The sequence below is a fragment of the Flavobacterium sp. HSC-32F16 genome, assembly GCF_024171645.1.
GTDB lineage: Bacteria > Bacteroidota > Bacteroidia > Flavobacteriales > Flavobacteriaceae > Flavobacterium.
Map to the genome: position 1 here is coordinate 1 of NZ_JALKAC010000005.1, position 57671 is coordinate 57671.

General features: G+C 33.2%; 50 protein-coding genes (1 of these 50 running past the window's edge). 13 read left to right on the forward strand and 37 right to left on the reverse strand.

The annotated features are described in order from the left end of the window. Positions 1 to 267: 267 nt before the first annotated feature. Both L1276_RS15070 and L1276_RS15075 read right to left on the reverse strand, forming a co-directional pair. A complete protein-coding gene (locus L1276_RS15070; RefSeq protein ID WP_253789163.1) occupies positions 268 to 1503 on the reverse strand; it encodes an ABC transporter permease in 1236 nt (411 codons plus the stop codon). Between the two features lie 108 nt (positions 1504 to 1611). Next, the gene (locus L1276_RS15075; protein WP_253789165.1) at positions 1612 to 2106 is read right to left on the reverse strand and encodes a YkgJ family cysteine cluster protein; all 495 of its coding nucleotides are present in this window, start codon (positions 2104 to 2106) and stop codon (positions 1612 to 1614) included. 74 nt (positions 2107 to 2180) lie between these two features. Between L1276_RS15075 and L1276_RS15080 the strand changes: the two genes are divergently transcribed. Continuing rightward, positions 2181 to 2888 (forward strand): bifunctional 2-polyprenyl-6-hydroxyphenol methylase/3-demethylubiquinol 3-O-methyltransferase UbiG, encoded by a 708-nt coding sequence (locus L1276_RS15080; protein ID WP_253789167.1) that lies wholly within the window; start codon positions 2181 to 2183, stop codon positions 2886 to 2888. Positions 2889 to 2903: 15 nt separating this feature from the next. Next, a complete protein-coding gene (locus L1276_RS15085; RefSeq protein WP_253789169.1) occupies positions 2904 to 3449 on the forward strand; it encodes a YfiT family bacillithiol transferase in 546 nt (181 codons plus the stop codon). An 81-nt stretch (positions 3450 to 3530) separates the two neighbouring features. On the opposite strand, the gene L1276_RS15090 is transcribed toward L1276_RS15085, so the two are convergent. The 8 genes from L1276_RS15090 to L1276_RS15125 all read right to left on the reverse strand — a co-directional run bounded on the left by L1276_RS15090 (position 3531) and on the right by L1276_RS15125 (position 10027). After that, positions 3531 to 4163 carry a 7-carboxy-7-deazaguanine synthase QueE gene (locus L1276_RS15090; RefSeq protein ID WP_253789171.1) on the reverse strand — a complete coding sequence of 211 codons (633 nt, stop codon included), beginning with the start codon at positions 4161 to 4163 and terminating at the stop codon, positions 3531 to 3533. 103 nt (positions 4164 to 4266) lie between these two features. Then, positions 4267 to 5937: a tetratricopeptide repeat protein gene (locus L1276_RS15095; RefSeq protein WP_253789173.1), complete on the reverse strand. Its 1671-nt coding sequence runs from the start codon at positions 5935 to 5937 to the stop codon at positions 4267 to 4269. Between the two features lie 16 nt (positions 5938 to 5953). Further along, the gene (locus L1276_RS15100; protein WP_253789175.1) at positions 5954 to 6877 is read right to left on the reverse strand and encodes a PstS family phosphate ABC transporter substrate-binding protein; all 924 of its coding nucleotides are present in this window, start codon (positions 6875 to 6877) and stop codon (positions 5954 to 5956) included. A 2-nt stretch (positions 6878 to 6879) separates the two neighbouring features. After that, complete coding sequence (locus tag L1276_RS15105; RefSeq protein WP_184159658.1) at positions 6880 to 7107, reverse strand: hypothetical protein; 228 nt, start codon at positions 7105 to 7107, stop codon at positions 6880 to 6882. Further along, positions 7107 to 7910 carry an energy transducer TonB gene (locus L1276_RS15110; protein WP_253789177.1) on the reverse strand — a complete coding sequence of 268 codons (804 nt, stop codon included), beginning with the start codon at positions 7908 to 7910 and terminating at the stop codon, positions 7107 to 7109. Before L1276_RS15110 ends, L1276_RS15105 begins: the two co-directional genes overlap by 1 nt. A 37-nt stretch (positions 7911 to 7947) precedes the next feature. Then, positions 7948 to 8502 carry a biopolymer transporter ExbD gene (locus tag L1276_RS15115; protein ID WP_253789179.1) on the reverse strand — a complete coding sequence of 185 codons (555 nt, stop codon included), beginning with the start codon at positions 8500 to 8502 and terminating at the stop codon, positions 7948 to 7950. Between the two features lie 19 nt (positions 8503 to 8521). Beyond that, positions 8522 to 9148, reverse strand: coding sequence for a biopolymer transporter ExbD (locus L1276_RS15120; protein ID WP_253789181.1), 627 nt, complete (start codon positions 9146 to 9148; stop codon positions 8522 to 8524). Between the two features lie 54 nt (positions 9149 to 9202). After that, positions 9203 to 10027 (reverse strand): MotA/TolQ/ExbB proton channel family protein, encoded by an 825-nt coding sequence (locus L1276_RS15125; protein WP_253789183.1) that lies wholly within the window; start codon positions 10025 to 10027, stop codon positions 9203 to 9205. Positions 10028 to 10406: 379 nt separating this feature from the next. Here L1276_RS15125 and L1276_RS15130 point away from each other — a divergent pair, with 379 nt between their 5' ends. Further along, positions 10407 to 11924: a helicase HerA-like domain-containing protein gene (locus L1276_RS15130; protein ID WP_253789185.1), complete on the forward strand. Its 1518-nt coding sequence runs from the start codon at positions 10407 to 10409 to the stop codon at positions 11922 to 11924. A 163-nt stretch (positions 11925 to 12087) separates the two neighbouring features. Here the strand turns inward: L1276_RS15130 and L1276_RS15135 are convergent, their stop codons facing one another. Beyond that, entirely contained in the window at positions 12088 to 13431 is a 1344-nt protein-coding gene (locus L1276_RS15135) for an NAD(P)/FAD-dependent oxidoreductase (RefSeq protein ID WP_253789187.1), read from the reverse strand. 424 nt (positions 13432 to 13855) lie between these two features. On the opposite strand from L1276_RS15135, the gene L1276_RS15140 reads away from it, so the two are divergent. From L1276_RS15140 to L1276_RS15170, 7 genes are all read left to right on the forward strand, one after another. Further along, a complete protein-coding gene (locus L1276_RS15140; protein ID WP_253789189.1) occupies positions 13856 to 14455 on the forward strand; it encodes a GNAT family N-acetyltransferase in 600 nt (199 codons plus the stop codon). Between the two features lie 83 nt (positions 14456 to 14538). Beyond that, positions 14539 to 15372, forward strand: coding sequence for an alpha/beta fold hydrolase (locus tag L1276_RS15145; protein WP_253789191.1), 834 nt, complete (start codon positions 14539 to 14541; stop codon positions 15370 to 15372). Between the two features lie 23 nt (positions 15373 to 15395). After that, complete coding sequence (locus L1276_RS15150) at positions 15396 to 16190, forward strand: AraC family transcriptional regulator (RefSeq protein ID WP_253789193.1); 795 nt, start codon at positions 15396 to 15398, stop codon at positions 16188 to 16190. A 76-nt stretch (positions 16191 to 16266) separates the two neighbouring features. Then, on the forward strand, positions 16267 to 17775 hold the full coding sequence (locus L1276_RS15155) for a class A beta-lactamase-related serine hydrolase (protein WP_253789195.1): 1509 nt from the start codon (positions 16267 to 16269) through the stop codon (positions 17773 to 17775). Positions 17776 to 17889: 114 nt separating this feature from the next. After that, positions 17890 to 18279, forward strand: a complete 390-nt coding sequence (locus tag L1276_RS15160) for a nuclear transport factor 2 family protein (protein WP_253789196.1) — start codon at positions 17890 to 17892, stop codon at positions 18277 to 18279. Between the two features lie 221 nt (positions 18280 to 18500). Further along, the gene (locus tag L1276_RS15165) at positions 18501 to 19964 is read left to right on the forward strand and encodes a serine hydrolase (protein WP_253789198.1); all 1464 of its coding nucleotides are present in this window, start codon (positions 18501 to 18503) and stop codon (positions 19962 to 19964) included. Between the two features lie 151 nt (positions 19965 to 20115). Further along, positions 20116 to 20565: a hypothetical protein gene (locus tag L1276_RS15170; RefSeq protein WP_253789200.1), complete on the forward strand. Its 450-nt coding sequence runs from the start codon at positions 20116 to 20118 to the stop codon at positions 20563 to 20565. A gap of 105 nt (positions 20566 to 20670) precedes the next feature. Here L1276_RS15170 and L1276_RS15175 read toward each other — a convergent pair whose 3' ends face one another. Continuing rightward, a complete protein-coding gene (locus L1276_RS15175; protein ID WP_253789202.1) occupies positions 20671 to 23058 on the reverse strand; it encodes a penicillin acylase family protein in 2388 nt (795 codons plus the stop codon). A gap of 116 nt (positions 23059 to 23174) precedes the next feature. On the opposite strand from L1276_RS15175, the gene L1276_RS15180 reads away from it, so the two are divergent. Together L1276_RS15180 and L1276_RS15185 are read left to right on the forward strand one after the other, a co-directional pair. Next, the gene (locus L1276_RS15180) at positions 23175 to 24731 is read left to right on the forward strand and encodes a hypothetical protein (RefSeq protein ID WP_253789204.1); all 1557 of its coding nucleotides are present in this window, start codon (positions 23175 to 23177) and stop codon (positions 24729 to 24731) included. Positions 24732 to 25032: 301 nt separating this feature from the next. After that, positions 25033 to 26841, forward strand: coding sequence for a hypothetical protein (locus L1276_RS15185; RefSeq protein WP_253789206.1), 1809 nt, complete (start codon positions 25033 to 25035; stop codon positions 26839 to 26841). Between the two features lie 56 nt (positions 26842 to 26897). Here the strand turns inward: L1276_RS15185 and L1276_RS15190 are convergent, their stop codons facing one another. The 25 genes from L1276_RS15190 to L1276_RS15305 form a co-directional block, all read right to left on the reverse strand. Then, positions 26898 to 27344, reverse strand: coding sequence for a YMGG-like glycine zipper-containing protein (locus L1276_RS15190; RefSeq protein WP_253789209.1), 447 nt, complete (start codon positions 27342 to 27344; stop codon positions 26898 to 26900). 563 nt (positions 27345 to 27907) lie between these two features. Beyond that, the gene (kynU, locus tag L1276_RS15195) at positions 27908 to 29185 is read right to left on the reverse strand and encodes a kynureninase (protein ID WP_253789211.1); all 1278 of its coding nucleotides are present in this window, start codon (positions 29183 to 29185) and stop codon (positions 27908 to 27910) included. A gap of 324 nt (positions 29186 to 29509) precedes the next feature. After that, positions 29510 to 30559 (reverse strand): tRNA preQ1(34) S-adenosylmethionine ribosyltransferase-isomerase QueA, encoded by a 1050-nt coding sequence (gene queA, locus L1276_RS15200; protein ID WP_253789213.1) that lies wholly within the window; start codon positions 30557 to 30559, stop codon positions 29510 to 29512. A gap of 376 nt (positions 30560 to 30935) precedes the next feature. Beyond that, positions 30936 to 32165, reverse strand: a complete 1230-nt coding sequence (gene aroA, locus L1276_RS15205) for a 3-phosphoshikimate 1-carboxyvinyltransferase (protein ID WP_253789215.1) — start codon at positions 32163 to 32165, stop codon at positions 30936 to 30938. A 134-nt stretch (positions 32166 to 32299) separates the two neighbouring features. Beyond that, positions 32300 to 32626 carry a nucleotide pyrophosphohydrolase gene (locus tag L1276_RS15210; RefSeq protein WP_012022600.1) on the reverse strand — a complete coding sequence of 109 codons (327 nt, stop codon included), beginning with the start codon at positions 32624 to 32626 and terminating at the stop codon, positions 32300 to 32302. Positions 32627 to 32668: 42 nt separating this feature from the next. Next, positions 32669 to 34636, reverse strand: coding sequence for a DUF3857 domain-containing protein (locus L1276_RS15215; RefSeq protein ID WP_253789217.1), 1968 nt, complete (start codon positions 34634 to 34636; stop codon positions 32669 to 32671). A gap of 4 nt (positions 34637 to 34640) precedes the next feature. Next, complete coding sequence (locus tag L1276_RS15220; protein WP_253789219.1) at positions 34641 to 36650, reverse strand: DUF3857 domain-containing protein; 2010 nt, start codon at positions 36648 to 36650, stop codon at positions 34641 to 34643. A gap of 15 nt (positions 36651 to 36665) precedes the next feature. Continuing rightward, positions 36666 to 38573, reverse strand: a complete 1908-nt coding sequence (locus L1276_RS15225; protein WP_253789221.1) for a DUF3857 domain-containing protein — start codon at positions 38571 to 38573, stop codon at positions 36666 to 36668. 64 nt (positions 38574 to 38637) lie between these two features. Beyond that, positions 38638 to 39090 (reverse strand): D-aminoacyl-tRNA deacylase, encoded by a 453-nt coding sequence (gene dtd, locus L1276_RS15230; RefSeq protein WP_253789223.1) that lies wholly within the window; start codon positions 39088 to 39090, stop codon positions 38638 to 38640. 170 nt (positions 39091 to 39260) lie between these two features. Further along, on the reverse strand, positions 39261 to 40238 hold the full coding sequence (gene rsgA, locus L1276_RS15235) for a ribosome small subunit-dependent GTPase A (protein WP_253789225.1): 978 nt from the start codon (positions 40236 to 40238) through the stop codon (positions 39261 to 39263). Between the two features lie 138 nt (positions 40239 to 40376). Further along, on the reverse strand, positions 40377 to 43610 hold the full coding sequence (locus L1276_RS15240) for a VIT domain-containing protein (RefSeq protein WP_253789227.1): 3234 nt from the start codon (positions 43608 to 43610) through the stop codon (positions 40377 to 40379). Between the two features lie 299 nt (positions 43611 to 43909). Beyond that, on the reverse strand, positions 43910 to 44992 hold the full coding sequence (locus L1276_RS15245; RefSeq protein WP_253789229.1) for a bifunctional 3-deoxy-7-phosphoheptulonate synthase/chorismate mutase type II: 1083 nt from the start codon (positions 44990 to 44992) through the stop codon (positions 43910 to 43912). 12 nt (positions 44993 to 45004) lie between these two features. Beyond that, complete coding sequence (locus L1276_RS15250) at positions 45005 to 45865, reverse strand: prephenate dehydrogenase (RefSeq protein ID WP_253789231.1); 861 nt, start codon at positions 45863 to 45865, stop codon at positions 45005 to 45007. Positions 45866 to 45978: 113 nt separating this feature from the next. Further along, positions 45979 to 47124: a pyridoxal phosphate-dependent aminotransferase gene (locus L1276_RS15255; protein ID WP_253789232.1), complete on the reverse strand. Its 1146-nt coding sequence runs from the start codon at positions 47122 to 47124 to the stop codon at positions 45979 to 45981. A gap of 90 nt (positions 47125 to 47214) precedes the next feature. Next, on the reverse strand, positions 47215 to 48042 hold the full coding sequence (locus tag L1276_RS15260) for a prephenate dehydratase (protein ID WP_253789233.1): 828 nt from the start codon (positions 48040 to 48042) through the stop codon (positions 47215 to 47217). A 481-nt stretch (positions 48043 to 48523) separates the two neighbouring features. Beyond that, complete coding sequence (locus tag L1276_RS15265; RefSeq protein WP_253789234.1) at positions 48524 to 49687, reverse strand: DUF1501 domain-containing protein; 1164 nt, start codon at positions 49685 to 49687, stop codon at positions 48524 to 48526. A gap of 12 nt (positions 49688 to 49699) precedes the next feature. Beyond that, positions 49700 to 51097 (reverse strand): DUF1800 domain-containing protein, encoded by a 1398-nt coding sequence (locus L1276_RS15270; RefSeq protein ID WP_253789235.1) that lies wholly within the window; start codon positions 51095 to 51097, stop codon positions 49700 to 49702. A gap of 243 nt (positions 51098 to 51340) precedes the next feature. After that, a complete protein-coding gene (locus L1276_RS15275; RefSeq protein ID WP_253789236.1) occupies positions 51341 to 51613 on the reverse strand; it encodes a hypothetical protein in 273 nt (90 codons plus the stop codon). A 10-nt stretch (positions 51614 to 51623) separates the two neighbouring features. Beyond that, positions 51624 to 51929, reverse strand: a complete 306-nt coding sequence (locus tag L1276_RS15280) for a helix-turn-helix domain-containing protein (RefSeq protein ID WP_253789237.1) — start codon at positions 51927 to 51929, stop codon at positions 51624 to 51626. Further along, positions 51913 to 52059 (reverse strand): type II toxin-antitoxin system RelE/ParE family toxin, encoded by a 147-nt coding sequence (locus L1276_RS25365; protein WP_371924196.1) that lies wholly within the window; start codon positions 52057 to 52059, stop codon positions 51913 to 51915. The genes L1276_RS15280 and L1276_RS25365 overlap by 17 nt, the downstream gene beginning before the upstream one ends. Continuing rightward, the gene (locus L1276_RS25370) at positions 52028 to 52114 is read right to left on the reverse strand and encodes a hypothetical protein (RefSeq protein ID WP_371924197.1); all 87 of its coding nucleotides are present in this window, start codon (positions 52112 to 52114) and stop codon (positions 52028 to 52030) included. Before L1276_RS25370 ends, L1276_RS25365 begins: the two co-directional genes overlap by 32 nt. Positions 52115 to 52330: 216 nt before the next feature. Beyond that, positions 52331 to 52573, reverse strand: a complete 243-nt coding sequence (locus tag L1276_RS15290; RefSeq protein WP_253789238.1) for a histidine kinase — start codon at positions 52571 to 52573, stop codon at positions 52331 to 52333. A gap of 130 nt (positions 52574 to 52703) precedes the next feature. After that, on the reverse strand, positions 52704 to 55097 hold the full coding sequence (locus L1276_RS15295; protein ID WP_253789240.1) for a ribonucleoside-diphosphate reductase subunit alpha: 2394 nt from the start codon (positions 55095 to 55097) through the stop codon (positions 52704 to 52706). Between the two features lie 263 nt (positions 55098 to 55360). Then, a complete protein-coding gene (locus L1276_RS15300) occupies positions 55361 to 56338 on the reverse strand; it encodes a ribonucleotide-diphosphate reductase subunit beta (protein ID WP_053472511.1) in 978 nt (325 codons plus the stop codon). Positions 56339 to 56676: 338 nt separating this feature from the next. Next, positions 56677 to 57246, reverse strand: a complete 570-nt coding sequence (locus tag L1276_RS15305; protein ID WP_253789242.1) for a DUF3109 family protein — start codon at positions 57244 to 57246, stop codon at positions 56677 to 56679. A gap of 307 nt (positions 57247 to 57553) precedes the next feature. Between L1276_RS15305 and L1276_RS15310 the strand changes: the two genes are divergently transcribed. Beyond that, on the forward strand, positions 57554 to 57671 hold the 5' end (the start) of the coding sequence (locus L1276_RS15310) for a MarC family protein (RefSeq protein ID WP_253789243.1). It continues 461 nt past the right edge of the window; the window shows 118 of its 579 coding nt (coding positions 1–118); the start codon lies at positions 57554 to 57556; its stop codon lies beyond the right edge, outside the window.

A 57671-nucleotide genomic window follows, 5' to 3' on the forward strand; every position in this document is an offset into this window, starting at 1 on the left:
ACGGATAGCGGGAAACAGCTCCTTATTAAACTTACCAAATTCTAAATCTTAAAAAAATTCAACTTCGTTCATCTGGACATATCTATATATTATAGCAGTGGTGAATTAGATTATTCCATTTATCTAGATGTCCATAAAACGCACCGCTATGAATCTGCACGAAAAACGCGATCATTAATTTATTACATAACCTAATTATATGTATAAAAAATAAATCCGACAGGTTTTAGAAACCTGTCGGATTGTGAAATATTCATTTATCTAAAATCAATCAAAGCGAATTGCTTTTACGGGAGAGATTTTTGTTATTATATAAGAAGGAATTAATAACACCAGGAAACACACTGTTACAGTTAACAAATTTAGCAATGCAATGTATCCCCAATTTAAATATACCGGCGCCTGGTTTACATAGTAGTTTTCGGGGTTTAGATGAATGATTCCAAATTGCTGTTGAACCAGAAGTAATGAAATCCCAATTAAATTACCCCAGAACAATCCTCTAATAATAAGATAAAATGCATTGTATAAAAAAACTTTTCTAACTGTCCAGTTGTTCGCTCCTAATGCTTTTAAAATACCTATCATTTGTGTACGTTCCAAAATAAGAACTAGTAATGCCACTACCATATTGATGGTAGCCACTAAAATCATTATTCCCAAAATAACGACTATATTAAAATCAAAGAGCTGAAGCCAGTCAAAAATATAACTGTATTTTTCAGTTATCGTTTCTGTATCGAGGTTTGAAGATATCTTTTCGTAGATATGGTTTCCAGTTTCTTTAATAGTAGTGAAATCTTTTACAAAAACTTCAAATGCCCCAATTTGATCCGGGTTCCATTTATTGATTCGCTGGATGTGGCGAATATCTCCCATTATATAGGTCGCATCAAAATCCTGAAATCCTGAACTAAAAATCCCTGCAATTTTAAATCGACGGATATTAGGCAATTTTCCTTGTTCTTCTTTTACAAAAAAAGTATTAAAACTATCTCCTAGTTTCAAATTAAGTCTATCCGCAAGGAATCTTGATATAATAACTTCTTCGTTCAGTGTTTTAGAAAAATCAGGCAGATTACCTTCTACTACATACTCTTTTATATTGTTCCAATTATAATCTGCCCCTACACCTTTGAAAACAATTCCTTCAAATGCATTTTCGGTTCTAATTATTCCGGCCTTGCTTGCGATTGCCTGAATATGACTTACCTCTGGAACGGATTTAAAGCTGGGGTAAAAATCCTGTTTCTTTGAAATTGGATTTAAAGTGATTTCTGAATTATTATTGTCGTAATTGGAAATAATAATCTGACCGTTGAACGCTGAAACTTTTTCGCGTATTTTTTGCTGCAAGCCAATACCGGTTGCAACAGAAACTATCATCATAATTATACCAATTGCAATTGCAGAAATAGCAATTTTAATAATTGGCGCCGAAATACTGCTTTTATAATCTTTAGCAGTAATGAGTCTTTTTGCTATAAAGTATTCTAGATTCAATTTAAGGTTCTGTTATGATTTATATTTCTTGCTTAGTTTCAGATTATTCAAAAATACATTTAAAAAAGCGAAATGTATAATCTTAAAGTAACAATGCGTTTTTAATGCTTAAAGCGGTAATTTCTTTTTCATTTCTTCTACTATATTATAAGCAGCGGGACAAATTGCGACATTTTTTAAAGTCAGATCTGCAATTTGATGAAATTTTTTGCGATCTGTATGAGGAAATTCTCGACAGGCTTTTGGTCTTACATCATAAATCAAGCAATAATTTTCGCTGTCTAAAAAAGTACATGGAACACTTTTTAAAACATAATCTTTATCTTCATCTATACGCAGATATTGATCAATAAACTGCTGTGGTTTTTGTCTGAAAGATTTTGAAATTCTTTCAATATCTGCCAAAGTAAATAACGGCCCGGTTGTTTTGCAGCAATTGGCACATTCTAAACAATCCGTTTTTTTAAATTCAGCATCATGCAAGTCCTGCATAACGTAATCTAAATTCTTTGGTTGTTTCTTTTTCAGCTTATCAAAATACTTTTTGTTTTCGATATGCTTATCTTTGGCTAACTTATTTAAGTTATTTAAAATTTGTTTCAAGTTTACTATTTAAAGTTGAGCTGCAAAATTAAACAACTTTAAACTTTAAACCTTAAACTTTGAACTAAATTACGATGAAAGATCTTTTTGGGAAAGCGATGTATGATTTCCAGACTAATAATTCACCCGAGAACATTATTACCGAAACTTCAATTTCTGAAGAAGATGAAATGAGTGTTGAATATTTGTTCCGCTCCTATAATGAAATGCCAAAAATTGAACAAAAGGCTTTACAACTTGCAACAGGAAAAACTTTGGACGTAGGATGTGGTGCGGGAAGCCATAGTTTATCGCTACAAAATGATCGTAATTTAGATATTGTTTCTATCGACATTTCTGAAAAAGCAATTGAAACTTGTAAACTGCGCGGCTTAAAAAATATTCAGGTTCAAAATATATTGGCTTTTGAAGGTGAAAAATTTGACACCATTATTTTATTGATGAATGGGACTGGTATTTTTGGAAAATTAGCAAACTGCAATACGTATTTATCAAAACTAAAATCACTTTTAAATCCAGGCGGGCAGATTTTAATTGACAGCTCTGATATTATTTATATGTTCGATGAAGATGAAGACGGCGGAAAATGGATTCCATCAGAAACAGAATATTATGGAGAACTTACTTTTACCATATCATATAAAGGTGAAAAAGAAGAAACTTTTGACTGGTTATACCTCGATTATAACACGCTTCAAAATGCTGCCATAGCAAATGGATTAAAATGTGAGTTGATTATGGAAGGTGAGCATTTTGATTATTTAGCAAAACTTTCAATTTAACTTAAAATAAAAATCATGGGAAATTTAGATTTAGAGAAATTAAAATATCCTATAGGGAAGTTTAATGCTCCTGACGAATATTCCTCTGAATATATTTCGGATAAAATAAAAGAAATTGCAGCTCTTCCTGAAAAGATAAAAAATGAAGCAATTAATTTAAGTGACGAACAATTAGATACTCCGTACAGACCTGATGGATGGACAATGCGTCAAGTTATTCACCATTGTGCAGAAAGCCATATGAATTGTTATGTCAGATTAAAATGGGCTTTAACCGAAAACAATCCAATTATAAAACCTTATGATGAAAAATTGTGGTCTGATCTGCCCGACAGTTTAACTATGCCAATTACTCCAACATTAAGTTTATTAGAAGGGTTACATTTTAGGTTAGCCTATATAATGAAAAACTTATCTAAAAATGATCTGGAAAAATCTTTTATTCATCCGGAGAATAATTCTGAGTACAAAATCAAGCAAATTATTGGTATGTATGCGTGGCACGGAAATCATCACTTAGCACACATCAGAAATTTAAAAAAACAAAGAAACTGGAAATAAACCAAAATGTTTCTTTTTTACACAATGTATATTTATCACACAAAAAAACTCTCCAGATCTTGGAGAGTTTTTTTATGTGATTTAAGGAATGTTTAGATATTTATGAGTCTGAAGCGAAACCCTCCACTTAGGGTTATTCATAACATAATCTACAATCAGCGGTGTCATTTCTTCTTTTTTACTCCATTCTGGCTGAAGAAATAAAATAGCATTATCATTTACCAGTTCTGCTTGCTCCTCTGCAAAGATAAAATCGTGCTTATTATAGATAATCACTTTTAATTCATGTGCATTAGCATAAACATCCGGCGTTGGAAGTTTGTTTTTCTTTGGCGAAAGACAAATCCAATCCCAAGTTCCAGATAATGGATAAGCTCCAGAAGTTTCAATATGAACTTTTAAGTTTTTAATTTTTAACTGCTGAGTCAACAAAGTCATATCCCACATAAGCGGCTCCCCACCTGTAATTACAACTGTATTGGCATAACTTGAAGCATTATTTACAATTACGTCGATATTAGTTGGCGGATGCAGTTCTGCATTCCAGCTTTCTTTTACATCACACCAATGGCATCCAACATCACACCCTCCAATTCTAATGAAGTAAGCAGCAGTTCCGGTATGAAAACCTTCTCCCTGAATGGTGTAAAATTCTTCCATCAAAGGCAGCATTGCTCCTTTATTTACTTCTAATTGTATTTCTTTTGGTAACATTATTTTAATTTAATGTGCAAAGATAGTCAATTAAATACATAACAAAAAAACCGATAGTTCGCTTTGAACTATCGGTTTTTTTTAAATTAGTTTAAAAACTATATTATTTTAAAGCTTTCACAGATTGAGAAGCGTAAGCATTTGTTGGATCTAAAACTAAAGTTTTATTGAAATATTCAACTGCTTTTGCTTTGTCAGTATTTGCGTAACTTGCACCAATACTATTATATGCTTCAACAATTTTCTTAACTGTAGCTGGTTTTGCTAATTCTTCAGCACCTTTAGCAGTAATGTTGGCAACATACGTTTCGTAGTTTTTAACAATTTGATCTTCTTTCTCTAATAAATTACCTATTCTACCTTTATAAAGGTAAGCTTCATCATAAGAAGGAGAAGCTACTAAAACTCTGTCAAAAGCAGCATCTGCTTTAGCTAAATCAGCAGCAACTTCTGGTGAAGCAGCCTTTTTATCTAAGTTTGCATAATAAAGAGAGATACCGTAATAAACATTATCAGTCAAATAATTTTTTGATTCTGAATTAGCTGAGCTCAATTCATAAATAGCAGCAGCCTGTGCCCATTGCTTTTTACCGAATAATTCTTTACCATAATCACCAAGTTCTTCAACTACTAATGGCTCTAATTCAACAGCTTTTTTAATATTTGCAATACCAGCATCAAAAGCAGCCTGATCTACAAGACCTTCAGCGTTTGTTCCTTTTTTAATTTTAGAAAGACCTAAATACATATAATCGCTTCCAATCACTTTGTTAGAAGGATTTTTGATATAATCTTCAAGAGATTTAATAGCTACGTCTACATTTCCATTTTCGTAAGCTGCATAACCTAAATATCTAAAAATTCTAGGATTTACTTTATCCTCCGCAATCATTTTGTTTGCAACAGTCTCTAAGCTTTTGTAATCTTTTACTAAGATTAAGAAATCTGCGTGACGCATTTTAGAATCTAAAGAGTAATCTGTTAAGCTTAAGTATTTTTCGTAGTTTGTAATTGCATTTTGCAAATTAACTTTAGCTGTAGAAGGCTTGTTTCTTCCCCATTTGTAGTAAGTTTCAGCTAACTCTCTGTAAACTGGACCATAACTAGCATTCAAAGCAATTACTTCGTTGAAAGCTTTAATAGCTTCATCATAAGATTTTGCTCCTTTTAATAAAACTCCTAATTGCATTTTTGCTCTTAAAAGTGTTGGATCTGCTGAAAATGCATCACGATACGATTTGTAAGCTTCATTTTGATTGTTTGCTCCATAATAAGCATCTCCAATTGCTAAAAGTGCACTTGCATTTTGAGGATCAATTGCTAATGCTTTTTTTAAACTTGCGATCGCATTGTTATAATCAGGATTTACGGAGTTCATGTAAGCTTTTCCAATGTAAATAAATTCATCTACATCTTTACGTTTTATATCTTTTGTAGCCAAAGCAAAGTTAGCCTGAGCTCCAGCAGCATTTTTATTATCAAGATCTAACTGACCTAAACCAATATAGTTTAAGTTTTTCTTGTCAGATGCTTCTATTCCATTTAAATAATAAATCTTAGCAGAATCTACAACGCTTTGATTTAAATATACGTTTCCTAAAACAAAATTAGCTTCTCCATCAGATGGTTTCGCTTTGATGATTGATTTAAGCAACGACTTTGCTTTTTGAAATTGCTCAGCATCAATTGCCTTTTTAGCTTCTTTGATATCTTGCGCTTTTGCAACAGAAGCTGTAGCAACTAAGGCAAGACTAAAAATTTTAAATTTATTCATCTTTATTGTAATTAATTTATTCGTTATCTTTTAAAAGTTTATTTCTAATTTGAAGTTTTCTTCCAGGTGTTCTTACTGGCAGCAACCCCGATTTCAAAACTATTCTCTGTCCAATGTCTCCGGCAATGAATGAACCAAAGCCCATTCCTAATCCATTATACCCTTGGCAATTTATAATAAACAAATCACGTGCCAAAGGATATTTGACTTCGGCAAGGTCATTTTGTGTAGGACTGTAATATTTATCATCATTAAGTCCTTTTACACTTAAAACATTTATTTTTTTCACAACATCAATCATATTTGGAGATGGCTGTGATAACCAATTAACTCCAACTACTCCAATCATTCCGTCATTTTCTGAAACAAATTTGATTACTTCATCATTTGTTTTGAAAGAGAAAACATTTTCTGTTGGAACATTTTTAACTTTCACCAGTTCTTTCATATATCGAACTGTGCTAGAGTTTGGATTATCGAATACCAGGCCTTTAATTCCAGTATCCTTTTTACCCTGCATGAAATCAATTACCGTTTTCAACGCAATTAATGTATCATTATTGCTTTTATTTGAAATAAAAGCAATCGCGTCTTTTGCAAAAGGCGTAACACGAGGTTTTATCTTACTTTTTTCAAACCTTGCGATTTCTTCTTGAGTCAAATCTCTGGTTGTTATAGCCACTTTAGCTTTCTGATTTAATAAATCGTTTATTAACTCAGCTTCAGATTTTGGTATAACTGTAATTTTTGCACTATAATAAGTTCCTTCAAAAACAGCGACCTGATCATCAACGATTGGTTTTACAGTTTCATCAACTGTAACATTTAATGCCCCTTTTAAAATGGTTTCTTTATTAGATTCACTCTTGCTTTTTTGGTTGCACATGGCAAACAAAAAAACAAAAATAACCAAACCTAAAAACTTACTATATTTCAGCATAATTATTCTTTTGCATTAATTAATCTTAAAAACCGTATTGCCGAATAAACAATTAGCAATCCGCCAAAAGCATATCTGTATTTAGGCTCCATATTTAAGGGAAGTTTTTCCCAGAACATAATCATTAAACCCAGCACAAGATATATTAAAAAAAACAGTATTCCTAAAACAAGAAGAAATCGCTCTTTGAGCGATTTCTTCTGAATATTATTAAGCATATCTTTTAACATTATTCTGCAGATTGAATAGTAATAGGTAAAGAGTAAAGTACTCTAACTTTTTTACCATTTTGCTCGCCGGGAGTCCATTTTGGACATTTTTTAAGAACACGAATTGCTTCAGCTCCTGTACCGTAACCGATATCCCTTAAAACTTTAATGTCGGTTAATGAACCGTCTTTTTCAACTACAAAAGTAACGTAAACTTTACCTTTAAGACCTTCTTCTTCTGGAGTTTTATAATTATTTCCTACGAATTTGTAGAATTTATCCATCCCTCCAGGGAAATCAGGTTTTACTTCGATACCAGCTGTGTTATATACACTGTTATCTTCTTCTACTACCTGAGAAACTGGTCCTTTACCTACCGGTTCAGCAACAGTAAATTCTGCATCTGGATCTCCTTTGATAGTTTCAGAACCTACTTTCTTATCTTTAAGTTCCTCAATTTTTGGAGGATCTTCGGTAACTTCATTTGCCTTAGCAACAACCGGTTTCACAAACTTCACCTGATCCACTTTTGGCGGCGGCGGCGGTGGCGGCGGTTGATTAGGCTTTACTTCCTCTTTTGGTTTGGGAGGTAATTTAACTGTAGCAATCTTAATATCTTTATTTTCTTCTACTTCACCAGAATCTGGTAAATAGCTTGCAATAAGAGGAGCCGCTACAGCAAAACTAAAAATAATCGAACCTATGATAAGTGCTTTTACCGTAGTTTTTCCGTTCGATTTTCTCAGTTCGTATGCGCCATATATCTTATTACGTCCTTCGAATACGATATCAAGCCACTGATTTTTTATAATATCTAATTTCATTTTTCTTGATTATTAGGATGTTAAAACAAGATAACTCTTATTTTTTATCTATCAATTTAGTCTCCTCTGGTGTAAATTCAGGAACAATTGCATAAGTATCTACTCCAGTAATTGCCATTTCATCCAACATATCAACTAAATTACGATAAGTTGATTTTTTAGTTGGTTTAATAATCACAATAATTCCATTTTTAGGTTTCCCTAAGCCTGCAGAATATTCTAAAACTGTTTTCTTTCTTTTAAGCAATTCTCTGCGAATACCATCTTTACCATAAGCGATATCTTTAGGTCCTGCAATAGGAGTCTCAAGTAATCCCATATAATAAGTCAGCTTATTGTTTTCTCCTAACATCACTGTCATTGTACGATTCTCATCCACCTTTACAGGAGGAGTATCATCTTTTGGATCTTTATCTGGCAGAGACAAATCCATCGATTGAGGTTTTGACAACGATGTGGTTAACATAAAGAACGTGATCAATAAGAATGCCAAATCCACCATCGCTGTTAAATCGACTTTTGAACTTTGCTTTTTACTTCTTACTTTGCCACCTTTTCCGCCACCACCGTCGCCGGTATTTAATTCAGCCATTTAGTGTATCTTTTTTTAATTAAAAGTCTTTTCCTCTCATTCCAGTAACTAAGTTAAAGGAATTGATTTTTTGATCTTGTAAAATATCCATAATCTTTTTGATTTGTGGATATTGTTCTTTAGCATCTCCTTTTATTGCAATTTGCAATTCTTTGTCATCAAGGTCAATTGTAGCTCTTCTTGAAACCAAAAGCCACTCTTTCAATTGATTGTCTACAGAATCAAATGGAATTCCAGGTTGTTCAGCTTTAACTCTATCAGCCGATTTCATATCGATGATTTGCTTTAAACTTGTAATTGGCACACCGAAGTCATCCATTAAAGCAAATTTTTCTTTATCCTCTTCTGAAAAAGTTACACCGAATTTTGCTCCCATTCCTTCAAGAGTTTTTTTACGAATCTCTCTTCCTTTGATATCAAAAAACACTTTACTTTTCCCGTCTTTTCCCTGACCTATTGTAATAATTGCCAAATCTGAATCTGGTAATTTACTTTGAACAGTAGAAGAAGGCATATCTACAGGAAGTGCCTCTGGCACTTTGGCAGTAGCGGTCAAGATAAAGAACGTAAGCAAAAGGAACGCAACATCACACATGGCAGTCATATCTGTCGATGTTGACTTCTTTTTCATTTTTATTTTAGCCATTATCTTTTATTTTTATTTTGATATAATTATTACTAATTATTTATCAAAAATTAATTATTGTCTTAAACTTCCTCTGAATCTTCTGTAAGTATTCACGATTGTAGTACCAGCCTCATCGATAGAGTAAGTTAAATCGTCAATTTTAGCAGTAAAGAAGTTGTAAGAGATGATCGCTAATACTGAAGTAGAGATACCAGTTGCAGTGTTGATAAGTGCCTCAGAGATACCTGTTGCAAGAGCAGCCTGGTCTGGAGTTCCAGCAGAAGCTAACGCACCAAACGCTTTAATCATACCTGATACAGTTCCTAATAATCCTCCTAAAGTTCCTAAAGATACTAAAGTAGAGATAATAGTCATATTTTTTTCTAACATTGGCATTTCTAATGAAGTTGCCTCTTCGATTTCTTTGTGGATTACTTCAGAAGCTTCTTCACTATTGAATCCTTCTTTTTTAACGTCTTGGTATTTAATCAAAGCAGATTTAATTGCGTTTGCAACTGAACCTTGTTGTTTGTCACATGCAGCGATAGCAGCTTCGATGTTTCCTTCTTTAATACTTCCTTGAACGCTTGTCATGAATTTGTCTAAGTTAGCTTTTCCAGCAGCTTTGCTGATAACAGTGAATCTTTCAATAGAAAAAACAACAACCATTAAAAACATACCTAATAATGCCGGTACAATGAAACCTCCTTTGTATACCATACCTAAGGTATTGATTGGGTGACCTGTCTCAGGATTTCCTCCTTCGAAGTTAGCAGGAGAACCCATAACGAATTTCCAAATTAACACCCCAACTACGATACACGCTACAATAATGATTCCTGTAATCATTCCCCCTCCGTTTGAAGTGCTTTCTTTTTTAACTTTAACGTTTGCCATTTTTTTTAATTTTAATAGTTTTAAATAATTTTTATTTTTTAGTTATATTTAACTTGTAGGGTAGCAAATTTATACGTTTAGTTTAAATAAAAAAACTTTTTTTAATTTTATTGAAGGAAATTTAACGTCAATTTAAAAAATATCTCATTAATTTGCCGGGGTCATTTTTATGATAAGACAAAAATAAAGGCGAATAATAAAAAATTTACAACGTTTTAGTAAATATTCAAACAATCCTTTGAAATGTTCTTAAAAAGCTGCGAAATTATTTTTTATGTATTTTTCAATCAAAAAGGGCTTTTTCCTACTAAAAAAATAGTATCAAATTTGTTAAAAAAACAAGCAAAACTCTTATAATCATCTAAATTACAAATAAAACATGAATAAAAAGGACAATTTCATTCAAGACATTAATAATGGTTATTCTGCAAAAGGCGACTCTATAACGCTTGGAGGCGCAATTTTAGATGGAGAAGCTGTTGCTGAGGCACATGTAAAAATTCCTCTAAAAACATTAAATCGTCATGGTCTTATAGCTGGTGCAACAGGAACCGGAAAAACGAAAACAATCCAGGTTTTTTCTGAACAGTTGTCAAATGCAGGGATTCCTGTTTTAATGATGGATATTAAAGGTGATTTCAGCGGTATTGCAAAAGAAGGAAAAGAAGAAGGTTTTATTACAGAGCGTCATGCTAAAATAAACCTACCTTATAATGTAAGTTCATTTCCGGTTGAATTAATGTCGCTATCCAAACAAAACGGAGTACGTCTGCGTGCTACTGTTTCAGAATTTGGTCCGGTTTTATTTTCAAGGATTTTAGATTTAAATGATACTCAGGCAGGAGTTGTAGCGGTTATCTTTAAATATTGTGATGATAAACAAATGCCTTTGCTGGATTTGAAAGACATTAAAAAGGTCATTAATTATATTACCGAAGAAGGAAAAGAAGAAATCGCAGCCAGTTATGGTAAAATATCAACTGCAACGACGGGAACTATTCTTCGAAAAATTATCGAATTAGAACAACAAGGCGGTGATTTGTTTTTTGGTGAATTGTCGTTTGAAACTGATGATTTAATGCGAATTGATGAAAACGGAAAAGGCTACGTAAATATCATCCGCTTGACGGACATTCAGGATAAACCAAAATTGTTCTCTACCTTTATGTTAAGTCTTTTGGCAGAAATCTATCAAAAGATGCCTGAAAAAGGTGATGCTGAGCAGCCTGAATTAGTAATCTTTATTGATGAGGCACATTTAATATTTAATGAAGCCAGTAAAGCCTTATTAGAACAAATTGAAACGATTGTAAAATTAATTCGTTCAAAAGGTGTGGGTATTTATTTCGTAACCCAAAACCCAATGGATGTTCCAAGTGGTGTTTTGGCACAGTTAGGATTAAAAATTCAGCATGCGCTTAGAGCTTTTACAGCAAATGATCGTCAGGCAATTAAAAAAACTGCTGATAATTACCCAACTTCACAATATTACAAAACAGACGAATTGCTAACTAATTTAGGAATTGGAGAAGCATTGGTTACGGCATTAAACGAAAAAGGTATTCCTACGCCTCTTGTTGCTACGATGATGCGTGCACCGCAGAGCCGAATGGATATCTTATCTGCATCTGAAATCGATGAAATAAACGAAAAATCGAAACTGGTTAAAAAATACAGTGAGGAAATTGACCGCGAAAGTGCTTTCGAAATTCTAAATAAAAAAATAGCCGATGCTAATGAAGCTGCAGCGCAGCGAGAAGAACAAGCACCCGCTAGATCTTCAAAAGCAGGACCAACTACCACTGAGGTCGTTACAAAATCTGTCATAAAAGTGGTAACAAGCGCTACCTTTATAAGAGGCGTATTTGGCGTTTTAACCAAAATCTTTAAGAAGTAAAAAAATATTAAACCATATAAGTTATATAAGTTCATTTAATTTATATGTCGAATTACATAGAGTCTCTAAATATCAAAACCCGACAGGTTTTTAAAACCTGTCGGGTTTACTATATACAAAGTATTATATTAACTTATATAACTTATATGGTTTTAAAAAAAAATTATGCTTTTTGCAATAAATCCAAAATTTTATTTTCAACTTCTGGTGAATTCCAGATATTTTCTATGTTTTCCAATTTTAAAACTTCTTCCATAATTCCGTTTTGGAAATCGCCAATTGCCAATGCCTCGGCATACGGACGGTCGCTAAAAGTAACGCGGCTGTAAAGCGGAATCCATTTATCGGGATGTTTATCTGAAAACACTTTTTCTATTTTCTTTTGTAATAAGAACTTTTCATCTGCCGTTTTAGTACTCATTTCCATGAAATTTCGGTATGATAGTTCGGCAATTGCATCGGCATTTGGTTTACGTGAAATTTGATATTCTGCAAAAATCTTTTTCCAGTCGTTTCCAAACTTCTCAATCATTTCGTTCAAAACCGTAATATCTTCAAAACCGGCATTCATTCCTTGTCCGTAAAATGGAACAATGGCGTGACAGGCATCTCCAATCAAAGCAATTTTATCTTCATATGTCCACGGAAAACATTTCATGGTTACCAAAGTACTTGTTGGATTTTTAAAGAAATCATTCGCCAGTTCCGGAATTACGTCAATTGAATCCGGGAAGTTTTTCTCGAAGAAATCTTCTACCATTTTACGATCTGTAAGGGACTCAAAAGAATTAGCTCCTTCAAAAGGCATAAATAAAGTACAGGTAAAACTTCCGTCAAGATTAGGAAGTGCAATTAACATATATTCACCTCTCGGCCAAATATGAAAAGAATTTTTATCTAATTTATGAGTTCCGTCGGCATTTGCCGGAATATTTAATTCCTTATAGCCCATATTTAAAAATTCCTGCGAATAATTAAACATGCTCTGACGCTGCATTCTGTGGCGGATTCTCGAAAAAGCGCCATCGGCACCAAAAACCATATCGTATTTTCGTTCTTCCCACTCGCCTCTTTCGCTTTCGCCAATGTGCAAAGTTGCATCACTGAGCGTTACATCCCATATTTTTTGTTCAAAATAAAACTCTGCTCCGGCGTTTTCGGCTAAATCAATCATTTTGCGATTTAATTTTCCTCTGGAAATCGAGTAAATAGATTCACCTTCCTGACCATAATTCTGAAAATTCAGCTTATCAACTAAATGAATCGCGCGCTTATCCATAGGAATCGCGATTTCCCGAACCGCATCTCCAACACCAACACCGTCCAGCGCTTTCCAGCCTCTGTTAGACATTGCCAGATTAATAGAACGACCAGAGAAATTTATTTTTCGAATATCAGGGCTGCGATCATAAACATGAACCGTGTGACCTGCTTTTTTAAGATAAATTGCCAACAGCGATCCTACAAGTCCAGAACCTACAACAGCAATTTTTAGTGAAGTTTGCATCGGGGAAAATCTAATATATAAGATCGTAAAAATAAGTAATAATTGTACATAAGCTTTAAATTACAACAAATATTTAACCTTAAATACCAATATTTATTGGGGCGTCTACACCATTTTAATAACAAATTCCTGTTTTATTAGATTTATTTAGATTTTCTAAAGAAGTAATTTCGTTTAAAGAAAAATCTTAAACTGGAGAAAAAATATCGTAAAGACGCAAAGACGCAAAGTTTTTTATTTTGCCACAGATTATACGAATTATAATGATTTTTTCCGCAGATTGAGAAGATAATTACACTTAAAAAAATCTGTCAAATCTGCTAAATCTGCGTGAAACACAAAACTTTGCGCCTTCGCAACTTTGCGAGAAACTATCTCCAGTATTAAGAAACTTAATTCAAAAAACATTCATATACAAGAACAAATGAACAGCGAAATTTTACAATCAGAAATCATTTTAGAAAATGAAAAAGTAATATTAATTCCATTTGAGAGCGAAAGAAACATTGAACTCCAAGAAATTATTTTTGACGATGAAATCTGGAAATATATGGGAATGTACGTTCGCAACGATGCCGATTTCGAAAATTACATTCAAAACACATTACAACAAAAAGACGACGGAATTTGTTATCCATTCCTTATAATTGATAAAACTTCAAACAAAGTTGCCGGCAGCACCCGCTACGGATATTTAAATCATACGAGCCAAAAATGTGAAATTGGCTGGACTTGGTATGGAAAAGAATTTCAGGGAACAGGCTTAAATAAAGCCTGCAAATATGAATTATTGAATTTTGGCTTTGAAAATATTCAATTCAAAAGAATACAATTCAGCGCTGATCTTGAAAACTTAAGATCACAGCGCGCCATTGAAAATTTAGGAGCTTTAAAAGAAGGGGTATTTAGAAACAATTATGTTGATTCTGACGGGAACAGTAAAGATGATGTTTATTACAGTATTATTTTGGAAGAATGGCAGAATACGAAACGAAATTATTTTGGGGAATTTATCCTTTACTGAAACAAAACACAAATTATATCGTCTAATAAAATAACATTAGAAACAATACTTTATCATCTTTGTAATATTCAATACCAAAAGCCATGAAAAAATCAATTGCACTTTTATTTTTTATTTTGCTGAACCTTGCAAATGCTTCTGCTCAAACAGAACTTTCTATTCCGTACGGAAACAATAAAGAAGCTGGAAACTACAAGCAGATAAACGGTATCAAAATGTATTATGAAGTGTATGGAACCGGAAAACCTTTGGTTTTACTTCACGGAAATGGTGGTTCAATTAAAGGGCAAAGTCGTAGAATTGACTATTTTAAAAAGCAATTTCAAGTTATTGCGATTGACAGCAGAGGCCATGGAAAATCAATTGATCCCTCTAATAAACAATTGACCTATACTCAAATGGCTGATGATGTCAGCACTTTGCTTGATTCATTAAAAATTAAAGATGCTTATATATGGGGACAAAGTGATGGTGGAATTTTAGGCCTTTTATTAGCAATTCATCACCCTGATAAAACTGCAAAAGTAGCCGCTTTTGGCGCAAATCTTTTTCCTGGCAAAAAAGCAATTTATAATGAAATAGATAAAATGGTTCTGGATACTTTAAAAGCAACAAAAGATCCTCATACTAAAAACTTATATACTTTGTTGGCGCATCAGCCTAATATTACCGACAAAGAACTACAAAAAATAAAATGTCCTGTTCTAATTATGTCTGGCGATAGAGATGCGATTAGATTGGAACATTCAATTGAAATATTTGACAATATTCCAAATTCAAACTTTTTTGTAATGCCTGGAGCTACACATTTTGGGGCTTATGAAAAACCCGAACTTTTCAATTTAGTTTTAATGAGTTTCTTTAATGATCCTTTTAATAAGACATCGAGTGTAGAACTGTTTACTGGAAAAAAATAACACCAATTATTCCTAAATTAAAAATGAACCTTTACTCAGAACATTACGTAACTCCAAAAGCTGAAAGGTTTGTCAATAAAATTTGGTGTTTGGATAACAGCATCGGCGAAAGCCTGATTGAAAATAAACTCGTTTTACCAAACGGCTGTTTTAATCTTGCCATTGTAACTGGGAATGCTATAGAAGTTCATACGAGTAAAAATAAACACGAAATGAACAAAGGCATTTATTTTTGTTCGCAAATGACCAATAAAGTTTTGGTGAATATTCAGTCAAAAACTAAAGTTACAATCATTCAGCTTCATGCCTGGACGCTTTCGATGTTTCCAAAATACGATTTAAGCAATTTTACCGATTCAATTATCAAAATTAATCCTGAAGAATTACCTTTTAAAATAGGGATTGATTCTGATATTGAAAATTTATTACAAACAATAAATATTTATTTTGAAGAATTGTCTAATTCGCATTCAGAAAAAAATGTGATCGAAAAAATATGCGAAATCATTAAAAATCAGGAAGAAGAAATTTCGGTTTCGGCAATCAGCAAGGATATAAAATCTTCGCAGCGATTATTGCAGATTAAATTTAAAACGGCAACCGGGCTTACAATTAAAAAATACATTCAGATTTTGAAGTTTAGAAAATCAGTCGATCAAATGGTTAATTCTGATTTAGAAAAACTAAAATTAACAGATGTTGCGCTTTATAATAAATACTTTGATCAGTCGCATTTTATAAAAAAGTTCAAAGATGTAACGAAAACAACTCCCAAAATGTTCGATCCTGACTCGTATTTTCTTTCTCATAAAAGATAAGATTTCGCATTTGTACAATTTTGCGAATTTTGATTGAGTTACTTTTACAGAATCATCAATCATCAATCCATCAGAAATGAAAATCAATCCTTCTTTTCTTCAATTAAAAGTACTTTTAATTGGAATGTTACTATTTCAAATACAATCTGGATTTTCTCAGGAAGCTAAGAATTCCCCTTTGTATAAAACCATTATATTAAAAGACAGTCTTCTTTTTAATATTGGTTTTAATACCTGCGATATAAAACAATTTGAGAATCTTTATACCGAAGATTTTGAGTTTTACCACGATAAAGACAGTATTTCGGATAAAGCCCGATTTCTAAAAACGCTGAAAAACGGAATCTGTTCTCCAACAAGAAAATACAACTATCGCAGAGAACTAATTAACGGAAGCACCGAAATTTATCCGTTGTACAAAAATGGCATTTTATACGGCGCGATTCAAATGGGAACTCATCGTTTTTACGAAATTACAGCTGGTAATACTGAACAGGCCGGAAGTTTTGCTAAATTCACACATCTTTGGCTTTTAAAAAATAAAGAGTGGAAATTAGCCCGATCATTAAGCTACAATCATCAAATGACAAGTTCTACTGCAGGCAAATCAAATCTTTTTGATAACGATCAGGAAACCGAAAAATGGCTCAAAGAAAATAATGTTCCTGCTTTGGGAATTGGAATTATTACAGATGGGAAACTAAAACAGATAAAAGTTTTTGGCGAACTTAAAAAAGACGTTTCGGCACCGTATAATACGATTTGGAATGTTGCTTCGCTGACAAAACCTGTAACTGCCATAACTGTTTTAAAACTAGTAAGTCTAGGAAAATGGGATTTAGATGAACCGCTTTATAAATACTGGACTGATCCTGATATTGCAAAAGATCCGTATTTAAAATTACTGACCACGAGAATTATTTTGAGCCATCAAACGGGTTTTCCGAATTGGAGATATTTTAATGATTCTAAAAAATTAGATTTCAAGTTCAAACCCGGAACACAATACCAATATTCCGGTGAAGGTTTTGAATATCTGCGAAAAGCGCTCGAGAAAAAATTCCACAAAACGTTAGATCAATTGGTATCAGAATTAGTTTTTGAACCTTTAAAAATGAACGATTCTCGATTAATATGGAATGACAAAATCGATCTTTCGAGATATGCCGTTAATTATGATACCAAAGGAAATGCTTATGAGCCAACAAAAAACAAAACAACAAATGCTGCCGATGATTTATTAACGACTATTGAAGATTACAGTATTTTTTTATGCAGTCTTTTAAACAGCGAAGGCTTAAGTAAAAAAGTTTTTGATGACATGAATTCGCATCAGGTCGCGACTAAAAAAAACAAATATTTTGGCTTAGGGTTCGAAATTTACGATTTAGGAAATGAGAATTATGCTTTGTCTCACGGCGGTGCAGACAAAGGTGTTCAGACTATTTTTGTTTTGCTTCCAAAAACGAAACAAGGTCTGGTGCTATTTACCAATGTGGATGACGGCTATAAAGTTTATGAAAATATCGTAGTGCATTATCTGGGAGAAAATGGACAAAAAATAGTAGATATTGAATCGAAGTGATCAACGGCAAACCTTAAAAACACAACTATGCCAAATATGCTTAATATACTTGTTCTATTTATGTTGTTCTTAAAAAGAGAAACAATAGCACAAACTAATAGTGAAATTTTAAAAATGGATCTTTTAAAAACTGAAATTATTAAAATGGACAGTTTACTCTTTGATGTTGCATTCAATCAATGTGATGCTGCTCTTTTCAAAAAAATAATTTCAGAAGATATTGAATTTTATGATGACCGCTCCGGATTGAACAGATCTCAGGCAAATGAAATCAAATCGCTGATTTCAAAATGTGAGCAGCCAGAAAAATTAACTCGAAAATTAAATTCTTGTACAATTGATAAATTAGGCGACTTTGGAGCTGTACAATTAGGAGAACATACCTTTTATGTTAATGATGTCCCTAAAGGAACTGGGAAATTTGTTCATATTTGGGAAAGAATTGGTAAAGATTGGAAATTAAAACGAATTGTTAGTTACGAGCATAGACCTTATAAAAACTAGTCTTTGGTGTGTACTCGATTTTTTTTAGTTAAGTGAATAAAAAAAATGGATGAATGTTGAAACCAAATCGCAATTCAATCGTCTAACATTTTAGACATCTGGAATTATTGAAGTAAAAAAATCGTACTTTCGATTTCATTTATTGAAAATCTAATTGTCATACGGTTTCAATCATCAATCAAAAACGAATCATTTCACTAATCCCAAAACCATCAATCAAAATGAAAAAATCAATCAAACTAATCGCACTCTGTGTTCTGATGTTGCTTTTTGCAATAAGTATTTTTGCACAAGATAAAGCCAAACAAATAGACGATCTTTTAAGCAAATACAATGAATACGGCCAATTTAACGGTTCGGCATTGGTTGCAGAAAATGGAAAAATAATCTTAAAAAAAGGTTTTGGCCAAGCAAACATGGAATGGAATATTCCTAATCAGCCCGATACTAAATTTAGGCTGGGTTCGATCAGCAAACAGTTTACAGCGTTTTTAATTGTAAAGCTAGCAGAAGAAGGAAAACTAAAACTGGATGTTCCTATCACAACTTATCTGCCGGATTACCCAAAAGAAAATGGCGATAAAATAACGATTCATAATTTGTTAACGCATACATCTGGAATAACAAACTACACCAGTGCGCCAAACTTTTTAAAAGATAAGGCCAAAAATCCATACACTCCTGCAGAGTTTGTAAAAACTTTTGACAAACTGCCTCTTGATTTCAAGCCAGGCGAAAAATTTAGTTACAGCAATTCTGGTTACTTTTTATTGGGTTATATTATTGAAAAAATCACTGGTAAAACATACGAGCAATATTTGCAGGAAACTATTTTTACGCCTTTAAAAATGGTAAATTCGGGTTACGATCACAGTGATGTTATCTTGAAAAACAGAGCAGCGGGATATGAAAAACAAGGAAAAAACTTTGTTAACTCTTCTTTTATTGACATGAGTATTCCGTACGCAGCCGGTTCATTATATTCTACTGTCGAGGATTTATATCTTTGGGATCAGTCGCTTTACACTACAAAACTGCTTTCAGAAAAATCAATGGAATCATTATTCAAACCTTACATAAAATCATGGGGAGAAGAATCTTATGGATATGGATGGTCTGTTGAAGATGTTACTATTGAAGGTAAAGGCAAATTAAAAATCATCAAGCACGGCGGAGGAATTAACGGATTTAACACAATCATTTCTCGTATTCCTGCTGATAAAAATTTAGTTGTTTTACTGAACAATACCGGCGGAACAGTTTTAGGCGAAATGAACGAGGCTGTTCGTAATATTTTATACAATCAGCCCTATAATCAGGCTAAAAAATCAATGGCGCTTGAACTTTTAGATGTTTTTAAAGAAAAAGGTACTACAGCAGGTGTAACTGCCTATAAGAAATTAAAAACCGACCCAAGTTATGCCATTAAGGAAGGCGATATAAATAATGCAGGTTACCAATTATTGCAAACCGGAAAAAAGAAAGAAGCTATCGAAATTTTTAAAATTAATGTTGAAACTTTTCCTAAATCTGGAAATGTTTACGATAGTTTAGGCGAAGCTTACTTATCCGACGGCGATAAAAAACTGGCCATTGTTAATTACTCAAAATCAATTGAACTCGATCCTTCAAATGAAGCCGGAAAAAAAGTATTGGAAGAACTTACAAAAAATAAAACTAAATAACTCTAAATAAAGTTCTTAAAAAAGTTAACTCCGAAAAATGGCTTCAAAACCCATTTTTCGGAGTTTTTTTGTTACAATTTCTAACATTCAAATTCGATGATTTAGCGTTAAAAATATTATTTTAGCCCAGCCCAAAATAAGAATTTAACCTATGAAAAATCTAAAAAAGTTTGCCTTTTTGGCTTTCGCGCTATGTCTTTTTGTTCCAGCTATTTGTATTTCTCAAACAAATCCTCAGACTCCGGCAATGCCTTCCCAACAAAATAGAATTATTATAGACAAAATCGTCGAAGCGACACATTACAAAAATTATGTAATTGATTTTTGCCTGTCTAAAATAAACGAAACTTCAGCAAAAGAAGGCTGGAACGAACAAAAAGCAATGGAAATCAGCCAAAGCATTAATTATAAAAATTTCAGGGACGCCATTTACAACAGCTTTGTTGTTTTTGACGAAGTAGAACTGGAAACTTTATTGCAAGCCTACGAAAAGGACACCGCTTATCAAACTATAAATGTGATGACTAATAATAAAGTGCTTATTAATAATTTGAACATTTTTGCAAGTGACATTGTGAAGGGGAAATATGTTGCTAAATAAGGTTCAAAGATTTTCCTTAAGTCTCAATATCTTTGTCAAAGTTTTAAACTTTGACAAAGATTGTTTACACAGAGAACTTGAAACTTTAAATCTGAAACAAAAAAACTAGCTTTTCGGTTTCAAAACCAGCTTCGTTGATGTTTTTATAATCTCTTCTTTATTCAACTTCATTTTTCTGAATTTTCCGGCGTTGTACATTTCTGCCTGATCACTGTAATGTTTGCTGAACGGGTTTCCTGATTGTCCGGTTGGCAGAATACTCCAGCTGTTTTCAATATCTGAAAAATCTACAATTCTTCTCGTTGAAGGCCCGCCTTTTACATAATATTTTCCTTCATTGGTTAAACCAAAAAATAAATTATTGATTACTTCGTTTGATCCCGGCGAAGCAAAAGGCCCAACATTAAATAATCCTCGAAGTGCGGCAACTTTCCCTAATGGATGTTCATGTTCTACGGTGTGAACTTCTCCCCATTTCCAATCGGAAATAGTGTTTCCTAATTGTTTTTGAAGATCGGAAATTGCTTCATGAAATGACTTTGAAACAATATCTTTTCTGGTTTCTTTTATATTTTTGGTTTTGATATTATCCCACCAAACTGAATTTTCATTTTTAATTTGATTCGCAATAACTTGTTTCCCTACAGAAATTCCTAAAAACAAATTAAAATTATCTTCGCCCATTTCATCTTCAAATGTATTTTTCAAATAGAGATAAATCCATTTGTTGTAAATCGTTGGCGAAACATCTTCCAGATTATTTGTTCCTTTCCAGGATTTTAGAATCTTTAAAGCTTCTTTTTCAGATGCCGAAACAGCATTAAGATCAATATTTGAAATTAGATTTTGAACCGTTTCTACCGCAATTTCCGAAGTATTATCGTAAATCATTTTACTGATCGCTTCTTTATCCCAATCTGATTTTACATCCATTAAACCTGAAATTCTTTTGGCGCGATCTTCCGGAAGATAATATCCCGGATATAAATAGCCATCAATCGCTTCGGGCTGATTGTTTGCCGAATATACATATCCCCATTTCGGATTTTCTGATGATGGATTTTTAGAAAAATCCAAATATTCTACTATATCTTCTTTCCCGCTCGAACCGTCTAAAATTAAATGGGTATTTACGCCTTGATTATGTTTATACAATTTCCCACTTGCCCACCAGCCAACATTTCCTTTGGCATCACCATACATTACATTCAGGCCCGGAGCTGCAATTAAGCTGACCGATTTTTTAAAATCATCTTTGTTTTTTGCATGAGAAAGACCATAAGCCGCATCCAGAATTTGAATGGGTTGCTGCGTATACGTCCATAACATTGCAATTGGGTGTTTACGATCTAATCTTTCAAGCAAATCATTCATAATTGGCCCGTGTCGGCTTGACTTAACGGTTAGAACAACATCCGAAGTATCTTTTACTTTAATCGTTTTCTTTGTTATTTCATAATTGGCAAAACCTGTCGGAGTTTGATATTGGTTAGAGTTCCCATCTTTATTTTTTTCCTGATAAAAATCAATATCATCATTTTCAAACATCGTTAACCCATAAGCGTAATCGCGATTGTGCGCCAATAACGGAAATGGAGTTCCAGCCAGATAACAGCCATACAATTCATGTTTCGGCGTAACGATATGCGCTTCGTACCAAGTTGCCGGCTGCGAAAACCCAATATGTGGATCATTGGCAAAAATAACTTTACCGCTTTTTGTTTTATTTGGTCCCGCAACCCAGCTGTTACTTCCTATAAATGGCGGAATTGGTGATTTGTCCAATAAAGCCGTAATCGATTTTGAAACAGCGGTATAATCTTCAATATTTTCTTTTGAAATTTTAATTTGAGTTGTATTGAATTCGCCCTCAATTCCCAGATCTTTCAAATATTCACTGCCATATTTATTCTTAATATCGGTCAATAAAGGATCTGTTTTTTGAGCCATCGCAAAGCTGAAAGACATATATCCGAAGATATTGTACACGTCTTTTATAGTAAATTTTTCTTTTTTCACTCCAATCAATGTAAACTCAACAGGCGTAGTTCCTTCTTCTAAATATTGATTAATTCCGTCTAGATACGCTTGCGTCAATTTATAGCTTTCACTGTTTTTCTCTAATTTGGCAATGGCTTTCGCCGAAGCTTCTTCAATACCAATTCCTGCAAAAAACATATCATTTTTAAGCGCCACAGAACCGAAGATTTCTGATAATTTTCCCGGAGCAATTCTACGAAGCAATTCCATCTGCCATAATCTTTCCTGCGCGTGAACATATCCAAGCGCTGTCATCGCATCTTTTTCCGAATCGGCATAAATATGAGGAATTCCAAATTCATCAAAATAAACTGTAGTTTCCTTTTGCAGGTTTTTTAACTGTAATTCTCCTTCATACTTGGGTTTCAAATGAAAAATATAAGCAAATAAGGCAATTGCAAGAACAACTATAAGTAATACTAAAACCAGCAGAAATTTTTTAAATCTTCTCATATTTTGCAAAAAGTATAAATAGTAAGGTTTGTAAAATGATGTAATCAAAAAGAAGAATAATGTAAAAATCCTCCTTTTTAAAAGCCTAAATTTATGTATTTAAAACAATACAATAAATGTCAATCTATAAAAAAATAGCAATCGGTATAATTTCTCTTTTCGTTATTGTAATTCTAGCGAATTTGGGACTGAATTACTGGATTAAAAAACAGCTTCCGATTATTATTCAGGAAAAAAACAAAACGGTTTATAATATCAATTATGAAAAAATTGAAGTTTCTCTTTTTTCCCGAAATATCTATGCTGAGACATTATTAGTAAGTCCGAAGAATCAGCCAAAAGACAGCAAAAACGGTCTGTTCTCCAAAATTGAATCCATTACGATAAAACATTTTAATATTTGGGATTTGGCTTTTAGGGATATAATCCAGGCCGAAAGCATTATCATCAATAAACCCCGAGTGATTTTATATAAAAAAGGCGAAAAACTTTTGAATAACAGCAAAAGCATTAAAAGCGAAATCTTTGAGCCTTTCCGAAAAATTGTCTCCGTTTCAAACATTTATTTAAACGACGGAACGGTTGATGTTGTTTCTTTGGATTCTCAAAAACCTATTTTTAGCATCAAAAAAATCATTCTGAAACTGGAAGGGATTTTGCTGACCGATGCTACTTTAAAAGAAAAAATTCCGCTGCAGTATAAAAGTTATGCGTTGGTAATTGATAGTTTATTTTACAGACCAAGTGCTTTTTATCATATCAATATCGGAAAAATAAGTACAGAAAAGAACTTTCTAAAAATCAATAATTTCTCTAATCTTCCGCAATTTAGCCGAAGAGAATTTACCAAACGTTTAGACAAGGAAAAGGATATTTATACGCTGAAATTTGATTCGGCTCAAGTCTCAAAAATGGATTGGGGTTTTAAAAATGATCATTTTTTCTTCAAAGCGAATTCACTTGTAATCAATCATTTTGATGCAAATATTTATCGCGGTAAAATGCCAAAAGATGATTTGAGCAAAAAATACCTGTACAATCATTTATTACGAAATATAAAATTTCCGTTGCAGATTGATACTTTGAAGGTTTTAAAATCCAAATTGGTTTATGAAGAAGAAATTGATTTCTCTAAAGGTCCCGGGATTTTAAATTTTGATAAATTCAATTTGCAGGCAACCAACTTGCGAAGTGGCTTTGGTTTGAAAAAAACCAATGATGTTAAAATCAAAGTGAATTGCATTTTCATGAAAACTTCTCCTCTTGATGTTGACTGGAGTTTTAATGTTTTGGATAAAAATGATAGTTTTCACATTCAGGGTGTGATTTCGAATTTTGATGTCAAGGCGATGGGACAATTCAGCCAGCCTTACATGAACGCCTCTTTTACTGGAGTTTTTAACAAATACCGTTTTAATTTTTACGGAAACGATAATGTTTCTAAAGGAAATGCTTCTTTAGATTATGACGATCTTAAAGTGAAATTGTACAAAAAGAAACATCCTGAAAAAGAGGCAAAACTTAAATCGGCAATTGTTAATTTACTGGTCAAAAATGATTCGAAAGACAAAGCTAAAACCGCCGATGTTGAAATCGAAAGAATTCAGGAAAAATCATTCTACAATTTTTTATGGAGAAGCATTGCGGAATCCTTGAAGAAGATTTTGATATAACGCATCCACGTCAATATAGCCTGCGGTTTCAACCGCAGGAACGCAATACATTTTTGTAAAGAAATCACGCATTCTCACAATACGTTCCCCGTGGTTGAAACCACGGCTATGTTATTTTGATTCGTATTTTTTTTTGCCACGAATTACACGAATTTCCACTAATTTTTATTTGCAGGATTTTAAAAATTAATTAGTGCAAATTAGTGCAATTCGTGTCAGCCAATCCATAAACCTGACAATTATCATCTTTTAAAAAAATCCTTTTTTTTAATATTTGCCTTTATTTTAATCTGAAAACAAAATGGCAAAAACACCTTTACACACTTTTCATATTCCGGTGATGGGTCTTGCATATACAATTGACAGCCCAATTCGCGTTGCACAATATGGAATTTCGTCTGTTGTTGCTCTCGCTGATGATGATTTGATTGAGAAGATGCGTAATTTTTACAGCACTAAATTCAATATTCCCTACGAAGAAATCACACAGAAATTTCACGACTATCGTGCAGAGAGAATAACTTCTTATTTAAATTTAGTCGATAAAATTGTAAAAGATAAATTCGAAAATTTCAAAATGGAATTAGCAGAGAGCAAAACAGCTCTTGAAAACTTCATGACGATGCTGCCGAATACTTCTGACATTAAAAAAGGGTTTCAGAATTTATTGGACGACGGAATTACTTTTAAAGAAAACATTCAGAATTACATTGAAACGCATCTTTTTCCAGGAGAAATCGACGTTAATATTATGACAAAACTGGACAAAGATAATTTTGTTAAAAACGAACAGCTTCCAATTGAATTTAATGACGCTCACGCAGCTTTAAGAGGTTTTGCAAATAGTAACTTAGAATCGTCTGTTGTACTTTCTGCCGGAATGAATCCGAGATTGTTTGGTTACTTTGAAAATTTCAAAGACTTTTTCCCAAATGAAAACAACAAACTTAAAAAGAAAATTATCCTTAAAGTCAGTGATTTTAGATCGGCTATGATTCAGGGAAATTTCCTGGCCAAGAAAGGACTTTGGGTTTCTGAATACCGAATTGAATCTGGATTAAACTGCGGCGGTCACGCTTTTGCAACTGATGGACTCTTATTAGGTGCCATTTTAGAGGAATTTAAGCAGAAAAAACAACAACTGATACAAACGGCCCACGATTTAATGATTAAAGCTTTACAGCTAAAAAATCAGTACTTTCCTGAAAACCCTTTAGAATTAAAAATTACGGTTCAGGGAGGAGTTGGAACTGCAGAAGAACATGAATTTTTATTAGACGAATATCAAGTTGATTCTGTTGGCTGGGGATCTCCATTTTTACTAGTCCCTGAAGCAACATCTGTAGATAAAGAAACAAGAAATTTATTGATGAATGCCAAAGAAGATGATTTTTATTTAAGTAATATTTCACCTTTGGGAGTTCCGTTTAATACTTTAAAAGGCACAACAAATGAATTTTTGAAACAAAAAAGAATTCATGATAATAAAGCCGGAAGCTCATGCCCAAAAAAATTCTTAGCATTAAGTAAAGAATACGATCCACACGGAATCTGTACCGCTTCAAAAAAATACCAGGATATTAAACTGGCAGAATTAGAAAATATAAAAAACACGTTATCTGCAGATGCATTTGAAAAAAGCAAAATAAAAATAACGGAAAAATCATGCTTATGTGTTGGTTTAGCCAATGCTTCTTATCTTGAAAATGATATTCAAATAAAAGGTCAGGCACAAGGCGTTGTGATTTGCCCTGGACCAAATTTGGCGTATTTTGATCAGGAAGTTTCTTTAAAAGAAATGGTACAGCATATTTATCAGGGAAAATCGGTTTTGAGAACTGATCGACCAAATTTATTTGTGAAGGAATTAAAAATGTATGTTGATTATTTCATAAATGAAATCGAAACCATTTCGGGAGAAGTAACCGCAATGCAGCTAAAAAAATGGAATTCTTTTAAAACGAATATTTTAGAAGGAATCGAATATTATCAGAATCTGTTTTCGTCAAGTTTTTATTTTAAAAGGGAAGAAGAAAAAATAAAAAAACAATTCGATTTTTATAAATCAGAATTAAATGCGATTCGGATTCCGACACCAGAATTAGTGTAAATAAAACGCCGATTTAGATTTTCTAGATCGGCGTTTTTAGTATATAGATTTTAGATCTATTCTTTTTTCTTTTTGCTGTCAATAACAGCACCAGTTCCAGTTCCTAAAGCAGCGCCGGCCAAACCACCAATAATAGCACCTTCACCTTTTTTCTTACTAACAATTGCTCCGGTTGCAGCTCCTACTCCGGCACCAATCACAGCACCTTTAGCAGTAGCACTCCAGCCTTTCTTTTTGGTAGTGGTAGTTGTAGTTGTTGCAGCAGTATTTCCGTTTGCGGCCTGCTGATGAACTACAACAACTTTTTCTTTTTGAGATTCAACTCTTTGTTCCTCTTTTATCTTAGCCATTTCAGTCTTCATTGAATCGATCACACGCTGTTTGTTAATCTCAACTTTCATTGAATCAATACTGGCTTGCTTGGCTTTGGCTATATCTTCCTTGCTTTGATTTTGACAAGAAGTGATAAGTATCGCCGCTAATAATATATATAAGCCTTTCATGATTTTGGTTTTTAAAATTATACACTACAAAATACGGAATATCTGCTATAATGTTTATTACAGAATTTTTTGTAAAGTTTATATGATTTGAAGATTTTGGTCTTTTATCTGAGAATTTTTATTCAAAACTTAATGGTTTTAATCTCACAAGGTGCGAAAGCGCTAAGTTTTTTTTTGCCACAGATTAAAAGGATTAAAAAGATTTTAAAATGCGTTGGAAATTTTTCTCCCAGATTTTGCAGATCAAGCGGATTAATCTTTGAGAAAGTTTATCAAAAATCTGTTAAATCTGCAGAATGTGCGAGAAATAAAAAAACTGCGAATGTGCGCCTTTGCGCGATTAATTAACCTTGCTAGATTTAATTGCGTCCAGCTTTAGCTGGATGAAAATATAATTAAAGAAAAAGTCTTTAGCCAAACACATAGTTTGGCTAAAGACTTTTTAAATTTCAACTTTAATATCTCCAGTTAAAACTGGAGTCAATTAAAAAAAATCTTTTTAATCCTTTTAATCTGTGGCAAAAAACTTTTCGCCTTCACAACTTTGCGAGATTAATCAACTCTTACTTTCCTAAAATCCCTTTTTTCAGAATTTGTCCAAAGTCATACATATCTTCATAAGAACAATATAACGGAACTGGCGCAAGGCGAATTACATTTGGTTCACGCCAATCTGTAATTACTCCGTTTTTCATTAAATAATCGAATAAACTTCTTCCTTCACCATGCAGGAAAACAGATAATTGCGAAGCTCTTTCTTCGGGATTTGAAGGTGTAATAATTTCAAAATTACCCGCAACTTCTTTGTCAATTTCGTGTAAAATAAATTCTAAGTAAGAGGTAATATGATCACGTTTTGCAATTAAAGCATCCATTCCAATTTCAGCAAACATTTCTACCGATGCTAAATATGGCGCTAAAGATAGAACCGGAAGATTACTAATCTGCCATCCGCCTGCTCCGTGAACAGGATCAAAAGTTGGTTCCATTTTAAAACGGCGTTCTTTGTTGTGTCCCCACCAACCTGCAAAACGCGGCAAATCCGGATCATTATGATGTCTTTCATGAACAAAAACTCCAGATGCATTTCCTGGTCCAGAGTTCATATATTTATAACTGCACCAAGCAGCGAAATCTACATTCCAATCGTGAAGTTCTAATTTGATATTTCCGGCAGCGTGCGCTAAATCCCAGCCCACTTTTGCTCCGGCTTTTTGTCCGGCTGCCGTAATGGTTTTAATATCGAAAACTTGTCCTGTATAATAATTTACGCCGCCAATTAAAACTAGAGCCAATTCATCACCAACTTCTTCAATTTTTGCTAAAACATCTTCCAGACGAATATTATGTTCTCCTTCGCGACGTTTAATTTCTACGATTGCATCTTCTGGTTTATATCCATGAAAATGAACCTGACTCTGAAACATATATTGATCTGATGGAAATGCTTTTTCTTCGCAGATAATTTTATAACGTTTCCCTTTAGACTGATAAAAGGAAACCATCAATAAGTGAAGATTTACAGTTAAAGTATTCATTACGGTAACTTCTGACGGAAGCGCACCCACAATTTTACTTAACGGTTCTGCAAATCTTTCCTGATAATCCCACCAGGGTTTCTCTGCATAAAAGTGACCTTCAACAGCAAGTTCTGCCCAGTCGTTCATTACTTCATCTATATAGGCTTTTGTACGTTTTGGCTGTAATCCTAATGAATTTCCGGTAAAGTAAATTACTCGTTTATCGTTAACTTTTGGGAAAATAAATTGATCTTGATAATGATTTAGTGTGTCTTTCGAATCTAGCTCTCGTGCAAATTCGCGTGTATTTTGAAAATTCATTGTGTTTTTGTTTTGTCTGCTAAAATAACAAAAATTGTTTATTTTGTTTCAGGTTTCAAGTTTCATGTTGATATGCTTTGTGTGTTTAACCGCAAAGTTCGCAAGGATTTTATCAAGGCTAACGTTTTACAAACGCTATGTTCGCAAAGCTTTGCGTTCTTATACATTTGGCAAACATAAACGGAGTAAAGAAACCTTGCGAACTTTGCGGTTAAACACACAATGAACCTGAGACCTGAAACTTGAAACAAAACAAACTATCAAAAAACAAAAAACCCGACAGGTTTTAAAACTTGTCGGGTTTCTTTATAAAATAAATTCTAATTATAGAATTAACATCGCGTCTCCGTAAGAATAGAATTTGTATCCTTCTTTAATCGCTTCGTCGTATGCTTTTTTCATTAAATCATGTCCACAGAAAGCAGAAATCATCATCAATAATGTTGATTTTGGTGTGTGAAAATTAGTAATCATACAGTTTGCAATACTGAAATCGTGAGGAGGGAAAATAAATTTATTTGTCCATCCTTCGTAAGGGTTCAAAGTATTAGCAGAAGAAACAGAACTTTCGATTGCACGCATAGAAGTTGTTCCTACTGCACAAATACGTTTTTTCTTTGCTTTTGCGTCGTTTACGATATCACAAGCTTGTTGATTGATGATCAATTCTTCTGAATCCATTTTGTGTTTAGATAAATCTTCAACCTCAACTGGGTTAAAAGTTCCTAAACCAACGTGTAAAGTTACCTCAGCAAAATTTACTCCTTTGATTTCTAATTTTTTCAAAAGGTGTTTTGAAAAGTGTAAACCAGCAGTTGGCGCTGCTACAGCTCCTTCTTCTTTTGCGTAGATAGTTTGATATCTTTCAGCATCTTCAGCAGTAACTTCTCTGTTGATGTATTTAGGAATTGGAGTTTCTCCAAGTTCTGTCAATTTGTTTCTGAATTCTTCATAAGAACCATCGTATAAGAAACGTAATGTTCTACCACGAGATGTTGTATTGTCGATTACCTCAGCAACTAACGAATCATCATCTCCAAAATAAAGTTTGTTACCAATACGGATTTTTCTAGCCGGATCTACTAAAACGTCCCAAAGACGCTGCTCTGAATTTAATTCTCTTAATAAGAAAACCTCAATTCTCGCTCCAGTTTTTTCTTTGTTTCCATATAAACGCGCAGGGAAAACTTTTGTATTGTTAAGAATTAAAACGTCTCCGTCATCAAAATAGTTGATAACATCTTTAAACATTTTATGTTCTATAGTTTGTTTTTGACGGTCAATTACCATTAAACGAGATTCATCTCTATTTTCTGCCGGGAATTCAGCTAAAAGTTCTTTCGGTAAATTGAAATTGAAGTGTGATAATTTCATATTTGAAGTTAGATTTTAAAATATCAATCTTAGATTTTTTTATCTAAAATTTTAAATCGACTGCAAATATACGATTGTGAGATAGGCGTTGTCAAGTGTTTTGACGTTTATTTTCAAAAGTCCTTGATTTAGTGGCGGTTTGATCACCATGAAAAATGTTTTTTTCACCATATAAGTTATATAAATTCATTTAATTAGGATTTTTACATACTGTTTAAACCCGACAGTCCGAAGCCTTGGGATAAAAACCTGTCGGGTTTGCTTTGTAATTCGCATAAAAAAACCTCTGGTTGAAACCAGAGGCTATGTTTTTTTTAAGCTTTGTATCGAACCTTTATTTAAATAAACTTATATAACTTATATGGTTCAAAAATCTTTACAATTCTGAAACTTGGAAGTTTAAGGCTTTTAAGTCGTTCCAGAAATCCGGGTAGGATTTTGAAACTACTTCGGCATCATCAATAATAATTGGCACTTTTATCGCAAGCGGTGCAAATGCCATTGCCATACGGTGATCATTGTACGTTGCAATATGGATATCGTGATTAATATTTCCAGAACGCTCTAAAGTCAAACTGTCATTAGTTACCGAAATATTAGCTCCTAATTTTGTAAGCTCAATTCGCAATGCTTCAAGTCTGTCTGTTTCTTTAATTTTTAAAGTATGAAGACCAGTTAAATGACATCCAATTCCTAAACCTAAACAAGTTACCACAATAGTTTGAGCAATATCTGGTGTATTATTTAATTCGAAATTTACATCTTGATAATTAAACCCATCCACTTTTTCCAAAGTCATTTTATTGTTTTGGAAAGTAGTTTTGATTCCCATTTTCTCATAAAGAGAAACTAATTCTGAATCTCCCTGAAGACTGTTTTCTTTATAACTGCTTAAAGTAATTTTTGCTGCATCGGCCAAAGCCGTAAGACTAAAGAAATAGGAAGCCGAACTCCAATCTGATTCTACAACCATTTCTTTTGATTCAACTGATTCTTTTGGATACACTTTTATTACGTTTCCTTCAAAACTGGTTTGAATATCTAAATCCTTTAGTAATGCTAAAGTCATTTTGATATATGGAATTGAAGTAATTTCTCCTTCTAAAGTAAGCTCTAAACCATTTTCTAATTTTGAAGCCACTAATAAAAGTGCCGAAATATACTGGCTGCTTACATTTGCTGCCAAATTAACTTTTGAAGCGGTTACTTTTTTTCCTTTGATTCTAATTGGCGGATAACCTTCTTCTTTTTCGTATGAGATTTCAACTCCTAATTGTGCCAAAGCTTCAACCAAAATTTTGATTGGGCGTTCCTGCATTCTGCTTGAACCTGTCATTACCACTTCTCTGCCTTCGTTTACAGCAAAATAAGCAGTTAAGAAACGCATTGCCGTTCCAGCGTGGTGAATGTCTACAATTTCGTCATTACCAATTAATGCTTTCTGCATTACTTCGCTGTCATCAGAGTTTGAAGTATTGGCTAAGGTGATATTTGGAAATAAAGCTTTTAGTAATAATAAACGGTTTGTTTCGCTTTTAGAACCTGTGATATTTAGCTGCGAATTATCAATTGTGAATTGCGGATTCGTCGTTAATTTTAAATTCATTTTTTTAATTGTAAGTTGTGAATTATGAATTATGAATGATTAGAAACATAATTCAGCCCCGCAATTTACCACTCCCCATTCATAATTCAAAATTCAAAACTCAGAATTCAAAACTTATGAGTGATATTTCACAATTATTTCAATTTATCGTTGTTTTTGTGACGATCTTTATCTCTGACCGATTTTAAGTCCATTTTTTTATCAAAAGCGGCTTGCAAATCGATTCCGGTTTGATTGGCCAGGCATAGAACAACAAAAACAACATCGGCCAATTCTTCTCCTAAATCTTTGTTTTTATCGCTTTCTTTTTCGGACTGTTCTCCGTAACGACGCGCAATGATTCTGGCTACTTCTCCAACCTCTTCTGTTAATTGTGCCATGTTAGTCAATTCGTTAAAGTAACGAACTCCATGTTCTTTTATCCAGGTATCAACATCCAGCTGTGCATTTTTCAAATCCATGATTATATTTTTGAACAAAAATAAGTCAAACTTTCAATTCAGCTATATTCTTTTTAATACAATTTTTTCATTTTGACTGGCGATTATTTTTTGGAAAAACTCTTTCAGCATATCATATTCTTCAGCAGTAAAAATTGGACTGTTTATTTGTATTCCCACTTTTATCTGCACTCTGTTTTCTTCTGCATCCATGTTCATTATATACGAAGTTCCGTTGTTTTCTGTACTTATCTTTATAGGTTTTGGCAATGATTCAACCGTATAACCTTGCGGTACATCATAAAACACATTATAGATTTGATGAACCGGATATCCAAAATAAACTGGCAATTGTCTCTGTTCCTGTTTAAAAGGATTAGTTGTATCTGTATAAAAAAGTATTGGTTTTATATATATTTTTTCTCCAATAACATCATAAGAATTATATGACGTAAAATCGAAACTTTCTAGAGTTGATTTAGAAAAATTGTCTTTTTTATTTTCAATCGAATAACCGTTGATTTCAATTTTATTTAAATCATTTTCCAGTTTTTCTACATAGGATTCTTCATTGGTTCCTGTGTTTTTTTCTCTAAAAAGAAGTGCCGAATAATCTGTTTTTCTTACTTTAACATTCCCCTCCATTTTCTTGTTTTCAGGATTTATTTCAGCAATTACGGTGAAAATTTCTTTAGAAGGAACGCTTGGAATCATTTCTATTTCTTCGGAAGATCCATCTTCTTTGATAAGTCTTCCTTTCCAGTTTAAAAGATTTAAAGGCAGAATTCCCGGTGTTGTAAATTTATTTGAAGCATCTAATAATATTTTCTTGCCGTCAATTTCTGCGCTTCCTATCACGTAATTAAAATCGGTTCGGTTTGGAAATACCGGAACTCCGTTTTCAACTGTACTTACCAAAACAGGATTTGCTGCAATTCCAGCCGATTTCAGCATAGAAATTAGAATGAAATTGATTTCGGCTGTATTTCCTGTTTGAGCTAAATAGGCTTTTTTAACTCCTTTATCTGTTAAATATCCTTTTTCTTTATTCCAGTTCATTTTATTCTGAACAAATTTAAAAATAGCATCCAGCTTTTCCTGATGATTTTCTGTTGTATGCAAAATCGTTTTTAAATCTTCGGCAAAATAATCTTTCTCTTTTAGTTCTTTTCCAAAGCTTTCACTTTTATAAATGTTTTTGGCAACTTCTTCCCAAGTTGTAGTATAATTTACAACAGGCTCATCTGGAAATCTTTTTCTTTCCAGTTCATTACGTATTGCTCCTCGGTAATTTTCTATATTGTCAACAAATTTCTCTTCTTTTAATGCTGGAATATTTGATGCCGTAAATGCAGCATTAATTTGCTTGTAACCATTAAAATAAACCTGACCGCTTTGTACAACATCGGCTTTTGATTCAATTTTTAGTTTACCAACAAATAATGTTTTGTAAATAAAGAATTCCGGAATCTCCGTTTTATATTCGAAAAAGTTAACCGGAACATCATATTGAATTTCAAAATCAGGCAGTCTTACAACATTTTCAGATTTTAAAACATATTTGAATTCTATTACCGAACCTGCTTTTACATTTGGCAGTGTAATCGTGGCTTGGTTCCAGTATTTATTTATTTTGTTTTTGAAACTGCCTTCACTGTTCAATTTCGTTTTTACAATGGAACCTTTTTCGAGATTATAGGTTACAGCATTAGAAAAATTAACGGAGTCATCATTCAGATTTTCGTAACCTGCATAATAGGAAACTTTTTGATTGGCCCAGCTTAAACCTTCGGGTTTATAGATCTTGATTCTAAATTCATAGACATTATTTACTATAAAACCTTTTCCTACTACATAATTAAAAACGGTTCGGCCTTTTTTAAACAAAATTGCAGCTGGCGCACTGCTGTCTTTGGGATGCGCTTTTTCCTCAAGTTCTGCAATAGTTACTTTTCCTAATTCATAATTTTGGGATTGTACTTTTGCAATAAAAAGAAAAAATAAAATAAATACAGAACTTGAAAACTTCATATTGTTAGATTCTTTTTAAAACTATTTTTTCGGTTTCTTTAGCAATCATGGATTTATAATATTCTTTCAGCATATCATATTGATCTGTTGACACAATTGCTTCATTAATTTGATGAGAAACGGACAGCTGTAACATATTTTCGTTTACTGCAATATTGTATTTAAAATTTCCTACGTTTTCTTCCATAGAAAATGCTCCAGGCTGCGGAAGTGATTCAACTGTAAAACCGTCAGGAATTTTAATCGTTATATTATATTTATCCATAAATGGGTAACTAAAATCTACTGGATATTCTCTTACTTCTTGTTTAAAAGGATTGTTTGTGTTGGCGAAAAACAGCATTGGATTTACATAAATTTTATCTCCAATTAAATCGCATAAATTAGAGCCTGTAAACGAGAAAGTTTCAATAGCAGGAAGCAGCAATTCTCTTTCATTCGTTCTGCTGTAATCACTAATTTCAATTTTTCCATTTTCGTTTTCAAGCTTTTCTAAATATGCATCTTCTTTTGCACTTTCAAATTTATTTCTAAAAGCCATTGCATTATATTCTGTACCTTGTCTTCTAACTTTTCCATCAATTTTACCTGTCGGGTCGATCGTATAATTTACAAAAATGTTATCGTTAGAAAGTTTTTCAGGCATTAAATCGACTGCTTCAGAAGTACCGTCTTTACGAATTAAACGCCCTTGCCAGTTTAGCGCTCTTAAAGGCAGAATATTTGGTGTTGAATATTTGTAAGAAGCATCTAATAAAACATTTCCAGAATCTGTTTCGACCGCTGCAATTACATAATTAAATGCAGTTCTATTGGCAAAAAAAGCAATTCCGTTAGAACGTGTGCTCACCAATACAGGGTTTGCATTAAATCCGGCATAACGAAGCATAGAAGTCAGCATTAAATTAATATCGGCAATATTTCCGGTTTTTTCTTTATACGCTTTACGAACTCCATTATCGCACGAATAACCGCTGATTCCGTTCCAGTGTACATTTGCTTTTACAAAATTTAGAATCAGTATTATTTTTTCTTCTGGACTTTTTGCTGCGGCCAAAAGTGATTTTAAATCGTCTTCATAATATCCTGTTTTGTTTAATTCCGGTCCAAAATCGTCGTATTCATAAATTGTTTTTACAACTGAATTCCAATCTGTCGAATAGGGTTTTATAGGTTCATTAGGATATTTAGTCATTGCCAGTTCAAACTGCAGACTTGACATATAATTCGTAACATTATTAACATAAGCCTCATCTTTCAATGCAGGAAAATTTTCGGCTGTATAGGTTGTTTTTGCTTCCTGATATTCTTTCTTAAAAGTAGAATAGGAAGGTTTTCCTGTAACAGCATCTCTTTCTTTTTCATAAACCGTAAAGGATCCCTGAATGAATTCAGATTTCGTTTTTGGAAAAATATATCCTTTTTGTCTCACATTATAAACAAAGTATTCTGGTATATACGTTATATACTCTGAATAATTTACCGGAATTTCTTCCTGAAAATCCCAATCGCGCATAGAACCTATAAGACGGCTCTTAATCATGTATTTATATTCGATTACTGAACCTTCTTTTACATTAGGCATTGTAATTTTTTTATGTCCGTTGTATTTATTTCGGTTTTCTTTAAAAACACCTTCTGTTTTAAGTTTGGTTTTTTCAATCTTTCCGTCGACTAGATTATAAGTTACGGCATCAGAAAAAGTAACCGATTCCTCAACTCCGCCTACGATGTGATACGGCACAATGTAGTTTGCCCAATCATAACCTTCTTTTTTGTAAATTTTAATTCGGTTTTCGACTTCAGTAAAAATTACGAAACCATCATCTTTATCATAAATAAATCTGGATGATCCTTTTTTATACAAAATAGCCGCTGCTGCAGATGAATCTTTTGGGTGTTTTTTTTGTTCCAATTCTGCAATTGATACTTTTCCTAATTTAAATTCCTGCGCCGTGCTTTTTGAAACAGACAGCAGGAAAAATAAAAAAACGAATAATCTGGTAATTTTCATGTTTTTGGGTTTTGGTTAGTTTTTGGTCAATATAATTTTGGTATTATCGTTTCTGGATACCTGCTCAATAAAAAGGCGATATTCATCGTATTCTTTGTTTGAATATTTGCCTTTGTTTACCAATATCGATCTTTTGTAGAGCAGTTTATTATTGTCTTTTTTAATAATCTCGGTTTTGTATTCTCCGAATTTTCCTTTTAGTTCAAAATTCTGAGGCAGAAATTCAATAGAAAAACCAGCAGGAAGGTTGATCTCAATTTCATCTGTATCTAAATAACCACGTTGAATTTCAAATGGATTTTTACGATTTCTAATTCGTATTACATTTTCAGAATTTTGATTGAAAGCATCTACAACAAACATCATTTTGTTTCCTGAAACCGCGCCGTATTCTATTGCACTTAACTGAACATCTTCGACAAAACGAACTTTTTCTTTATCATTTGTAAAGTTTATTTTACCAAGTTTAATATTGTTGATGTTGTTCCAGTATTTTTTATAATGTGCTTCTTTATCTGTTGGCTGCATATTTTCAAGCATCGCTTTTGAGCTGTATTGTGACCCCTCAGAAGTTATGGAAATTGAACCTGTAAAATTTCCATTTTCATCAATAGTGTATGTTCCTTTATCGTGCTGCGAATTGCCTTTATCGTCATAAATAGTAGTTCTAACAATTTTGCCTCCTTCGGGTTTAACTACCAAAACGTCTCTATCATCTGTAAAAGTTCCCTGATATCCAAAGGGATCATCCTGGCTCGTACATTCAAGCCATATATAATTATTTCCATTTGGGATAGCTAGAATCATATGATTTCCCTGCATTGAAACAAAATCTGACTGAATATCAGTTTTATAACGATCTCCATATAAAATGGTGTTGTAAGAAGGAACATCCACAACTTGCAAAAGTGCTCTTGTATAATTAGACAATGCTTTACAATCTCCATATCCCAAACGATCAACATCAGAAGCCAGCATTGGTTTCCATCCTCCAATTCCTATGGCGATATTGACATATCGTGATTTTTTTTGCACGTAATCGTAAATAATCTTTGCTTTTTTTATGGGATCTTTTTCATCTCCAACAAGTGCTTTGATTTTTGCTTTGGTTTCTTCCGGCAAAGTAGTGGTGCCGCTTAAAATCTTTTCTCCATACCATTTCCCAAAGGCTTCCCAGGTTGTAGCTGTTCCGTCAAAACCTTCTAAATGAAATTTTTCTAAACCCATCATTACCTTGGGAAAAAGATCTCCCGCAGACGGACTATAATCTTCTGCTTTTCTAGCCAGAATATTACTTGCAGTATAATTTAGTTTTGTATCGGTATCGATCGTTTTCTTTATATCAAAATCAGAGAATTGAAACTCTTTCTTTTTAAATCCGAGAGTATTTGGAAAAGAAACATTTAAGATGCTTTTCTGTATGCTTACATTATAATTTCCTAAAAAATACCATCGTGGTATAAATGCCGTATTTGAAGTTTCAACTTCACTGTTGTAAGTAATTGTAAAAGGATAGGAAATGGGTGTGTAATCTAAAAAAAGTACACGGTTATCCGAAAAGAGAGTGCTTCCGCTTACTGCACTTTGATCTTTAAAATCTTTCCGTTTTATCTTTTTAATTTCATTTCCAAAAATATCGTAAACAACAGCTTCAATATTTCTTACTCCTACTGACTTATCATAGTACAAATAAGCTTCAATATGTTCAAGTCCTTTTTGATTTAAAACGGTTACAATTCTCTGTATTTTTATATTCATGCTTCGCTGTGAAGCAATTGTAATATCCATTTGGTCTAAACGTACAACTGCATTGGCGTTTTCTTTAAGACTGTCCGCAATTGTAAGTGCCGAATATTCGCTTTTTTGAGCACTAGAAACAATGGTGAATAAGAAGAAAAATAACGCAAAAACAGGACTTTTCATTAGTAGGGAATTTCGTCAAATATATATTATTTTTAGAAATCCTTAACAATTGAAAACATATTTTTTAGTCTCTGTTTTTACTGTCCATAACTATAGTTACGGGGCCGTCATTTAAAAGATTTACTTTCATATCTGCACCAAAAATTCCGGTTTGGACTTTCTTATTAAACTCTTTCTCTAAAGATTTTACAAAGTTCTCATACATCGGAATTGCGAAGTCTGGTTTTGAAGCTTTTATATATGAAGGTCGGTTTCCTTTTTTTGTAGAAGCGTGAAGTGTAAATTGGCTGACTACAATAATTTCGCCGTCGATATCCTGAACCGAGCAGTTCATGACATCATTTTCGTCGCCAAAGATTCTCATTTTTATTATTTTTCCCGCAAGCCAGTCAATATCTTCCTGAGTATCGGCATCTTCAATTCCAACTAAAATCAATAATCCTTTTTTTATATCCGCTGTTTTTTGGCCGTCAACTGTTACTGATGCTTCTGAAACTCTTTGAAGAACTATTCTCATAAAAATTGTGAATTGTGAATTTATATAATGCTTAATTTCTGCTTAGAGAATTGTTTTACTTAAAACATACTCCTTCTTATCTTCTTTTAAAAATTGAAAAAGTTGAATGATTTTCTAAGGGCAAAATTAAAAGACTTTGGTTTTATTATGTTATCGGCCATTATTCACAATTATTTACGTGTTTCATCACTCGCTGCACGATCATCACCATAAATATCAGTACGATAATGTTCTTCATCGCCTTCTAATATTTTAAGATAACTATTATAGCGCGACCATGCGATTTCATCTTTTTCTAAAGCAGCTTTTATGGCACAATGCGGTTCTTCTTTGTGAAGACAATTATTGAACTTACATTGGTCTTTTAGCTTGAAGAATTCCGGAAAATAACCGCTGATTTCTGATGGTTCCATATCGACAATTCCGAAACCTTTTATTCCAGGTGTATCGATAATACGGGCATCAAAAGACAAATCATACATTTCTGCGAAGGTTGTTGTGTGCTGCCCTTGTTTGCTTTGTTCTGAAATAACCGTAGTTTTTAAATGAAGACTTGGTTCCATTGCATTTACCAAAGTAGATTTCCCAACTCCCGAATGTCCGGAAAACATACTTACTTTTCCAATCATCATTTCTTTCAGTTTATCAACTCCTTTATTTTCTGTTGAAGAAATTCTTAGGCATTTATAACCTATTTCCTGATAAACGTGCTGTAAATAAAGCTGATCATCTAAGGTCTGTTCGTTTAAAGTATCGATTTTATTAAAAATCAGGACGGCTTCAATTCCGTAAGCTTCAGCAGTAACTAAAAAACGATCAATGAAACTTGTAGTTGTGGGCGGATTATCTATTGTAATCAGTAAAAAAACCTGATCAATGTTTGAAGCAATAATGTGAATCTGCTTTGATAGGTTAACCGATTTACGAACGATGTAATTTTTTCTTTCGTGAATTTTATGAATTGTTCCCGTTAAAGTATCCGAAGTTTCTTCAAGTTCATAATCGACAATATCGCCTACAGCAATTGGGTTGGTGCTTTTTATACCTTTCATTCTAAACTTCCCTTTCATACGGCATTCAATAAAATCGCCTTTTTCAGATTTTACGGTGTACCAGCTTCCTGTAGATTTATATACGAGTCCTGTCATTCTTTAATTTTAGATTGCGGATTTTAGGTTTAGATTGCTCTTAAAACTAAAAATTTTAAAAGGCAAAATTACGTTTTTAGAATTGAACAACGCAACTTCGCCTTTTAAAATTAAAGACTTACTCTTAAATTGAAACGTTTACCAGATTATTTCGGCTAAAACCTCATTCTCTTTTACTTTTCCTAACTGAATCGTTTTTAATGTTCTGGATGTTTTTCCGGCTTTAGTGGTATAAATTTCAACCATAATTGTAGCCGGACCATTTTCAGTTAATTCAGTTTCTCCAAAATAATTGGTTTTAATTTGATATTTCCCTTTCACCGCGTTTCTAATTAAATATTGCTCAGGACCATAACCTTCTGTAAAATCTTTAGAAAATCTTCCTCCAATTTGTGTTGAAGTGTGGCTGTAATAACATTCTTCATTTGTTGGTTCAATAATATGCAAGTCTAAATCGACATCCATCAAATTCCAGTTCATGATAATTCGAATGTCAATCGGCATTCTCGCAAGATATTTTTTATCTAATTTCTCTATTTTTAGCCCTTTACGTTCAGAAATCAAACGGTTTATATCCATTAAAATAATATCTTCTACACCTTCATACTGCCCGTCCATTTCTCCATAATAATTTACTTCCAAAGCTTTGATCAATTGATCAAAAGCTTCCTGATATTTTCCTGCATCTTCCAGCGCCAAAGCATAGTCTCTTAAGCTCTGTGGTTCGTGAGCTCTCCATTTTGCCACTTGTTTTGCTGTAAAAAGTGCATCTTCATAATCCTTCCATTGTCGTAAAGTATAAGTAAGAGTTTTGTAAAGCTGATGATTTTCTAAGCCTAAATCGGCAATATTGCTGATAACTCTCAATGCTTTTTTAACATCGCCCTGATTGTAGAAAAAATGTGCGGCATCAAAATAAAAACTTGGGTTTCTTTCCTGTGCCTTTCTTAAATCCAAATACAAATCGTATTGTTTTTCTTTTGGTGCTTTAGCTAAAGCTTTTAAGTACAATCTGTCCGGATTCCAGATTTTGTTTTCATTTTTAGAATCAAAACTTAGTGTATCGCTGACAGTATAATTTAAAGATGATTCCGTTTCATCTGTCGATTGAACATTAACTCCTTCGACTTTACCGTTTAATGTTTGCGTCAAATCCGAATTTTTTGAAATACTCTCACTGGTAATCACTTGCGAAGAATAAGAAGCTACAGATTTTTTAACAGTTGCATACTCTACAACTTCCTGCAACTCATCAGCTTTAACCTCTTTATATTTCAAATTATCTTCTGTTATTTCTGATGCTCTTGCCACTACAGGCGCAACAAATTTCACCTCGTCAACTTTAGGTGCAGATGGCGGAGAAGCAGCATTATATACTTTATTGTCTTCCTCAATAACCATTGTTACCGGTGGAGCTGCTCCAACTGGTTCATCAATCGTCAGCACTGCATTAGGATCTCCTTTTATAGTCTCAACTGCACGACTTACACCTCCATCACTACCCATAGCGTTTGGCGGCGGCGGCAGCACTTGTCTTTTGTGTTTATACTTAGATGCAATTTTTTGTCCTTTATACTTAATATTATTTTTCCACCAAATATCTAATCCATTAAAATAACTTTCTATATTGTCCCAATTGCTTTTTTGCTGCGCCAGATTAGTATCATGTTCCTGTTTTTTAATTCTGTCAAATTCTGCACGTAATTCTGTCGGCGGAATAATATCATACAAAATATAATCGCGAATATCTTCCAGAACAATTAACGAAGTGTTTTTAGTAATGATGCCGTATTTCTTTCCCAAAAGTTCAATTTCGTCAGCATTTTTAACATATTTAAAATCAAGATTTGCTATTTTTTTCTGTGCCCAAAGTTTTTCAATATTGACATCATTCGTATTTTGAGCCGAAGCATCAAGCGTAATTTTTCTTTCTAAAACAGCTTCATTATCATATCCGAATAATAACGTAACCTCATTTTTTGGATTTAACGAAATTCCCGAAAAACTAAAATTTCCAGAAACTGAAGTCCCTTCTATTGGAAACAAATCAGTAACAGTCAAATTCTCTTTTATGCCTAAAAATTTCAAGTTGGTATTCGTTAATTTATCTAAAGCTATTTCCGTATTTACTTGATTTAAATTGATAAAATTACCGCCAGTTTGCATTGACGAATAATTTAAAAAAGCAAAATCAGCAGATACAGAAGAAGTAATCGTGTAAATTGGTTTTTTAGTTTTTGGCAGAAGATTTTCACTCAAAGAAGACAATCCATCTGTAAAAAACAAATATTCATCCTGACCCGTAAAGTTCAACTGCGAAAAACGAGTTCCGCCATCGTATTTTGTTTTTTCTAAAACGGCTTTTAAAGCATCCCAATTCCCGTTAGAAACAATATATTCTTGTTGTTTATCAAAAGTATAATTCAAAAAGTACAGCGTAACTTTTGTGTTTTTTATTTTTTGGAAATAGACATCCAGCAAATTCAATTCTTTTTTTAAATCTCTATTCTGGCAGCTCAAAGAATTATCCCAGATTAAACCAATCGAAACTGTTGTTTTCTTAACTGTTTTATTACCGTCAACAAAAGTATTTCCATAAAAATAATGCTGTCCGCCAACATCCTGCATCAAAACACTGGGAACATTTTGCTGTAACGGAATTTTAAGTACTATTTTTTCTGCAGGCTGATAATTTTCTTTTTTGATCGAAGCCTGAAAAGACTGATTCCATTTTGAAAAAGTAATATCGTTTCCTGAATTTTCAGTAACAGTTGGCTCCGTTGAAGTTCCTAAAACCGAAACGTTAATTTCAAACTGATCTAGTTTTTTAGGAAAACGACTCACCAATTGATACGCCAGATTGTCTTTATCAAAAGCCGAAAGCTCTTCTTCATAGCCAATTATTACAGTTCGTTCTCCATTTGGAAGTAACGGATAAATTCTGGTTCTAAAATTATTACCATCCACTTTCTCCAGCAATCCCGGATCAACACGACGATGTTCGATTGCCTCAAAAACTTGTTTTCCTTTGTTTTTATTAACAGGAACTGCTTCACGCATTTTTCCATTGATATCAATAGCATATCTCGAAACCGAAACATTTTCCGGTAACGGAAAAATAAGTTCAGCTTCCATCTGACGGTTTCCCGAATTAAAAAAATGCATTTCGGCAGTAGTATAAGCGATATTTCCCACCACTTTTACATTGACAAAAAGTTTGTTCATTCTCACTTTTTCCGCTTCTTCTCCTTTAACGGTAAGTTCAGGACTTTGTGCGAAAGTTTTTGTTCCAATAAAAAGAAAAAAGAAAAGCAATACATTCAAATTCAATTGAAAAATGCCCGGCTCAGACGAAAACAATTTTAATTTCATGATACGAAAATTAAGGTTTATATTGATATAGAGAACAAAAAACAAGAAATGGTTGGGAAGATAATTATTTTATTTTTATTTGTTTAACAAGCAAAATCTGCGGGTTATTAATTATTCCCACAGATTAGCAGATTTATGATTCTATTTAAAATTAGCGTAAAAAAAATCCCCAAAGCTCGAAAGCAGTGGAGATTTAATATAAAAAAACAATCTATTTTTAAAATCGTGATATAATAAATTCTAACGGCAGTTTAAAAAAAACTTAAATTATCTTATATCACTTATATGCTTTAAGAAAATTATGCGTTGAAAATTTTCTCTTGGTGACCAATACTTTCCTGGTGGATTGCTTTGAACATTCTTAAAACAAATTCTTCAGTAAGACCTTTTTTCTCACCTTCCAAAATCATTTTTCCTAAGATTTCGTTCCAACGGTTGTTTTGAAGAATCGCAACGTTTGCATCTTTTTTCACCTGACCAATTTCGTCAGCCACTTTCATACGTTTTCCTAACAATTCTAATAAGTTAGCATCAAGTACGTCGATGTTAGCTCTAAGTTTTGTCATTTTTGAACTGTACTCATCTGTAGTATCATCTGTTTTTCTGATCGTCAAATCTTTAATGATTTGTTTCAAAGCGTCTGGAGTAACTTGCTGAGCAGCATCAGACCAAGCGTTGTCCGGATCGAAGTGCGTTTCGATAATCATACCATCGTAATTCAAATCTAAAGCCTCTTGTGTTACTTCAAAAATCATTTTACGATCTCCTGTAATGTGAGATGGATCGATGATCAATGGTAAATCAGGGAATTTATTTTGTAATTCGATAGCAATCTGCCATTCTGGAATATTTCTGTATTTTGTTTTTTCGTAAGTAGAAAAACCTCTGTGGATAACTCCTAATTTCTCGATTCCAGCCATATGTAAACGCTCAACTCCACCTAACCATAAAGCTAAATCCGGGTTTACTGGGTTTTTAACCAAAACGATTTTATCTGTTCCTTTTAAAGTATCAGCAATTTCCTGAACTGCGAATGGATTTGCAGTTGTACGGGCACCAACCCATAAAACGTCGATATCATGTTCTAAAGCCAGTTTACAGTGAGCTGCAGTTGCAACTTCAGTACCCATTAATAAACCAGTTTCAGCTTTTGCTTTTTGTAACCATTTTAATCCAATTTCTCCAACACCTTCAAATCCTCCTGGACGCGTTCTTGGTTTCCAGATTCCAGCTCTGAATACACTAACTTTTGAATCTTTTAATTCATGAGCGATTTTTAAAACCTGATCTTCAGTTTCTGCACTACAAGGTCCAGCTATCACAAGTGGGTGATTTAAATTGAAATCTTCTAACCACTTTCTCATTTCTTTTTTATTTTCCATCTTTATTCTAATTTACTTTTTAGTTGTTGTTAATCCGTTTAGTATTTCTTTTATTTTATTTGTGCTTTCCATTTCTTCAAAAATGGCGTTATAATCTTCTTCTTTCAACAAATCCCTAAACCGACTCAGGTTTGAAATATATGCTTCTAATGTTTCCAGAACGTGCTCTTTATTCTGCTTAAAAATCGGCGTCCACATTGCGGGCGAACTTTTTGCTAAACGAACGGTGCTTTCAAATCCACTTCCCGCCATATCAAAAATATCCTGTTCGTCTTTTTCTTTGTTCATTACCGTTTTCCCGAGCATAAACGAGCTAATGTGCGATAAATGCGAAACGTAAGCAATGTGTTTGTCGTGCGAAGTTGGATCCATATATCGAATCCTCATTCCGATTTCGCTGAAAAGCTTTAACGCTTTTTCCTGCAGTTTAAAAGTGGTTTTTTCCACTTCGCAGATAATGTTTGTTTTTCCTTTAAACAAACCTCTTATCGCCGCCGAAGGTCCTGAAAACTCTGTTCCTGCTATTGGATGCGTGGCAATAAAATTTCTTCTTTTCGGATGGCTTGCTACTGCTTCACAAATTGGCTTTTTGGTCGAACCTACTTCAAAAACAATTGTTTTATCTCCAACCGAATCCAGAACTTTAGGCAAAACCGTCAGCGCCACATCTACCGGAACCGAAACGATTACAAAATCAGCTTCAGCCAAATCCTCAAAACTTCCTGCTTCGTCGATAACTCCTAAATCAATGGCTTCCTGCAAATGTTTTTCGTTGCTGTCGATTCCAAAAATGGTCGAATCAGGATGCTGGTCTTTGATGTCCAGCACCATCGAACCGCCTATTAATCCTATTCCTATTACGTATACTTTCATAATCTTTTTTAAATTCCAAGTTTAAAATTCCAAATTCCAACTAGAAAGGCTTCGACTTCGCTCAGCCTGACAATAGTTAAGAAGTCTTGGCTCTTGGTTCTATAATCTTAATACTAAAATCGATCTATCGCTTCCTGTACTTTTTCTTCTTTCACACACAATGAGAATCTAATATATCCTTCGCCGTTGCTTCCAAAAATGGTTCCCGGTGTAATGAAAATATGTTTCTCATATAATATTTCGTCAATGAACTTCTCTGCTGATTCAATTCCTTCCGGCAATTTTGCCCAAACAAAAAGCCCGACTCCTTCTTTATATACTTTACAGTTTAATTTTTCTGCTAGTTTCTCCGTTAATTCTCTACGGCGTCTGTAAATTTTGTTTTGATCTTCAAACCATGATTTATCACATTTTAAAGCGGCAATTGCACCTTTCTGAATTCCGTAAAACATGCCGCTGTCCATATTACTTTTTACTTTTAGGACTGCATCGATAATTTCAGGATTTCCTAAAACCATTCCTACTCTCCATCCGGCCATGTTGAAGGTTTTACTAAGTGAATTCAATTCTAAAGCCACCTCTTTAGCACCTTCAACCTGCAATAAACTCATTGGATTATCATTCAAAACAAAACTGTACGGATTGTCGTTGATCAATAATATGTTGTGTTTTTTAGCAAAAGCAACCAATTTTTCAAATAACGCTAAACTTCCTCTCGCTCCTGTCGGCATGTGCGGATATCCCAGCCACATGATTTTTACTTTCGAAAGATCCAGTTTTTCTAAAGCTTCAAAATCCGGTTCCCAGCCATTTGCTTCTTTCAAATCATAATAAACCGGAACCGCTCCGACCAAATTAGTTACCGAAGTATAAGTTGGATAACCTGGGTTCGGAATCAAAACGTGATCGCCTTCATTTAAAAATGCTAACGAAATGTGCATAATTCCTTCTTTCGAACCCATCAATGGTAAAATCTCATTATTCGGATTCACTTCAACACCAAACTGATCTTTATAAAAATCGGCCATCGCTTGTCTCATTTCCGGTAATCCCTGATAGCTTTGATAACCATGTCCGTTTTCGTCTTGAATTGCTGCAGCGACTGCTTCAATTACTGCTTTTGACGGACTCAAATCAGGGCTTCCGATTCCCATATTGATGATCGATTTTCCTTCAGACATCAACTGACGAACTTCTCTCAATTTTGATGAGAAGTAGTATTCTTCAACTGTGTCTAATCGTTTTGCTGTTGTAATCATTGTTTTTAATTTTTGCTATATGCTTTAAGCTTTAGGCTGTATGCTTTTTCTTTTTTGACTTTAAGACTTTAGGCTTTCCAACTTTAAGACTTACGGTCTGGTATTTTTATATTCTCCTAATACTTTAAAATATTCTGCCATGATATTTAATAACGTTTTGGCTTTTGCAAAATCTTCGTATTTCTCAAATGTCACGTCTACGAAAAATGAATATTTCCAAGGTGTTTCAATTTTTGGAAGCGACTGGATTTTTGTCAAATTCAGTTTGCAGTCACTCATCACATTTAAAACTGCTGCTAAACTTCCTCTTTTGTGATCCAATTCAAATTTGATTGACGCTCTGTTGATTTCGCTTTCCGGCAAAAATGAATTTTGCTTTTTAATGATTACGAAACGTGTCATATTATTTTTAATCGTTTGAATTGAAGATGCAATAATATCTAAATTATACATTTCAGAAGCCGTTACACTTGCAATTGCTGCAATTCCGGTTAACTGTTTTTCCTGAATTCTTCTCGCTGTTTCGGCTGTATCTTTATCCTCAATCAATTTGATATTTGGATATTGTTTCAGGAAATCCATACATTGCAAAAGTGCCATTGGGTGTGAATGAACTTCTTTTATATCTTCAATTTTCTGACCTTTTAAAGCCATTAAATTCTGCTGAATGTTTAAATAATGCTCTCCAATTATGTGTAAATTATTCTTATCAATCAAAGCATAATTCGGTATAATCGGTCCTGCAATAGAATTTTCGATCGCCATAACGGCCTGATCAGATTTTCCGGAAATAAGGCTGTCAATCAATTCTTCAAAAGACAAACATTCATCAATATCCACATTTTCAGAGAAATACTCTTTCACAACCTGATGATGAAAAGATCCTTTAATACCTTGTATTGCAATTTTCGTTGTCATATATTCAAAAAAAAATCCTGATTTTCATCAGGATTGTATATTAGTTTTATTTGTCTTTTATATTTTCAAATAACCATAGCACAATCCTCACTTCTACTAAAGAAGAAATAAAAAGAGTTGCTAAAATAAAAACGGTTATTAGACATTTTGTTTGTGTTTTTCAATAAATTCTCTGCGAATGTATAAATTATTTTTAGTGCACCAAAAAAAAGATTGCATTTTATGAAACAAAAAAGGATTTCTTAACAAATTTGGCAGGTTTTGTATGATAATATAAAAATATGGGCTTAAAATGAGATATTTATAATGAGGTTTTAAAGGTACTGAGGTACTGAGATGCTAAGGCGCTAAGTTTTTTTCGCCACGAATTACACAAATTCCCACAAATCATCATCTCTCAAAATTTAACTTTATGAATTTATGATATAGATAAACAAAATAAAAATTCGTGGAAATTTGTGTAATTCGTGGCAAAATTTCCTCAAAACAACCCCGAAACCGGTTTATTCGAAATTCCAATTTTAGAATAATCGAAATTCATTTTTTCTTTTAATAAAGAAGCGTAGACACTTCTGAAATCAATTTCATATTTTAAATCGCCATTATCTAAGTCGGCTAAATTTGGATTTTTTCCTAAAATAGTTCCTTTATTATTTCCTCCAATAATAAACATTGGAGCTGCAGTTCCGTGATCGGTTCCGCTTCCGTTGTCTTTTACACGTCTTCCGAATTCGGAGAAAACGACAATCGTAACATTTTGCATTAACTGCGCTTCTTTTAAATCAGAATAAAAACTATATAAGGAATCGTTTAAATCCGTCAATTTTCTTTCGTGAATAGAAAGCTGATTGTCGTGCGTATCAAATCCGTTCAGAGACGTATAATATACTTTTGAGTTTAAATTTCCTTTTATCAATCGGGCAATCCATTCCAGGTTTTTTGATAATTCTGTTTTCGGATAACTGATTTCCGTTTTAGACTTCGCCAAAGCTTTCTGAATTTCATCGGAACCTTCGGTAACTGAGTTTGCAATTTTTCGAACAAAATCTAAATGCGGATTTTTAGATAATGTCACATTCTCTTCTTTTGATTTTACTTTAAAACGATCTGGATCTTTTACGGTTATAAAATTCGGTTCAACTCCTTTTAAAGCCAAATTATCAATCGAATCTAAATTGATTCCCGCCGTTGCCTGATGTCCGTTGCATTGCAGATCTAAAAATCTTCCGAGCCAGCCTTCATTTATATATTTATTTGAATCAGTTGCAGTCAGCCAAATTTCCTGACTTCTAAAATGCGAACGAATCGGTTCTGGATAACCTACATTTTGAATTACAGTTAAATCCCCGTTTTGCTGCATTTGGGCAAAATCCTTTAGTGAAGGATGAAATGCCATTCCTTTATTCTTTCCAACAACCAAATCTTTATTTAAAGCAATCTTGGTTCGTAAATCGTAATACAAAGGATCATCATACGGAATAAAAGTATTTAAACCGTCGTTTCCGCCATTCAGCTGTACAAAAACAACACATTGCTCTCCTACAATCAAATTATTTTGAGAACCAAAAGCGTGTAAGAAATCAGGAAGCACAAGTAATCCGCCTGTAAAAGTTCCTGTCAGTGTTAGAAAATTTCTTCTGTTCATGATTACTGCTTTTTAGATTAATTGATATTCGGGAAGTTTTGTGATGTAATTTAAAAGCCTGACTACCGCAAAATCGGCATGCGGGTTTTTGGGATCAAAATCGTATTTCAGAAGATTTTCCATGTCTTTTTGAGCTGAATCGCTGACGGTAAACAACAATCGGTCTGATAGTTCAGAAATAATCGTTTTATTATTTCCATCTGAATCAAAATTGACTTTTACAGTAGTTTTTTCATATTCTGACTTTTCTTTTTCAACTCCGTTTACCATTGTTTTCAAAACCTTTCGATTGAGACTTTTCCCACTGCACAATAAATCGGCTGTATTGTTTCTTTGGAGATAAATCTGTGAAGTCAGCCAAGAATTTCCGCTATCCCAGCCTTTTACATTTACCTGATTATACAAATCCATTCCCTGCTGTTTTATAAAAGCCATAATCGCGGCATCATTCACATTTTCCATCTGCAATTCGTCGCAAAGCTGTAAAATATAAACCAGCGGATTTTTGATTTTATTTCCTGAATTCTCTTTTTTAAATTCTTCCGTAAAAATTTTAGTCAATAAAGGTTCTATTTCAAACTTTTGCTTTCGAAAATAATCGCCATAATAAATAACCAAATCTTCTGGTGGATTATCGTAAATAAACCATTTCAAAATTTTTCGAGTAATTAAATAAGGGATATTTTTCTGTTCGAAAATAATATCGACTAAATTATCTGCTTTCCAGTTTCCTGTTTTTCCGAAATAGGTTTTATCGCTATTATCTTCAATATTTTTTCTGTAAACAGCACCTTCATCTCCAACATTTAAACCTGCTAAAGCTTTTGCGCCATTTTTAATATCTTCTTCAGTGTAATTTCCAATTCCGATTGTGAACAATTCCAGTAATTCACGGCTTAGATTTTCGTTTACTTTTCCTTTTTTATTATCGCCATTGTCGAGATAACGAACCATTGCATTCGATTTTAGAATCTGCTTGGTTAATTCTTTAAAATTACCAAAAGCGTTTTCGCGTAAAATCATATTATGCTGGCAAATCCAGTAATTGATTTTTACTTTTTGTGAAGTCGAAACAAAATGATTATGCCAGAAACAAACCATGTTTTCACGCAACGGAAATTCATCGTTACGCATTTTAGCAATCCACCATTTTTTGAACTCGGCAGTCGCTTGATTTTCTTTTTTTTGAATTTCCTTTTTGGTTTCGGGATCTGAAGTTTTGATGATTTCCCTAACTTGTTTCAACTCTAAAGTAGTTTTAGGCTGATCTTGCAGAAAGTCTGGAATTTCTGTATCAAATTTTGAATTGTAAGATTGATTTAGAAATTTTTCTAAGCCGAGTTTTTCTATTTGCGAAGTTTGTTTTCCTGAAAAACCTAATCGTAAGGACCAAAGACTGCTTTTTTTCATCGTTCAGAAATTATTACAATAAGACTCGAGTTTCTTTTAAAGGTTTAATCTTTTAAAAGATACTAAGGCGCTGAGATTCTGAGGTGCTGAGATTTTAAAGTCTTTGGTAACAATTAGAACGGGGAATTTTTGGGGATATTGTTTAATCATATTCGGCAATCATAATCAAACATAGCCCGTGGTTTCAACCACGGGAAAACGCATTGTGGAAATACATTCTGTTCCCGTGGTTGAAACCACGGGTTATGTTATTAGAAATTCATCTATGAATTCTTTATATTCATTAACATAAAGAAAATAGTTACCCATCTTTTTTTCATCTTTAGAAAGTTCTAATTTAATCTCAATACATGGAGTAGAAATAAAATCATGGTCAATCAAAATTGAAATTGATTTTGGAATAATTTCATCACAATCAATATTTTCATGTTCTTGGGAATTTATATTATGAAAATATTCCAAAGCAAGATTGTAGAACTCTTCTTTATTATGAAATGTTTTTTCTAATAAATCCATTTATTTTAAATTATAATTTAATCGACAGTTCTAAATGTCCTCCTAATCCGAGTTCTACAATTTTTTGAAGTGTCGAAAATTTGACTTCTTTTACGTTATTCTCAATCTTAGAAATATATGATTTTGTTGTTCCTGCTTTTACAGCAAGTTCTTCCTGAGTCATTCCTTTTTGAAGTCTCGCTTCTTGAAGCAAAACTCCAATTTTAAAATTTTCATAACCCGCTTCTAATTCGTAACGTTTTGGTGTTCCAATTTTTCCGTAATGTTGCTCTTTAAACTCTTCTAAAGTTGTTAGGTTCTTATTTTTCGTTTTCATACTCCTTTTTAATTTTTAAAGCTTTTTTAATTTCTTTCTTTGGTGTTTTCTGAGTTTTCTTTTGAAATCCATGAGCCAATACAACTAACTTTCCCTCATCAAAAAAAACAAAAAATTCTAAAAATGTCATTTCCTTGTTGTATTCTAATTTCATAAAGTCCATCTGTGTTTTCAATACATTTCAAATACGTTTCAGGAATCCTATCGAGCTCTTAAATTAAATCAATCGTCCACACAATTTTTTGTTGAACTTTTTCTTTTTGCTTAACAAAAAACTCATTGAAATAATTTTTAAAAAAAATAACAGTTCTAATCTTTTGATTATTACTCATAAAATACAAATGTATAAAAGTTGTACCAAAGTACAACTCATTGATCCTAAAAACAATTAAACTTCCTCTCTAAATATTTCGTAACACATCAGTAATAGTTATTGAATTGCTTCCTTCATAACCCAATGCAATAGCTATAGCCTCTAGCGCACTAGGATATTTATCTGATGAACTAACTGCCAATCCATTTTCTAAAATTTGATTTCTCTGTATTTGAATCGCTAATGATAAAATTTCAAAATCTGATAGTTTTGAATATTCTCTTTTTAATTGTTTTGCAATTCGATTATAATTCTCAATTTCTATTTTCATTATTTGTATTATTTTTACTATTAAATATTCAAATATAAAATAAAAAAAGCAGTTATCATTACAATAACTGCTTTATATTAATTCAAGGAATAATCTTTCCTCTTTACTCTATTTACTTTTCTCTAAAAAATTAAGACCCACACATTTCACAATCTTCAGGATCTGCAGCTTGTGCTTTTAAAAGCATCGCTTTGTAATCTTCAACGCTGATTGCTTCCGTTTCTGCAACTAATGCTGGAGCTGTTTCCTCTTTTTTATCGTTGTTTAATGTAAATTTAATCGCATCTACAGCCGCTTTTGTTCTTAGGTAATACATTCCAGTTTTTAAACCTGACTGCCAAGCGTAAAAGTGCATTGAAGTCAATTTAGAATAGTTTGCATCCTGCATAAACAAGTTTAACGATTGCGATTGGTCAATGAAATATCCTCTTTGACGAGACATATCGATAATGTCTTTCATGGACATTTCCCAAACTGTTTTATATAATTCTTTCAAGTCTTGCGGAATCACATCAATGTTTTGAACAGATCCGTTATGACGCATGATTTCTTGTTTCAAATCTTCGTTCCATAAACCTAATTTTACTAAATCTTCTAGTAAGTGTTTGTTTACTACGATAAATTCTCCCGACAATACACGACGTGTGTAAATGTTTGATGTATAAGGCTCAAAAGCTTCGTTGTTTCCAAGAATCTGCGAAGTCGAAGCAGTTGGCATTGGCGCAACTAATAATGAGTTACGAACTCCATGTTCTACAACCTCTTTTCTTAATGAAGCCCAGTCCCAACGGCCTGATAATTCTTCATCTTTCATTCCCCACATGTTGTATTGGAATTCTCCTTTTGACATTGGAGAACCTTCAAATGTCGAATATGGTCCTTCTTCTTTTGCCATTTCCATAGAAGCGGTTACAGCAGCGAAGTATAATGTTTCGAAAATTTCCTGGTTTAATTGTTTAGCTTCATCACTTGTAAACGGCATGCGCAACATGATAAAAGCATCTGCTAAACCTTGCACACCTAAACCAACCGGACGGTGACGTAAGTTAGAATTTTCTGCTTCTTGAACTGGGTAATAATTTCTGTCGATTACTTTGTTTAAGTTACGAGTTACACGTTTTGTAACATTGTAAAGCGCTTCGTGATCAAATTTTCCGTTTTCAATAAACATTGGTAACGAAATAGATGCCAAGTTACAAACTGCGATTTCATCTTTAGAGGTAAACTCCATAATCTCTGTGCACAAGTTAGAAGAACGAATTGTTCCTAAATTCTTGTGGTTCGATTTACGGTTTGCTGCATCTTTGTACAACATATATGGCGTTCCGGTTTCGATTTGCGATTCCAGGATTTTCTCCCATAACTCGCGAGCGCGGATTGTTTTTCTTCCTTTTCCTCTAAATTCATAATCCGTATACATTGCTTCGAATTCTTCTCCGTAAACATCGTATAATCCCGGACATTCATTAGGACACATTAAAGTCCAGGTTGTATCTTCCTGAACACGTTTCATGAATAAATCTGAAGTCCACATGGCGAAGAATAAATCTCTTGCACGCATTTCTTCTTTTCCCGTATTTTTCTTTAAATCTAAGAAATCAAAGATATCAGCATGCCAGGTTTCGATGTAAATCGCAAAACTTCCTTTACGTTTTCCACCACCTTGATCTACGTAACGAGCCGTATCGTTGAAAACTCTCAACATCGGAACAATTCCGTTTGAAGTTCCGTTTGTACCACGAATGTAAGATCCTGTTGCACGAACGTTATGAATAGAAAGTCCAATTCCTCCGGCTGATTGCGAGATTTTTGCTGTTTGTTTTAATGTATCGTAAATACCATCAATACTATCATCCTGCATTGCCAAAAGGAAACAAGATGACATTTGAGGTTTTGGCGTCCCTGCATTGAACAACGTTGGCGTTGCGTGTGTAAAGAACTTTTTAGACATTAAATCGTACGTTTCAATTACCGATTTTAAATCGTCTAAGTGAATACCAACCGAAACACGCATCAACATATGTTGTGGTCTTTCTACGATTTTTCCGTTTATTTTAAGAAGATAAGAACGCTCTAAAGTTTTAAAACCAAAGTAATCGTAATTAAAATCTCTTGTGTAAATGATATGAGAATCTAAAAAGGCAGCATTTTCCTGAATTACTTTAAATACGTCATCAGCGATTAATGGAGCATCTTGTCCGTTTCTTGGATTAACGTAGTTGTACATATCTTTCATCGTTTCAGAGAAAGATTTTTTTGTATTAGAGTGTAAATTTGAAATTGCCACGCGCGCCGCTAATTGTGCATAATCCGGGTGGGCAATCGTCATAGATGCTGCAGTTTCTGCTGCAAGATTATCCAATTCAGAAGTCGAAACTCCGTCATACAATCCTTCGATAACTCTCATCGCTACCTTTACCGGATCTACAAGCTCATTTAAGCCGTAGCACAATTTTTTGATTCTTTCTGTAATCTTATCAAACATTACGGGCTCTCTGTGGCCATCTCTTTTTACTACATACATAAGCTTACCTTTTATGGTTATTGAAAAAATGAAAGTACCTAGAAAACGAATTCCAGTACCTAAACATTGCGTGTTTTTAAATTATTTTTCGAGAATTACAGGATTCTCAATAGTTGTCCTTTCCCAGTTTGAATATCAAACCGAAAAGCCGTTAAAATTGCTATTAAATCTCCGATTTGGGTGATAGAGATTTAACCTAATAAATTGTTCTGTAAATATTAATTCAGGCTTTAGATAAATAGGCTTAAATTAATTTTGTTGTTCTAAAAATCTGCGTCAAATGAAATTTTTTGAGCATCGCTGTCTGTGTTCATCACACCAGATTTTTGATACTCGGCAACACGTTTTTCAAAGAAATTAGTTTTTCCCTGAAGAGAAATCATGTCCATGAAATCGAATGGATTTGCTGACCCATAAACACGCTCGCACCCTAATTCAACCAAAAGTCTGTCTGCTACGAACTCCAGGTACTGTGTCATTAAACCTGCGTTCATACCAATTAGACTTACCGGAAGAGATTCAGTCACAAACTGTCTTTCGATATCTAATGCATCAACAATAATTTCTTTGATTCTGTCTTTTGGTACTTTGTTTACCAAATGGTGATTGTGCAAGTGAACTGCAAAATCACAATGTACGCCTTCGTCACGAGAAATCAACTCATTAGAGAATGTCAAACCTGGCATCAAACCACGTTTTTTCAACCAATAAATTGAACAGAAGGCACCAGAGAAGAAAATACCTTCAACGGCTGCAAAAGCAATAAGTCTTTCAGCAAATGAATCAGACTCGATCCATTTTAAAGCCCATTCTGCTTTTTTGGCAATTGCCGGAAAAACTTCCAATGCATTAAACAATTCTGCTTTTTCAGCTTCATCTTTGACGTAAGTGTCAATTAATAATGAATAAGTTTCACTATGAATATTCTCCATCATGATTTGAAAACCGTAGAAAAATTTTGCCTCAGCATATTGAACTTCGTTTACAAAGTTCTCCGCAAGGTTTTCATTTACGATTCCGTCAGAAGCAGCAAAAAATGCCAAAATATGTTTAATAAAATATCTTTCGTCGTCATTAAGTTTGTTATTCCAATCTGTCAAGTCTTGGTGCAAATCGATTTCTTCAGCAGTCCAGAAACTAGCTTCCATTTTTTTATACCATTCCCAAATATCATGATGTTTGATAGGAAAAATAACGAAACGATTTTTATTTTCTTGTAAGATTGGTTCTACTTGAGACATGGCAATTTTTGTTTAATTTTTATACCGAATTTTTTACTAATTCAATAGACTACAAAGATTGTCAATTAACGCCAAAAATAAAAGTCAAACTTATTCACAATCTGACGTAGTTTTTAACAACGTTAAATTTTTGAAACATTTTTCATACAATAATTAATTTACTGTAAATGAATATGTTAAATTCAATAATTAAGCCCTCAAGCCCCGTAGAATATAGACTTTTTAATATAAAAAGCAAGAAATTTTTATTTGTTTTAAAAAGTTTTTTTTGAGTTAAAACTTTATTTTTTTGAGTTAAAAAACAACCCTGAAAAAGGGTATTTTTTACACTTTAGATTTTAAGAATTTTTAAGTTCCTGGGCTACTTTTTCAAGCTCCAAATACCAGTCTTGTCCAAAACGACGGATCAAGGCTTCTTTCACAAATTTGTAAACCGGAACTTCTAATTCTTTTCCTAAAGAACAAGCATCATCACAAATATCCCATTTATCATAATTTACCGCTGCAAATTCCGTGAAATCTTTTACACGAATTGGATACAAATGACAGGAAACTGGTTTTTTCCAATCTACTATTCCTTCGTTATAAGCTTGCTCGATACCGCAAAGTGCCGTTTTTCCATCAAAAATCACATAAGCACAATCTTTATTATCGATAAGCGGCGTTTCAAGATCGCCATCAGTTCCTGTTACCCAAGTTCCCTGCGCTTCGATTGCAGCGATTCCTTCTTTTCTTAAAAAAGGTTTTACTTTTGGATAAATTTCTTCTAAGATTTTAGTTTCAGCCTCATTTAAGGGCGCACCCGCATCTCCATCTACACAACAAGCTCCTTTACAAGCTGACAAGTTGCACACAAATTCTTTTTCCAGAATATCTTCTGAAATAATAGTTTTACCTAACTGAAACATGATATTAAAATACTCTGATTTATAAAGTGCAAAGATAGTTAAAGAAAGCAGATAAAACACTCTAAATATTTAACCGCAAAGTTCGCAAGGGCTTACGCAAGGTTCGCAAAGCATTATTAGTTTTTTATCCTTGCGAACTTTGCGCAATTCTTTGCGGATTTTTACGGTTAAATTATCAATTGTTACAAATATCACTTTTTTAACCATTAAACCATGTTTTTATAACAAAAATGAATTATATAGAAAAAAGACCTAACTTTATTATCTACTTTTGCAGCAGTTTTTAAACCCTTAAAATCAAAGCGATATGTTAGAAATCGATTTAAAAGAAATCATTACAGTAGGTATGGTGCTTTTTGCCGTGATTGATATTGTAGGTTCAATTCCAATTATTGTAAACTTAAGAGCGAAAGTTGGTCACATCG

Bases quoted from the DNA above. Each gene is read 5' to 3' on its own strand.
- L1276_RS15080 (WP_253789167.1), top strand. From the start codon at position 2,181: ATGAAAGATCTTTTTGGGAAAGCGATGTATGATTTCCAGACTAATAAT.
- L1276_RS15190 (WP_253789209.1), bottom strand. From the start codon at position 27,344: ATGAAAGGCTTATATATATTATTAGCGGCGATACTTATCACTTCTTGT.
- L1276_RS15240 (WP_253789227.1), bottom strand. From the start codon at position 43,610: ATGAAATTAAAATTGTTTTCGTCTGAGCCGGGCATTTTTCAATTGAAT.
- L1276_RS15170 (WP_253789200.1), top strand. From the start codon at position 20,116: ATGAAAAATCTAAAAAAGTTTGCCTTTTTGGCTTTCGCGCTATGTCTT.
- L1276_RS15275 (WP_253789236.1), bottom strand. From the start codon at position 51,613: ATGGATTTATTAGAAAAAACATTTCATAATAAAGAAGAGTTCTACAAT.
- L1276_RS15110 (WP_253789177.1), bottom strand. From the start codon at position 7,910: ATGAAATTAGATATTATAAAAAATCAGTGGCTTGATATCGTATTCGAA.
- rsgA (WP_253789225.1), bottom strand. From the start codon at position 40,238: ATGACAGGACTCGTATATAAATCTACAGGAAGCTGGTACACCGTAAAA.
- L1276_RS15155 (WP_253789195.1), top strand. From the start codon at position 16,267: ATGAAAATCAATCCTTCTTTTCTTCAATTAAAAGTACTTTTAATTGGA.
- L1276_RS15305 (WP_253789242.1), bottom strand. From the start codon at position 57,246: ATGTTTCAGTTAGGTAAAACTATTATTTCAGAAGATATTCTGGAAAAA.
- L1276_RS15120 (WP_253789181.1), bottom strand. From the start codon at position 9,148: ATGGCTAAAATAAAAATGAAAAAGAAGTCAACATCGACAGATATGACT.
- L1276_RS15260 (WP_253789233.1), bottom strand. From the start codon at position 48,042: ATGACAACGAAAATTGCAATACAAGGTATTAAAGGATCTTTTCATCAT.
- L1276_RS15280 (WP_253789237.1), bottom strand. From the start codon at position 51,929: ATGAAAACGAAAAATAAGAACCTAACAACTTTAGAAGAGTTTAAAGAG.
- L1276_RS15160 (WP_253789196.1), top strand. From the start codon at position 17,890: ATGGATCTTTTAAAAACTGAAATTATTAAAATGGACAGTTTACTCTTT.
- L1276_RS15150 (WP_253789193.1), top strand. From the start codon at position 15,396: ATGAACCTTTACTCAGAACATTACGTAACTCCAAAAGCTGAAAGGTTT.
- L1276_RS15220 (WP_253789219.1), bottom strand. From the start codon at position 36,650: ATGAAAATTACCAGATTATTCGTTTTTTTATTTTTCCTGCTGTCTGTT.
- L1276_RS15215 (WP_253789217.1), bottom strand. From the start codon at position 34,636: ATGAAGTTTTCAAGTTCTGTATTTATTTTATTTTTTCTTTTTATTGCA.
- L1276_RS15245 (WP_253789229.1), bottom strand. From the start codon at position 44,992: ATGGAAAATAAAAAAGAAATGAGAAAGTGGTTAGAAGATTTCAATTTA.
- L1276_RS15085 (WP_253789169.1), top strand. From the start codon at position 2,904: ATGGGAAATTTAGATTTAGAGAAATTAAAATATCCTATAGGGAAGTTT.
- L1276_RS15175 (WP_253789202.1), bottom strand. From the start codon at position 23,058: ATGAGAAGATTTAAAAAATTTCTGCTGGTTTTAGTATTACTTATAGTT.
- L1276_RS15100 (WP_253789175.1), bottom strand. From the start codon at position 6,877: ATGCTGAAATATAGTAAGTTTTTAGGTTTGGTTATTTTTGTTTTTTTG.
- kynU (WP_253789211.1), bottom strand. From the start codon at position 29,185: ATGAATTTTCAAAATACACGCGAATTTGCACGAGAGCTAGATTCGAAA.
- L1276_RS15270 (WP_253789235.1), bottom strand. From the start codon at position 51,097: ATGAAAAAAAGCAGTCTTTGGTCCTTACGATTAGGTTTTTCAGGAAAA.
- L1276_RS15130 (WP_253789185.1), top strand. From the start codon at position 10,407: ATGAATAAAAAGGACAATTTCATTCAAGACATTAATAATGGTTATTCT.
- L1276_RS15090 (WP_253789171.1), bottom strand. From the start codon at position 4,163: ATGTTACCAAAAGAAATACAATTAGAAGTAAATAAAGGAGCAATGCTG.
- L1276_RS15185 (WP_253789206.1), top strand. From the start codon at position 25,033: ATGGCAAAAACACCTTTACACACTTTTCATATTCCGGTGATGGGTCTT.
- L1276_RS15105 (WP_184159658.1), bottom strand. From the start codon at position 7,107: ATGTTAAAAGATATGCTTAATAATATTCAGAAGAAATCGCTCAAAGAG.
- L1276_RS15135 (WP_253789187.1), bottom strand. From the start codon at position 13,431: ATGCAAACTTCACTAAAAATTGCTGTTGTAGGTTCTGGACTTGTAGGA.
- L1276_RS15115 (WP_253789179.1), bottom strand. From the start codon at position 8,502: ATGGCTGAATTAAATACCGGCGACGGTGGTGGCGGAAAAGGTGGCAAA.
- L1276_RS15250 (WP_253789231.1), bottom strand. From the start codon at position 45,865: ATGAAAGTATACGTAATAGGAATAGGATTAATAGGCGGTTCGATGGTG.
- L1276_RS15295 (WP_253789240.1), bottom strand. From the start codon at position 55,097: ATGTATGTAGTAAAAAGAGATGGCCACAGAGAGCCCGTAATGTTTGAT.
- dtd (WP_253789223.1), bottom strand. From the start codon at position 39,090: ATGAGAATAGTTCTTCAAAGAGTTTCAGAAGCATCAGTAACAGTTGAC.
- L1276_RS15265 (WP_253789234.1), bottom strand. From the start codon at position 49,687: ATGAACAGAAGAAATTTTCTAACACTGACAGGAACTTTTACAGGCGGA.
- L1276_RS15145 (WP_253789191.1), top strand. From the start codon at position 14,539: ATGAAAAAATCAATTGCACTTTTATTTTTTATTTTGCTGAACCTTGCA.
- L1276_RS15095 (WP_253789173.1), bottom strand. From the start codon at position 5,937: ATGAATAAATTTAAAATTTTTAGTCTTGCCTTAGTTGCTACAGCTTCT.
- L1276_RS15210 (WP_012022600.1), bottom strand. From the start codon at position 32,626: ATGGATTTGAAAAATGCACAGCTGGATGTTGATACCTGGATAAAAGAA.
- L1276_RS15300 (WP_053472511.1), bottom strand. From the start codon at position 56,338: ATGTCTCAAGTAGAACCAATCTTACAAGAAAATAAAAATCGTTTCGTT.
- queA (WP_253789213.1), bottom strand. From the start codon at position 30,559: ATGAAATTATCACACTTCAATTTCAATTTACCGAAAGAACTTTTAGCT.
- aroA (WP_253789215.1), bottom strand. From the start codon at position 32,165: ATGAATTTAAAATTAACGACGAATCCGCAATTCACAATTGATAATTCG.
- L1276_RS15255 (WP_253789232.1), bottom strand. From the start codon at position 47,124: ATGATTACAACAGCAAAACGATTAGACACAGTTGAAGAATACTACTTC.
- L1276_RS15180 (WP_253789204.1), top strand. From the start codon at position 23,175: ATGTCAATCTATAAAAAAATAGCAATCGGTATAATTTCTCTTTTCGTT.
- L1276_RS15225 (WP_253789221.1), bottom strand. From the start codon at position 38,573: ATGAAAAGTCCTGTTTTTGCGTTATTTTTCTTCTTATTCACCATTGTT.
- L1276_RS25365 (WP_371924196.1), bottom strand. From the start codon at position 52,059: ATGACATTTTTAGAATTTTTTGTTTTTTTTGATGAGGGAAAGTTAGTT.
- L1276_RS15165 (WP_253789198.1), top strand. From the start codon at position 18,501: ATGAAAAAATCAATCAAACTAATCGCACTCTGTGTTCTGATGTTGCTT.
- L1276_RS15140 (WP_253789189.1), top strand. From the start codon at position 13,856: ATGAACAGCGAAATTTTACAATCAGAAATCATTTTAGAAAATGAAAAA.
- L1276_RS15290 (WP_253789238.1), bottom strand. From the start codon at position 52,573: ATGAAAATAGAAATTGAGAATTATAATCGAATTGCAAAACAATTAAAA.
- L1276_RS15125 (WP_253789183.1), bottom strand. From the start codon at position 10,027: ATGGCAAACGTTAAAGTTAAAAAAGAAAGCACTTCAAACGGAGGGGGA.